The 56368-nt window shown below is 74.0% G+C and carries 52 protein-coding genes and 1 pseudogene (2 of these 53 running past the window's edge); 28 read left to right on the top strand and 25 right to left on the bottom strand.

The genetic code is table 11. The features are described 5' to 3' along the window. Positions 1 to 1137, bottom strand: the 5' portion of a protein-coding gene (locus ACFY60_RS21680; protein WP_388612544.1) for a pyruvate dehydrogenase. The gene continues 606 nt to the left of window position 1, outside the view; the window shows 1137 of its 1743 coding nt (coding positions 1-1137); the start codon lies at positions 1135 to 1137; the stop codon falls past the left edge of the window. A gap of 27 nt (positions 1138 to 1164) precedes the next feature. Further along, positions 1165 to 2691, bottom strand: a complete 1527-nt coding sequence (locus ACFY60_RS21675) for a protein phosphatase 2C domain-containing protein (protein ID WP_388612543.1) — start codon at positions 2689 to 2691, stop codon at positions 1165 to 1167. 877 nt (positions 2692 to 3568) lie between these two features. Here ACFY60_RS21675 and ACFY60_RS21670 point away from each other — a divergent pair. Then, complete coding sequence (locus tag ACFY60_RS21670) at positions 3569 to 4552, top strand: helix-turn-helix domain-containing protein (protein ID WP_388612541.1); 984 nt, start codon at positions 3569 to 3571, stop codon at positions 4550 to 4552. A gap of 115 nt (positions 4553 to 4667) precedes the next feature. Beyond that, positions 4668 to 5150, top strand: a complete 483-nt coding sequence (locus ACFY60_RS21665) for a DUF456 domain-containing protein (protein ID WP_388612539.1) — start codon at positions 4668 to 4670, stop codon at positions 5148 to 5150. Here ACFY60_RS21665 and ACFY60_RS21660 read toward each other — a convergent pair. From ACFY60_RS21660 to ACFY60_RS21650, 3 genes are all read right to left on the bottom strand, one after another. After that, complete coding sequence (locus ACFY60_RS21660; RefSeq protein ID WP_388612604.1) at positions 5137 to 6513, bottom strand: DNA-3-methyladenine glycosylase 2 family protein; 1377 nt, start codon at positions 6511 to 6513, stop codon at positions 5137 to 5139. The two genes, ACFY60_RS21665 and ACFY60_RS21660, sit on opposite strands and share 14 nt — an antisense overlap. A 63-nt stretch (positions 6514 to 6576) precedes the next feature. After that, a complete protein-coding gene (gene rsgA / locus ACFY60_RS21655; RefSeq protein WP_388612538.1) occupies positions 6577 to 7722 on the bottom strand; it encodes a ribosome small subunit-dependent GTPase A in 1146 nt (381 codons plus the stop codon). A 284-nt stretch (positions 7723 to 8006) separates the two neighbouring features. Continuing rightward, positions 8007 to 9131, bottom strand: coding sequence for a YihY/virulence factor BrkB family protein (locus ACFY60_RS21650; RefSeq protein WP_388612537.1), 1125 nt, complete (start codon positions 9129 to 9131; stop codon positions 8007 to 8009). Positions 9132 to 9148: 17 nt separating this feature from the next. Between ACFY60_RS21650 and ACFY60_RS21645 the strand changes: the two genes are divergently transcribed. Both ACFY60_RS21645 and ACFY60_RS21640 read left to right on the top strand, forming a co-directional pair. Further along, the gene (locus tag ACFY60_RS21645; protein WP_388612535.1) at positions 9149 to 10816 is read left to right on the top strand and encodes an acyl-CoA dehydrogenase family protein; all 1668 of its coding nucleotides are present in this window, start codon (positions 9149 to 9151) and stop codon (positions 10814 to 10816) included. A 256-nt stretch (positions 10817 to 11072) separates the two neighbouring features. Then, a complete protein-coding gene (locus ACFY60_RS21640) occupies positions 11073 to 12374 on the top strand; it encodes a GAF domain-containing protein (protein WP_388612533.1) in 1302 nt (433 codons plus the stop codon). A gap of 306 nt (positions 12375 to 12680) precedes the next feature. Here the strand turns inward: ACFY60_RS21640 and ACFY60_RS21635 are convergent, their stop codons facing one another. The 3 genes from ACFY60_RS21635 to ACFY60_RS21625 all read right to left on the bottom strand — a co-directional run bounded on the left by ACFY60_RS21635 (position 12681) and on the right by ACFY60_RS21625 (position 14320). Next, positions 12681 to 13163, bottom strand: coding sequence for a DUF2267 domain-containing protein (locus ACFY60_RS21635; RefSeq protein WP_388612602.1), 483 nt, complete (start codon positions 13161 to 13163; stop codon positions 12681 to 12683). Positions 13164 to 13236: 73 nt separating this feature from the next. Then, a complete protein-coding gene (locus ACFY60_RS21630; RefSeq protein WP_388612531.1) occupies positions 13237 to 13632 on the bottom strand; it encodes a DUF2267 domain-containing protein in 396 nt (131 codons plus the stop codon). A 253-nt stretch (positions 13633 to 13885) separates the two neighbouring features. Beyond that, positions 13886 to 14320 carry an Hsp20/alpha crystallin family protein gene (locus tag ACFY60_RS21625; RefSeq protein WP_388612529.1) on the bottom strand — a complete coding sequence of 145 codons (435 nt, stop codon included), beginning with the start codon at positions 14318 to 14320 and terminating at the stop codon, positions 13886 to 13888. Between the two features lie 135 nt (positions 14321 to 14455). Between ACFY60_RS21625 and ACFY60_RS21620 the strand changes: the two genes are divergently transcribed. The 13 genes from ACFY60_RS21620 (at position 14456) to ACFY60_RS21560 (ending at position 25613) form a co-directional block, all read left to right on the top strand. Then, on the top strand, positions 14456 to 15109 hold the full coding sequence (locus tag ACFY60_RS21620; RefSeq protein ID WP_388612600.1) for a type III effector protein: 654 nt from the start codon (positions 14456 to 14458) through the stop codon (positions 15107 to 15109). Positions 15110 to 15239: 130 nt separating this feature from the next. After that, positions 15240 to 15809 (top strand): GNAT family N-acetyltransferase, encoded by a 570-nt coding sequence (locus tag ACFY60_RS21615; RefSeq protein ID WP_388612528.1) that lies wholly within the window; start codon positions 15240 to 15242, stop codon positions 15807 to 15809. A 186-nt stretch (positions 15810 to 15995) separates the two neighbouring features. After that, a complete protein-coding gene (locus ACFY60_RS21610) occupies positions 15996 to 16079 on the top strand; it encodes a putative leader peptide (protein ID WP_351391960.1) in 84 nt (27 codons plus the stop codon). Positions 16080 to 16205: 126 nt separating this feature from the next. Continuing rightward, on the top strand, positions 16206 to 17903 hold the full coding sequence (locus ACFY60_RS21605; RefSeq protein ID WP_388612526.1) for a nitrite/sulfite reductase: 1698 nt from the start codon (positions 16206 to 16208) through the stop codon (positions 17901 to 17903). Further along, on the top strand, positions 17900 to 18133 hold the full coding sequence (locus ACFY60_RS21600; protein ID WP_388612524.1) for a hypothetical protein: 234 nt from the start codon (positions 17900 to 17902) through the stop codon (positions 18131 to 18133). The genes ACFY60_RS21605 and ACFY60_RS21600 overlap by 4 nt, the downstream gene beginning before the upstream one ends. Continuing rightward, complete coding sequence (locus ACFY60_RS21595) at positions 18130 to 18837, top strand: phosphoadenylyl-sulfate reductase (RefSeq protein ID WP_388612522.1); 708 nt, start codon at positions 18130 to 18132, stop codon at positions 18835 to 18837. Before ACFY60_RS21600 ends, ACFY60_RS21595 begins: the two co-directional genes overlap by 4 nt. After that, positions 18837 to 19430 carry an adenylyl-sulfate kinase gene (gene cysC, locus ACFY60_RS21590; protein ID WP_388612520.1) on the top strand — a complete coding sequence of 198 codons (594 nt, stop codon included), beginning with the start codon at positions 18837 to 18839 and terminating at the stop codon, positions 19428 to 19430. The genes ACFY60_RS21595 and cysC overlap by 1 nt, the downstream gene beginning before the upstream one ends. Positions 19431 to 19548: 118 nt before the next feature. Continuing rightward, the gene (cysD, locus tag ACFY60_RS21585; RefSeq protein ID WP_388612518.1) at positions 19549 to 20484 is read left to right on the top strand and encodes a sulfate adenylyltransferase subunit CysD; all 936 of its coding nucleotides are present in this window, start codon (positions 19549 to 19551) and stop codon (positions 20482 to 20484) included. Then, positions 20484 to 21830 carry a sulfate adenylyltransferase subunit 1 gene (locus tag ACFY60_RS21580; RefSeq protein ID WP_388612517.1) on the top strand — a complete coding sequence of 449 codons (1347 nt, stop codon included), beginning with the start codon at positions 20484 to 20486 and terminating at the stop codon, positions 21828 to 21830. Before cysD ends, ACFY60_RS21580 begins: the two co-directional genes overlap by 1 nt. 206 nt (positions 21831 to 22036) lie before the next feature. Further along, positions 22037 to 23146, top strand: a complete 1110-nt coding sequence (locus tag ACFY60_RS21575; RefSeq protein ID WP_388612515.1) for an aliphatic sulfonate ABC transporter substrate-binding protein — start codon at positions 22037 to 22039, stop codon at positions 23144 to 23146. A gap of 31 nt (positions 23147 to 23177) precedes the next feature. After that, positions 23178 to 23975 carry an ABC transporter ATP-binding protein gene (locus ACFY60_RS21570; protein WP_309056639.1) on the top strand — a complete coding sequence of 266 codons (798 nt, stop codon included), beginning with the start codon at positions 23178 to 23180 and terminating at the stop codon, positions 23973 to 23975. Next, positions 23962 to 24864, top strand: a complete 903-nt coding sequence (locus ACFY60_RS21565) for an ABC transporter permease subunit (protein ID WP_309051774.1) — start codon at positions 23962 to 23964, stop codon at positions 24862 to 24864. The genes ACFY60_RS21570 and ACFY60_RS21565 overlap by 14 nt, the downstream gene beginning before the upstream one ends. A gap of 8 nt (positions 24865 to 24872) precedes the next feature. Then, a complete protein-coding gene (locus ACFY60_RS21560; protein ID WP_388612513.1) occupies positions 24873 to 25613 on the top strand; it encodes a sirohydrochlorin chelatase in 741 nt (246 codons plus the stop codon). Here ACFY60_RS21560 and ACFY60_RS21555 read toward each other — a convergent pair. The 5 genes from ACFY60_RS21555 to ACFY60_RS21535 all read right to left on the bottom strand — a co-directional run bounded on the left by ACFY60_RS21555 (position 25606) and on the right by ACFY60_RS21535 (position 30124). Then, positions 25606 to 26244, bottom strand: a complete 639-nt coding sequence (locus tag ACFY60_RS21555) for a DsbA family protein (RefSeq protein WP_388612512.1) — start codon at positions 26242 to 26244, stop codon at positions 25606 to 25608. The genes ACFY60_RS21560 and ACFY60_RS21555 overlap by 8 nt on opposite strands. A 74-nt stretch (positions 26245 to 26318) precedes the next feature. Further along, entirely contained in the window at positions 26319 to 26873 is a 555-nt protein-coding gene (locus tag ACFY60_RS21550; protein ID WP_388612511.1) for a DUF1697 domain-containing protein, read from the bottom strand. Between the two features lie 166 nt (positions 26874 to 27039). Then, the gene (locus ACFY60_RS21545) at positions 27040 to 28344 is read right to left on the bottom strand and encodes an ABC transporter substrate-binding protein (RefSeq protein WP_388612509.1); all 1305 of its coding nucleotides are present in this window, start codon (positions 28342 to 28344) and stop codon (positions 27040 to 27042) included. Next, on the bottom strand, positions 28341 to 29183 hold the full coding sequence (locus tag ACFY60_RS21540; protein WP_388612507.1) for a carbohydrate ABC transporter permease: 843 nt from the start codon (positions 29181 to 29183) through the stop codon (positions 28341 to 28343). Before ACFY60_RS21540 ends, ACFY60_RS21545 begins: the two co-directional genes overlap by 4 nt. Beyond that, on the bottom strand, positions 29180 to 30124 hold the full coding sequence (locus ACFY60_RS21535) for a carbohydrate ABC transporter permease (RefSeq protein ID WP_388612505.1): 945 nt from the start codon (positions 30122 to 30124) through the stop codon (positions 29180 to 29182). Before ACFY60_RS21535 ends, ACFY60_RS21540 begins: the two co-directional genes overlap by 4 nt. 140 nt (positions 30125 to 30264) lie before the next feature. Between ACFY60_RS21535 and ACFY60_RS21530 the strand changes: the two genes are divergently transcribed. Then, a complete protein-coding gene (locus tag ACFY60_RS21530; RefSeq protein ID WP_388612504.1) occupies positions 30265 to 31122 on the top strand; it encodes a phosphotransferase enzyme family protein in 858 nt (285 codons plus the stop codon). A 56-nt stretch (positions 31123 to 31178) separates the two neighbouring features. After that, the gene (locus tag ACFY60_RS21525; protein ID WP_388612502.1) at positions 31179 to 32009 is read left to right on the top strand and encodes an alpha/beta fold hydrolase; all 831 of its coding nucleotides are present in this window, start codon (positions 31179 to 31181) and stop codon (positions 32007 to 32009) included. Positions 32010 to 32020: 11 nt separating this feature from the next. On the opposite strand, the gene ACFY60_RS21520 is transcribed toward ACFY60_RS21525, so the two are convergent. The 4 genes from ACFY60_RS21520 to ACFY60_RS21505 form a co-directional block, all read right to left on the bottom strand. Next, on the bottom strand, positions 32021 to 32746 hold the full coding sequence (locus tag ACFY60_RS21520) for a 3'-5' exonuclease (RefSeq protein WP_388612501.1): 726 nt from the start codon (positions 32744 to 32746) through the stop codon (positions 32021 to 32023). A 66-nt stretch (positions 32747 to 32812) separates the two neighbouring features. Then, positions 32813 to 34099 (bottom strand): SAV2148 family HEPN domain-containing protein, encoded by a 1287-nt coding sequence (locus ACFY60_RS21515; RefSeq protein WP_388612499.1) that lies wholly within the window; start codon positions 34097 to 34099, stop codon positions 32813 to 32815. 110 nt (positions 34100 to 34209) lie between these two features. Further along, the gene (locus ACFY60_RS21510; RefSeq protein ID WP_388612497.1) at positions 34210 to 35532 is read right to left on the bottom strand and encodes a copper amine oxidase; all 1323 of its coding nucleotides are present in this window, start codon (positions 35530 to 35532) and stop codon (positions 34210 to 34212) included. Between the two features lie 54 nt (positions 35533 to 35586). Next, positions 35587 to 36492 carry a Tat pathway signal sequence domain protein gene (locus ACFY60_RS21505; protein WP_388612495.1) on the bottom strand — a complete coding sequence of 302 codons (906 nt, stop codon included), beginning with the start codon at positions 36490 to 36492 and terminating at the stop codon, positions 35587 to 35589. A 138-nt stretch (positions 36493 to 36630) separates the two neighbouring features. Between ACFY60_RS21505 and glgX the strand changes: the two genes are divergently transcribed. Next, on the top strand, positions 36631 to 38751 hold the full coding sequence (gene glgX, locus ACFY60_RS21500; RefSeq protein WP_388612493.1) for a glycogen debranching protein GlgX: 2121 nt from the start codon (positions 36631 to 36633) through the stop codon (positions 38749 to 38751). On the opposite strand, the gene ACFY60_RS21495 is transcribed toward glgX, so the two are convergent. Then, positions 38720 to 39949 (bottom strand): MFS transporter, encoded by a 1230-nt coding sequence (locus tag ACFY60_RS21495; protein WP_388612597.1) that lies wholly within the window; start codon positions 39947 to 39949, stop codon positions 38720 to 38722. The two genes, glgX and ACFY60_RS21495, sit on opposite strands and share 32 nt — an antisense overlap. A 90-nt stretch (positions 39950 to 40039) precedes the next feature. On the opposite strand from ACFY60_RS21495, the gene treY reads away from it, so the two are divergent. Next, positions 40040 to 42394, top strand: coding sequence for a malto-oligosyltrehalose synthase (gene treY, locus ACFY60_RS21490; RefSeq protein WP_388612491.1), 2355 nt, complete (start codon positions 40040 to 40042; stop codon positions 42392 to 42394). A 59-nt stretch (positions 42395 to 42453) separates the two neighbouring features. Here treY and ACFY60_RS21485 read toward each other — a convergent pair whose 3' ends face one another. From ACFY60_RS21485 to ACFY60_RS21475, 3 genes are all read right to left on the bottom strand, one after another. Continuing rightward, positions 42454 to 42969 carry a hypothetical protein gene (locus ACFY60_RS21485; protein ID WP_388612489.1) on the bottom strand — a complete coding sequence of 172 codons (516 nt, stop codon included), beginning with the start codon at positions 42967 to 42969 and terminating at the stop codon, positions 42454 to 42456. 90 nt (positions 42970 to 43059) lie between these two features. Continuing rightward, positions 43060 to 44187 (bottom strand): cytochrome P450, encoded by a 1128-nt coding sequence (locus ACFY60_RS21480; RefSeq protein WP_388612488.1) that lies wholly within the window; start codon positions 44185 to 44187, stop codon positions 43060 to 43062. A gap of 146 nt (positions 44188 to 44333) precedes the next feature. Further along, the gene (locus ACFY60_RS21475; protein WP_388612486.1) at positions 44334 to 44882 is read right to left on the bottom strand and encodes an FHA domain-containing protein; all 549 of its coding nucleotides are present in this window, start codon (positions 44880 to 44882) and stop codon (positions 44334 to 44336) included. Positions 44883 to 45110: 228 nt separating this feature from the next. Here ACFY60_RS21475 and ACFY60_RS21470 point away from each other — a divergent pair, with 228 nt between their 5' ends. Continuing rightward, positions 45111 to 46079 (top strand): GNAT family N-acetyltransferase, encoded by a 969-nt coding sequence (locus ACFY60_RS21470; protein WP_388612484.1) that lies wholly within the window; start codon positions 45111 to 45113, stop codon positions 46077 to 46079. Between the two features lie 62 nt (positions 46080 to 46141). Beyond that, complete coding sequence (gene treZ, locus ACFY60_RS21465; protein WP_388612482.1) at positions 46142 to 47893, top strand: malto-oligosyltrehalose trehalohydrolase; 1752 nt, start codon at positions 46142 to 46144, stop codon at positions 47891 to 47893. A gap of 33 nt (positions 47894 to 47926) precedes the next feature. Here treZ and ACFY60_RS21460 read toward each other — a convergent pair whose 3' ends face one another. From ACFY60_RS21460 to ACFY60_RS21450, 3 genes are read right to left on the bottom strand one after another with little or no spacing between them, the layout of a single operon-like run. Then, on the bottom strand, positions 47927 to 48886 hold the full coding sequence (locus tag ACFY60_RS21460) for a hypothetical protein (RefSeq protein WP_388612481.1): 960 nt from the start codon (positions 48884 to 48886) through the stop codon (positions 47927 to 47929). 49 nt (positions 48887 to 48935) lie between these two features. After that, positions 48936 to 49823: a LysR family transcriptional regulator gene (locus ACFY60_RS21455; RefSeq protein WP_388612479.1), complete on the bottom strand. Its 888-nt coding sequence runs from the start codon at positions 49821 to 49823 to the stop codon at positions 48936 to 48938. Positions 49824 to 49844: 21 nt separating this feature from the next. Beyond that, the gene (locus ACFY60_RS21450) at positions 49845 to 50402 is read right to left on the bottom strand and encodes a tetratricopeptide repeat protein (protein WP_388612477.1); all 558 of its coding nucleotides are present in this window, start codon (positions 50400 to 50402) and stop codon (positions 49845 to 49847) included. A gap of 97 nt (positions 50403 to 50499) precedes the next feature. Between ACFY60_RS21450 and ACFY60_RS21445 the strand changes: the two genes are divergently transcribed. The 3 genes and pseudogenes from ACFY60_RS21445 to ACFY60_RS21435 all read left to right on the top strand — a co-directional run. Next, complete coding sequence (locus ACFY60_RS21445; RefSeq protein ID WP_388612475.1) at positions 50500 to 51228, top strand: hypothetical protein; 729 nt, start codon at positions 50500 to 50502, stop codon at positions 51226 to 51228. Positions 51229 to 51576: 348 nt separating this feature from the next. Next, positions 51577 to 52902, top strand: coding sequence for a PQQ-binding-like beta-propeller repeat protein (locus tag ACFY60_RS21440; RefSeq protein ID WP_388612473.1), 1326 nt, complete (start codon positions 51577 to 51579; stop codon positions 52900 to 52902). Between the two features lie 78 nt (positions 52903 to 52980). Beyond that, positions 52981 to 53816: pseudogene (locus ACFY60_RS21435) on the top strand (IS5 family transposase); the annotation flags it as partial. Between the two features lie 44 nt (positions 53817 to 53860). Here the strand turns inward: ACFY60_RS21435 and ACFY60_RS21430 are convergent. Continuing rightward, complete coding sequence (locus tag ACFY60_RS21430; protein ID WP_388612471.1) at positions 53861 to 54487, bottom strand: nucleoside/nucleotide kinase family protein; 627 nt, start codon at positions 54485 to 54487, stop codon at positions 53861 to 53863. Between the two features lie 180 nt (positions 54488 to 54667). Between ACFY60_RS21430 and ACFY60_RS21425 the strand changes: the two genes are divergently transcribed. Both ACFY60_RS21425 and fusA read left to right on the top strand, forming a co-directional pair. Beyond that, positions 54668 to 55090 (top strand): VOC family protein, encoded by a 423-nt coding sequence (locus ACFY60_RS21425; protein WP_388612469.1) that lies wholly within the window; start codon positions 54668 to 54670, stop codon positions 55088 to 55090. A 287-nt stretch (positions 55091 to 55377) separates the two neighbouring features. Next, positions 55378 to 56368: the 5' portion of an elongation factor G gene (gene fusA / locus ACFY60_RS21420; RefSeq protein WP_388612467.1), read on the top strand. The gene runs 1025 nt beyond the window's last position; the window shows 991 of its 2016 coding nt (coding positions 1-991); it begins with the start codon at positions 55378 to 55380; the stop codon falls past the right edge of the window.

Genomic DNA, 56368 nt, shown 5'->3' with positions numbered 1-56368 from the left:
GACGGCGTCGTCGTCGGCCAGGTCGTCGAGGACCGAGGCCACGTACTCGGGGTGGATGGGGACGTGCTTCTCGACCTTGCGGGTGTAGGCCTTGACGACTCCTTCGAGGGCGTCGGCGTGCTTCTTCAGCATCTTGTCGAGGAAGCGGCGGTTGGTCTTCGGCCGGACGCGGGGGATGACGCACCGCAGCGTCTCGCGGACGTCCCCCCAGACGGCGAGGTCGAGGCGGGAGCGGCGGCCGAGGTGTTCGGGCCGGACGTCGACCTGGACGATCTTCACGTCGTCGGGCAGGAACGCGTTGTACGGGAAGTCGGTGCCGAGCAGGATCAGCAGGTCGCACTCGTGGGTGGCCTCGTAGGCGGCGCCGTAACCGAGCAGTCCGCTCATCCCGACGTCGTACGGATTGTCGTACTGGATCCATTCCTTGCCGCGCAGCGCGTGGCCGACGGGTGCCTTGAGCCGCTCGGCGAACTGCATCACCTCGGCGTGGGCGCCGGCGGTGCCGCTGCCGCAGAACAGGGTCACCCGGTCGGCGGCGTCGATCATCCGGACGAGGGCGTCGATCTCGGTGTCACCCGGCCGGACGGTGGGACGGGTGGTGACGAGGGCGGTGCCGGAGGTCTTCTCGGGGGCCGGCTCGGAGGCGATGTCGCCGGGCAGGGAGACCACGCTGACGCCGCCCCGGCCGACGGCGTGCTGGATGGCGGTGTGCAGCAGCCGGGGCATCTGCTGCGGGGTGGAGATGAGTTCGCTGTAGTGGCTGCACTCGCGGAACAGCTGGTCGGGGTGGGTCTCCTGGAAGTAGCCGAGGCCGATCTCGCTCGACGGGATCTGCGAGGCGAGGGCGAGGACCGGGGCCATGGAACGGTGGGCGTCGTACAGGCCGTTGATGAGGTGCAAATTGCCCGGCCCGCAGGAGCCGGCGCAGGCGGCGAGGCGGCCGGCGATCTGCGCCTCGGCGCCGGCCGCGAAGGCGGCGGTCTCCTCGTGCCGCACCTGGATCCAGTCGATGGCGGGGGTGCGGCGGATGGCGTCGACGACGGGATTGAGGCTGTCGCCGACCACTCCGTAGAGGCGTTGGACGCCCGCCCGGACGAGGATGTCGACGAACTGTTCTGCGACATTCTGTTTGGCCATGGCTCCATGTACCCATGGCCCGGCCGGTTACGCCTCCCAGACGGCCACCCCCGTACGGTCGTCGGCGTAACCCGTCACCCTCAGCTGGGTGTCGGCGAGGAAGGCGGCGAGGCCGGGCGGTTCCTGGCCGCCCCACCGGCCGGCGAGTTCGCCGGCGAGGCCGGGTTCGCCGCGCAGCGGGTCGGCGAGTCCGGGCGAGGCGAGGAGCAGGGTGTCCCCGGGCCGCGCGACGGACGCGCGGAAGCGGAACGGCTCGGCGGGCGGCGGGACGGGCTCCTCGACGAGGGGGCCGGGCGCGGTCGTGATCCCGAGGTCCATGGTGAGCCGGTCGCCCTCCCCGGTGGCCTCCTCGGCCCCGGCGGGGGCCGGGGGCGGCGGGGAGCCGAAGCCGACGACGGGGGCTCCGGTGACGGCGGTCGCGTCGGGCGGCAGCGGCTCCAGGTCCTGCCAGGCTCCGTCGCGGAGCCGGAAGAGGCCTCCGCCGCCGATGCCGAAGAAGACGCGGGTGCGGCAGGCGGGGTCGGCGGTCACGAGGAGGCAGCGCAGGGCCGCGGTGTACGCCTCGGGGGCGGCGCCCCGCTCGGCGGCGCGGGCGCGGAGTTTGCCGTAGGTACGGTCGGTGAGCCGGTGCAGTCCCGATTTGAGGTCGCCGCGGCGGCCGGACCTGATGTCCTCGGAGAGACGGGCGTGGCTGCGGCCGACGGCCTCGGCGATCCACCGGCAGGCGTCGGCGGCGGCGAGGTGGCCGTCCTCGGCGGTGCGGGAGCCGGCGGCGACGGCGACGAGGACGAGGGCCCCGTCGTCGTGGCCGAAGCGGGCGGTGAGCAGGGCGTCCCGGCGGGGCTCGCCCCGGAAGCGGGCCGAGTCGCCGCGTACGGAGGCGGCGCGCAGGGTGCAGGTGCCGTAGCGGGCCCCGTCGAGGACGGTGTCGGCGACGAGGCCGGCCAGTTCGCCGGGACGGGCGGCGGGCAGGGCGGTGGGCTCGGGGTCGTACGTGGGGGGCCGGTCGCCGACGAATCCGGTACGGGGCCGGGGCGCGGGCACGTCGGCGGTGCGGCGCCCGGTCCCGGAGGCGGCCGGGGGCGCGGCGGCCCGGGCGGCCGGGGGCGGTTCGGCCGGCGGGGGCGCGGGCGGGGCCTTCGGCGGCGGTGGCGCCGGGAAGGTGCGCGGCCCGGCCTCCGGGGCCTCCCAGGGAGCGCGCGCGACGGGAGCGGCGGGGGTACGGGGCGGGGCGGCCGGAGCCGGGGGTGCGGTCACCGTGTCGGGAGCGGCCGGCGTGGCGGGCGGCGCGGGTGCGGCCGGCGTGGCGGGCGGTGCGGCCGTGGGGGTTTCCGCCGGGGCCCGGGGGCTCGGGGCGGCGGCTGGTGGAGGCACGGTCACCGGGTCCGGCAGCCGCGGCTCCGGGGCGGGGTCGGCCGTGGCGCGGGTCACCGAGGCGAAGTGGGCGTCGAGCGAGTCACCCGAGCCGGTTCCGGCCGCCGGGTCCGGCGGTGCCGGGTCCGGCGCGGCGTCGTCGTAGAGCTTGTCCCACCAGTTGTCCCCCTGCTGAGTCATGCCCTTATTGTCCACCGCGCACGGCGTCCGAAAACGGGACATCCCCAAAAGGGTTACGTCGCATGGGTGGCCCGCCGGGCGGCCCCACCCCCCACGGGAAGGACGCCCGGCGGACCGCGTGGTCAGCGCACGTCGTCAGCGCCGACCACGGTCCGGGTGACGGAGTCGCCGTGGGCGTCCGTCGGTTCGGTCCTCAGGGTGGCCTGCGCGCCGGACACGCCCGCGTGGTGCACGGTCGCGGTCCAGCCGCCGCCCTGCTGAGTGACCCGCGCTTCCGTCCCGGGTCACGCCGCCGTCGTGGGAGTACGCGGGCGTGGCCGGGGTGAGCGCCGCGGGGGTGTACCCCGCGTGACCCGTCGCGGTGAGGCCGATCTGCTGGCCGTCGGTCGCGGCGAGGGTCTTGTGTCCGTCCTCCGGAAGGTCGTACCGGGGGAAGGGGAATCGGGATGCCTTGAGAATAGACGCTCGACTCAGGCCAGGAGGCCGTTTTCCAAAGTGAGTTGACGGAAGGGGAGCGCGCCCGCACCGTGCTCCCGATCGTGCGGGTGTCCCGTTCGGGGGTGTACGTCCCGGCCTCGGCCGGTACCTCGAAGGCGCGGGACGGCCGGGACGGCGGCGGGCGCCGCCCCTCGGGGCATCGGGTGCATCACTCTCCCCTCTGATTCCGGAAAAAGGGCGCGAAAGGTCCGCTTCCGCGGCCTGTCGGTGGTGCGGTGGCGCCACATTGGCAGAGGTGAGGGCGGTGCGGGGATGATGGGCAGGGCGGGAATACGCCGTGGCCGATTCCCGCCAGGTCACCAACGGAACGAATGCCTCCGGCAGGCGGTCCGGGAACCCCCGGGACGCGGCCGGCGGTACGGCGAGGGGCGGGACACACATGCTGGGAGCGATAGGACTCGACGGACGTCAGGAGTCCGCGTACCGGGCGCTGGTGGCGCTGGGCGCGGCGGAGGTCTCCGATCTCGCGCACCGGCTGGCGCTGCCCGAGCAGGACACCGAGCGGGCGCTGCGCCGGCTGGAGGCGCAGGGGCTCGCCGCCCAGTCCTCCGCGCGGACCGGGCGCTGGGTGGCGGCGCCGCCCGGGGTGGCGCTCGGGGCCCTGCTGACCCAGCAGCGGCACGAGCTGGAACAGGCGGAGCTGGCGGCGAAGCTCCTCGCCGAGGAGTACCGGGCGGAGGCGACGGAACCGGCGGTCCACGACCTGGTGGAGGTGGTGACCGGGGCGAGCGCCGTGGCGCATCGTTTCTTCCAGCTCCAGCTCGGTGCCACGGAGGAGGTCTGCGCCCTGGTCACGGGCAAACCGATCGCCGTGACGGGCCTGGAGAACGACGTGGAGGAGCGGGCCGCGAGCCGCGGTGTCGCCTACCGGGTGGTCCTGGAGCGGGAGGTGCTCGCCCAGCCGTCGGGGCTCGGTGAGCTGGCGGCGGCGCTCGGCCGGGACGAGAAGGTCCGGGTGGTGGACCGGGTGCCCACCAAGCTGGTGGTCGCCGACCGGACCCTTGCCATGGTGCCGCTGACCGGCCGGGGCGCGGAGCCGGCGGCGCTCGTGGTGCACGCCAGCGGGCTGCTGGAGTCGCTCATGGGCCTCTTCGAGTCGGTGTGGCGCGACGCGCTGCCGCTGCGGCTCGGGGCCGGCGCGCAGGTCGTGGAGGACGAGGCGCCGGGTCCGGACGCCACGGATCTGGAGGTGCTGTCCCTGCTGCTCGCGGGCATGACGGACGCGAGCGTCGCCAAGCAGCTCGACCTCGGCCTGCGGACGGTCCAGCGCCGGGTGAAGGGCCTCATGGAACTGACCGGGGTGACGACCCGGCTCCAGCTGGGGTGGCACGCGTACGAGAAGGGGTGGGTGTCCCGGCGCTGAGGCGGGGGTGGCGGGGGCTCCGGTGCGGCCGGGTATCCGGCTCCCCCCGGGCCCGCGTCTCCCCGGATGCCGCGCCGGACCTGCGCGGAGGCGGCGGGTGAGGGACGCTGGCCGGGTGGGTGTGTGGCAGCTCCTGATGGTGGCGACGGTGATGCTGCTCGGCGTCTTCGGGGTACTCGTGCCCGGAGTGCCGGGGACGTGGCTCGTGTGGGCCGCCGTGCTGTGGTGGTCGCTGCAGGAGCGGACCGGCCTCGCCTGGATCCTGCTCGTCTCCTCGACGGCGCTCCTGCTGCTGACCCAGGTGGTGGTCTGGCAGCTGCCGCCCCGCCGCTTCCGGGGCGTCGGCATCACCCGGCGGATGGTCGCGTACGCGGGCGCCGGCGCGCTCGTCGGATTCCTGCTGCTCCCCGTGGTGGGCGCCGTCCCCGGTTTCGTGGGCGGGATCTACCTCGCGGAGCGTCTGCGGCTCGGCGGCCACGGCCAGGCCGGGGCGGCGACCCGGGCCGTGATGCGGGCGGCGGGCACGAGCGTCCTGGTGGAGTTGTTCGCGTGCCTGCTCATCGCGGGCGCCTGGGCGGGCGCCGTCATCGGCGGCTGAGCGGGGTGGGCCCGGGAGCCAGGTAGCGGGCCGCGTACGAGCGCCAGGGGCGCCACCGCTCCGCCTCCGGTCCGGGTACGGACGCGGCGGCGACGTCCGGGTCGCCGAGGGCCCGCATGCGGATCAGGGCGGCGGTCCCCGCGTCCACGCCCGCGACGGCGCGCAGGGCGCGCTCGGCCTCCTCGCGGTCGGCGCCCGGGTCGAGGCGGACCTCCCCGGTGGCCAGGGCGCGGGCGAGCGGCCCGGCGGCCGGGTGGGCGGTCAGCTCGGCCGGGAGGGGGAAGAGGTGGGTGAGGGTGCCGCAGGGGGTGTCGAGGGGCGTGCCGTACCGCTCCACGACCCGGGCGGCCTCCCCCGGCCCGAGGACGGCCCGCAGCGCGAACTCCTCCGGCGCGGCCGTGCCCGGGGACCGCACGCCGGGCCGGTCCGCGACCTCGGCGGCGAGCAGCGGATCGGCTCCGAGCCGCTCCGCGACCGCGTACGGGTCGGCGTCCAGGTCGAAGAGGCGGCGCAGCCGATGGACGGCGGTGGTGAGGTCGCGCAGGTCGGTGAGGTGGATGCGGGCGTCGAGCCAGCGGCCCGCCGACCGCTCGTCGACGGAGACGATGCCGGTGCCGTACGGGAGGCGGAGGGTGCGCCGGTAGGTGCGGGCGCCGGGGGCGCCGGCGACCTCCTCGACCAGGGGGACGGCCTCGGCGGCGAGCAGGTCGAAGACCTCGCGGGCGGCGTACGGGCCGCGGTGGGCGAGCCGCAGCGGGACCCCGGCGGCGAGCGCGGTGCGGTCCCGGGCTCCGGCGCCGGTCTCGGCGCGCAGGGCGGTGGGGGTGCGGGCGTAGACGGCGCGGATGGTGTCGTTGAACTGGCGGACGCTGGCGAAGCCGGCGGCGAAGGCGATGTCGGTGACCGGCAGGGCGGTGGTCTGCAGCAGCAGCCGGGCGGTGTGGGCCCGCTGGGCGCGGGCCAGGGCGACGGGCCCGGCGCCGAGCTCGGCGGTGAGCTGGCGCTGGACCTGCCGGGTGCTGTAGCCGAGGCGGTCGGCGAGCCCGGGGACGCCCTCGCGGTCCACGACCCCGTCGCCGATCAGCCGCACGGCGCGGCCGACGACGTCGGCCCGGACGTTCCACTCGGCCGAGCCGGGCACGGCGTCCGGGCGGCAGCGTCGGCAGGCGCGGAAGCCGTGCCCCTGGGCGGCGGCGGCCGTCGGGAAGAAGGTGACGTTCTGCCGTTTGGGGGTGACGGCGGGGCAGCTGGGACGGCAGTAGATGCCGGTGGTGCGGACGGCGAAGAAGAACTCTCCGTCGAACCGCGCGTCCCTGCTGCTCACCGCCTCGTAGCGGGTGTCGTCGTCCGTCACGCAATCCAGTGTGCGGCCGTGCGCGCACCCCGGCTCGCGGTTTTCGGACACCGCGCTCCCCCGCCGCCGTGGCTACCGCAGCCGGCCGCCCCGCTTGAGCTCCAGGGCGGCACGGCCCTCGGCGCCCTTGCGCTTCCAGTCCTTGCGGATCTCGTGGCGCATGCGGGCGTCGGTCTTGGCGACGATCCGCTGGTTCTCGCGGAGCAGCTTGCGATAGCTCTCCAGGCGGCGGACGGCGAGCGTGCCGTCGTCCACGGCCGCCGTGACCGCGCAGCCCGGCTCCGCCTCGTGGGCGCAGTCGTGGAAGCGGCAGTCCCGGGCCAGCTCCTCGATCTCGGAGAACACCTGGCCCACCCCGGTCTCCGCGTCCCAGAGGCCGACGCCGCGCAGCCCCGGCGTGTCGATGAGGACACCGCCGCCGGGCAGCAGGAAGAGGTTGCGGGTGGTGGTGGTGTGCCGGCCCTTGCCGTCGACGTCCCTGGCCTCCTGGACGTCCATGACGTCCTGGCCGACCAGGGCGTTGGCGAGGGTGGACTTGCCCGCGCCGGAGACGCCGAGCAGCACGGTCGTGCCGCCCGCGACGGTGGCGGAGAGCGTGTCGAGGCCGAGGCCGGTGGTCGAGCTCAGCGGCAGCACCCGCACGCCGGGGGCGACGGTCTCCACGTCCTCGACGAGGTAGGAGAGCCCGACCGGGTCGGGCACCAGGTCGGCCTTGCTGAGGACGACGACGGGCTGGGCACCGGACTCCCAGGCCAGCGCCAGGAACCGCTCGATCCGGCCGAGGTCCAGCTCGACGGCGAGGGAGACGGTGATGATCGCGTGGTCGACGTTGGCGGCGAGGATCTGCCCCTCGGACCGCTTGGAGGAGGTGGACCGCGCGAACGCCGTCCGGCGCGGCAGGCACGCCCGTACGTAGCGGGGGTCACCCGAGTCCTCGGGGTCGACGGCCGCCCAGTCACCGGTGCAGACGACCCGCAGCGGGTCGTGCGGGGTCACGAAGGTGGTGTCGGCGCGGACGACGCCGCCGGGGGTGGCGACGTCGCACTGCCCGCGGTCGACGCGGACGACCCGCCCGGGGACGAGGCCCTGTGCGGCGTACGGGGCGAAGGCCTCGGCCCAGCCGGTGTCCCAGCCGTGGGCGTCGAGTACCGGGGCTGCGCCGGCCGGAGACGGAGCGGAGGGAAAGGTGGAGGAAGCGGCGGAAAGCGGGAAAGACAAGGGGAACCCTTCACAGGGCGGCCCCGGCGATCGGTGATCGAAAGAGGTCAGCCGGAGGCCACGGAGGTGATGTGGACGAACTTCCGCGTGCGGGCAAGGCCCTTCGTGACGACAGCCATCGATCACACCTCCTGGTCGGATTCCTGTCCTGCGTGATCCGTGGATCCGGGACGGACGTCACCGTAGCGGGCCCGCTCACGCCCGCGCCAACGGTTTTTCCGCACGCCGTCCGCGGCGCCTCCCCGCGTACCGCTCCGCATCCGCCCCCCGGGGTCAGGCGGCCGTCACTCCTTCTCCCAGCCCGAGTGGAGGCGGGACCTCACGTCGTCCGGGGGCAGGAACCTGGACCAGCGCTCGGGGAACTCGGACGGCATGTCGGGGTCGTCCTCGTCCACCTCCTCGGCCTCGGCGCGGACGCGGGCGACGAGTTCGGCGGCCTGGACGGCACGGGCGCGTTCGTTGGCCTCACGGGCGGCGGCGGTGGCGACGGAGGGCCAGACGCGGTCGATGGCGGCGTTCACGGCGGCGCCGACGAGGACGGCGAAGGCCGAGATGCCGATCCAGAGGAGGACCGCGATGGGAGCGGCGAGGGAGCCGTAGATGGTGGGGCCCTCGACCTGGCTGGTCAGGTAGATCCGGAGCAGGAAGCTGCCCAGCACCCACATGGCGAGCGCGACCAGGGCGCCGGGGATGTCCTCGATCCACGGCGACCGGACGGGGACGGACACGTGGTAGAGCGTGGTGAGGAAGACGATGGTCAGCAGGATGACGGCCGGCCAGTAGAGGACGGCGACGACCTCCGTCCCCCAGGGGACGAACTCCACGACCCGGTCGGGCCCCACGACCGCGAGGGGCAGGACGACGGCTCCGATGACGAGGGCCACGAGGTAGAGCAGGAAGGCGAGGAGGCGGGTCTTGACGATGCCGCGGTGGCCGTCGAGTCCGTACATGACGGTGATGGTGTCGATGAAGACGTTCACCGCGCGGGAGCCGGACCAGAGGGCGATCGCGAAGCCGAGCGAGACGAGATCGGGGCGTTTGCCCTGCGTGACGTCCTCGACGAGGGGTTTGGCGATGTCGCGGACGCCCCGGTCGGAGAGGACCGTCCCGGCGGCCCGGAGGATGTTCTCCTCGATGCTGGCGACGGTGTCGGTGTTGGTCCAGTCGTCGGCGTAGCCGAGGAGGGCGATCAGGCCGAGGAGGAGGGGCGGCAGGGACAGCAGGGTGAAGAACGCGGCCTCGGCGGCGAGGCCCAGGATCCGGTACTCGATGCACGAGTTGACGGTGTCCTTCAGAAGCAGCCAGACCATCTTCCGCTTCGAGACGTTGCGGTAGAGGACGCGTGCCCGGTGAAGCCTGCTCCCGGGCCGACGCTCGGGCCGTTCGGATGTTTCTCTTGCTGCCTGCACCTGCTTACCGTATCGGCATGGCAGCGAGCACCCACACCGTGACCAATCAGGCTCCGCCCCTGGTGGGATACGACGTCTTCACGAGCGACCGGGCCCTGACCGAGGCCGTCGACCGGCATCTCGGCGCGGCGGGCGCGCCGGAGGTCCTGGACGAGGCGCGCGGCGAGCTGGGAGCGCTGGGCCGTTCGGCCGGTTCGACGCAGCTGAACGGGTGGGCGGAGCTGGCGAACGCCTTCCCGCCCCGGCTGCGCACCCACGACCGGTACGGCCACCGCGTCGACGAGGTGGAGTTCCATCCGGCCTGGCACCGGCTGCTCGGCAAGTCGGTGACGTCGGGCCTCACGGACGCGTGGGGCAGGCCGGGCGGGCACGTCCGGCGCGCCGCCGGGTTCCTGATGATGTCGCAGGTGGAGGCGGGGCACGGCTGTCCGGTCTCGATGACGCACGCGGCGGTGCCGGCGCTGCGCGCCGAGCCGGAACTCGCCGCCGTGTGGGAGCCGCTCGCGACCTCGCACCTGTACGAGCAGGAACTGCGGCCGCCGCTGGGCAAGACGGGCGTGCTGCTCGGCATGGGGATGACGGAGAAGCAGGGCGGCAGCGACGTCCGGGCGAACACCACGTCGGCGCGTCCGCTGGCGGCGGCCGGGGAGTACGTCCTGACGGGCCACAAGTGGTTCTGTTCGGCGCCGATGTCGGACGCCTTCCTGGTCCTCGCGCAGGCGCCGGGCGGGCTCACCTGTTTCCTCGTGCCCCGGATCCTGGAGGACGGGACGCGCAACGCGTTCGCGCTCCAGCGTCTGAAGGACAAGCTGGGCAACCGTTCGAACGCCTCCGCGGAGGTGGAGTTCGACGGGACGACCTGGGCGCGCCGGGTCGGCGAGGAGGGCCGCGGGATCGGTGTGATCATCGGCATGGTGGCGGCGACCCGGCTGGACTGCGTGCTCGGCTCGGCGGCGCTGATGCGGCGGGCGGTGGCGGAGGCCGTGCACCACGCCTCGTACCGCTCGGCGTTCGGCGGTCTCCTCGCCGACAAGCCGCTGATGCGCAACGTGCTCGCCGATCTGGCGCTGGAGTCGGAGGCGGCCACGGCCCTCGGGATGCGGCTGGCCGCGGCCTACGACGCCTGCGGGAACGGCGGCGGCGACGCCGAGCGGGAGCGGGCCCTGCTCCGCATCGCCGTGCCGGCGGCGAAGTACTGGGTGACCAAGCGCTGTACGCCGGTGGTGGCGGAGGCGCTGGAGTGCCTGGGCGGCAACGGGTACGTGGAGGAGTCCGGGATGCCGCGCCTGCTGCGCGAGTCGCCGCTCAACTCCCTCTGGGAGGGCTCGGGGAACGTCCAGGCCCTCGACGTGCTGCGCGCCCTGCGGACCGAGCCGGCGGCGCTCGACGCCTTCCTGACCGAGGTGGGTGCGGCGCGGGGCGCGGACCACCGGCTCGACCGGGCGATCCGGGGGGTGCTGACGGAGCTGGCCGACCTGGAGGGGGTGGAGGGGCGGGCGCGGCGGCTGGTGGAGCGGATGGCGCTGGTGCTCCAGGGATCTCTGCTGGTGCGGTGGGCGCCGCCGGAGGTCGCGGACGCGTTCTGCGCGGGGCGGCTCGGCGGGGAGGCGGGGGCGGCCTTCGGGACGCTGCCGCCCACCCTGGACCTGCGGGCGGTGGTGGAACGGGCGCGGGTGGAGATCTGAGCCGGCCGGGCCGCCGGCGCGCGGGCTCCGATCGGCCGCTCGGCGCGGGAGAAGCGGGGGTGGTGCTGCGCCGACACGGCACCACCCACCGCTCGCTCCACCTTCACGTACGAAGGCCCCTCCCGGCCAGAGTTGCAAAGGGTTGCGAGATTGCCGGAACCCGCCCTCGCCGGGTGCCGCCGGACGGCACGATGGGCAGCGACACCCCGGACATCCGCAGAACCGATACAGCGCCCGGGGTGGCTGGGAGAGACCGATGAAGAACACGCAGCTGGACATGAAGCGGCTGGCCGCCATGGACGCCGCTCAGGCCACGCGCCTGCTGCACCGGGTCCGCGAGGAGACGCTCGCGGGCCGTACGCCCCCGATCGCGCCCCGCCCCGTGATCGACGCCTCCTGGCAGCGGATGGCCCGGATAGGCCTCGACCCGGACCAGGGCACGAGCAGTGTGCTGCTGCGGCGGGAGGAGCTGGAACGGCGGCGGCGCTCCACGCTCCTGGCCGAGGTGATGGGGACCCTGAGCGGAGGCCTCGCCGGCATCGCCGACGCCTCCCTCCAGATCATGGTGGTCACCGACGAGCAGGGCCGGGTGCTGTGGCGCGAGGGCAACCTCGCGGTGATGCGGCAGGCGAACGGGATCTGTCTGGAGGAGGGCGCCGCCTGGACCGAGCACACCGCCGGCACCAACGCCGTGGGAACGGCCCTCGCCATGGGCCGGGCGGTGCAGGTCCACTCGGCCGAGCACTACGTGCACACCCTCCACAACTGGACCTGCGCGGCGGCCCCGGTACGTGACCCGCGCGACCAGCGGCTGCTCGGCATCCTGGACGTGAGCGGACCGGCCTCCAGCTTCCATCCGGCGATGCTCGCCCTGGTCGGCTCCGTGGCGCGGCTGGCCGAGGCGGAGATGCGGGAGCGGCACCGGCGTTCGGTGGAGCGGCTGCGGGCGGTGGCGGCGCCGATCCTGTGCCGGGTGGGCGGGCGGGCGGTCGCGGTGGACGCGCACGGCTGGACGGCGGCGGTGACGGGGCTCGCGCCGGTGGACCGGATCGCGCTGCCGAAGTCCTTCCGGGCCGGGCGGATGTGGCTGCCCTCGCTCGGGATGTGCGCGGTGGAGCCGCTGCCCGGCGGCTGGCTGCTCCGCGTGGAGGAGGAGCCGCCGCCCGCGGAGGCCGGACCGGGTGCGGCGGGCCGGGTGGTGCTGGACCTGAGCAGGCCGCGCCGGTGGACGGTGGACGTGACGGGGCCCGCGGGGAGCTGGCAGCAGGAGCTGAGCCCGCGCCACGCCGAGCTGCTGTACGTACTGGCGATGCACCGGGACGGGCGGACGGCGGCGGAGCTGGCGGGGGACGTGTTCGGGGACCGGACGAGGACGGTGACCGTACGGGCGGAGATGTCGCGGGTGCGGCGGAACCTGGCGAGCGTCCTCGCCCACCGTCCGTACCGCTTCCGGGAGGAGGTCGAGGTGACCGTGCTGCGGCCGGAGCGCCCGGCCGACCTGCTGCCGCATTCGACGGCCCCGGCGGTGCGGGCCGCGCGCACGGAGGCCGCCGGCTGACACCGGGTGGGGTGCGGCTCTGCCGAGGACCTGGGCCGGCGGACACGGGCCCGGGGGCCGGGACGGCACGTGGGCGAAGAGCGCGGGCCACGCGGCCCGATGGCCGCAAGGCACCGGCCGGGCCCGGGGGCGGTCCGCGCCCTCGGACGGCCGGCCCGGCCGGACCCCGACGCCGGGCCCACCGGCCCGGCGGCCCCGGGAGATCGGGAGGACGCCGACGACGGGCCCGGGCAGCCGGAGGGCCGAGGCGGGGGCGGTGCCGACGCGGGACCGGACCGGGCCCGGGGCGGGGGAAGAGGAGGAGGGTCAGGCCGCGGCGGCCGTGCCCTCGGTGGCGGGCCTGCGCTGGGTGAGTTCGGCGCGGCCGAACAGGAGGGCGTAACCCGGCGGGAGCTGGGCCACGATCCGGTCGGTCAGTTCCGGGCCGGCCAGCCGGGTGACGGCGGCCAGGACCGCGCTCACGTTCCAGCGGGCCGTGGCGGGCGTCCGGCCGGTGCGTTCCGCGAGGTCCTTCACGAACTCCCAGCCGGTGAGCCGGTTCAGGGCCGGGATCTGGCCGGTGAGGACGAGGGCCGCCTCGACGGGGAGCCGGGCGGCGAGGTCGACGCGCTCGTCGCCGACGAGCTGGCGGCCGAGGGCCGCGAGGACGTCCCGTACGGCTTCCTCCGCGTGTTCACGGGTGGGGTGCGCGCCCTCGTAGCGGACGCGTTCGAGGAGGCGTACGTAGTCCTCGCTCTCCTGGAGTCCGGCACGGGGGGCGGGAAGGGCCGTCTCGGTCTGCTGGAGCATGGGTCTGGTCGTCACCGTTCTCTGCGGGCCCGGCCGCCGGGGCCGGGCGGGGTGGACGGGTGCGGGTGCCGGCTCACCCGGGCTGCGGCCGGCCGAAGAGGACGTCGTAGCCGGGCGGGAGCTGGAGCAGCATCCGGGAGGTGAGCTCCTCGCCCGCCGCGTCGGCGACGGTGCTGAGGACCGCGCTCACGTCCCAGGCCGCGGTCTGTTCGGTGGCCCCCTCGATCCAGGCGGCGGTCGCGCGGACGAACCGCTCCGGGGAGAGGGGCTCGGCGGCCTGCAGCGGATTGAGCAGCACGACGGCGAAGGTCTCCGGGAGGCGGGCCGCGAGCGCGGCCCGTACGTCCCCGACGAGGTGGGCGCCGAGCAGCGCCAGCACCGTGCGCGCGGCGCGTTCCGCCTCGTGGGGGGTGGGGTAGTCGCCGCGTTCCGCGACCCGGTCGAGGAACGTCTGCCACGGCAGTCTCATCGCGGCTCCCTTCGGCAGGGGGAGGAGCGGGTGGGGAGCGGCGGGGGCGGGCGGGCCGGTGGGGGCACCCGCCCTCCGCTCGCGGGATTCTCCTGTCCCGGCCGCCGGAGTCTCCGGTGCCGGGGTACGGCCGGGTCGCCGGCGTCCGGGTTTCCTCCTGGTCCGGCCACCGAACGCACGGCGGTCGGTCCTGGGGGACGGCCGCTGATCGCGGGTGGCCGCCGGTGGAGCGGTCGCCCGCCGGCCGCGCGGGTCAGCCGCTGATCTGCTTGCGGTCGTCGCCCCGGCCGATCTCGATCTTGCGGGCCTTCGCGCGCTCCGCGATCGGGATGCGCAGGGTCAGCACGCCGGCCTCGTAGTCGGCCGTGATCTTCTCGGTGTCGAGGGTGTCGGCGAGCATCAGCTGGCGGGAGAAGACGCCCAGGGGCCGTTCGGACAGCTCCATCTGTACGTCCTCGGACTTCGCCGCCGGCCGGCGCTCCGCCTTGACCGTCAGCATGTTCCGCTCGACGTCGATGTCGATGGCGTCCGGCGAGACGCCGGGCAGGTCGAGCGCGATGACGTACTCGTCACCTTCGCGGTACGCGTCCATCGGCACCGTCGACGGCCGTGTCCAGGTGCCGGTGGTGCCCAGCAGCTGCTGCGTCAGGCGGTCGAGCTCGCGGAACGGGTCGGTGCGCATCAACATCGCGAAACACCTCCATCGGATCGGCAAGGAGCCAATGCGCTTCACCTGACCTCCGTTGTAGCATGTCATCCGAACGACGACAACTGTTCTGTCAACGGAATGACGACATTGATCCGTGACGACCGGACGGAGAGGATGCGCCCCGTGGCCGGAACCGACCGCCCCCTCAGCCTCCACGCGGCCCTGGCCGCCCTCGCGACGATCGACGAGGCCGTACGGGAGGCGGGCACGGCGGAGGCTCCCGGTCCGGCCGCGGGCGCGGAACCGCCCTCCCCGGAGCAGGCCCTCGCCGCCCTGCTCCTGCTGCGGGAGCTGCGCGAGCGCCTCGCGGACTGGGAGCCCGGCCTGATCGAGACGGCCCGGGAGGCCGGCGCGAGCTGGGCCGATCTGGCGGGGCCGCTCGGCGTCACCAGTCGGCAGGCCGCCGAGCGGCGCTATCTGCGGGTGCGGCCGGGGAAGCCCGGCGACACCGGCGAGCAGCGGGTGCGGGCCACCCGGGACCGGCGCGCGGCCGACCGGTCGGTGAGCACCTGGGCCCGGGGGAACGCGGCGGACCTGCGACAGCTGGCCGGGCAGGTCACCGCCCTCGACGGTCTGCCGCCTCGGGAGCGCAAGGCGCTCGCGGGGGCCCTGGCGGAGAGCGATCCGGCCCTGCTCCTGGAACCGCTGGCGGGCACCCGGTCCCATCTCGCCCGCCTGAGCCCCGATCTCGCGGAGCGGGTCGACGCCCTCGTCCGGCACACGGCCCACCTGCGCGACGCGAGCGACCAGCGCCGCGCGAGCACCTGAGCGGTCGGAGGCCGGCCCCGCACCCGCCCCCGTCCGCAATTCGGACAGACCGACCACTCGGCGGACGAACCCGCGCCCGCCGGGCCGGACGCCTCTGGGAATCTCGCCCTCCACATGATGCGATGAGCCCATGAGCATCACTCTCACCACCTGGTCCCTCGAGCAGACCTCCCCGTCCGACCTGCGCCCGGCCACCCCGCCGGAGGGGGACGGCGTCGCCGTCCGGCGCGCCGAGGTGCCCTCGCCCGAGTTCGCCCGCTTCCTCTACACCGCGGTCGGCGGCGACGTCCACTGGACCGACCGGCTCGGGCTGACCTACCGGCAGTGGCAGGAGATCGTGGAGAAGCCGGGCTCCGAGATCTGGGTGGCGTACGACCGGGGTACGCCCGCCGGCTACCTGGAGCTGGACGCCCAGGAGAACGGCGTGGTGGAGATCGTCTACTTCGGGCTCATCCCCGCCTTCCGGGGGCGCCGGATCGGCGGCCACCTGCTCTCCTACGGCACGGCCCGCGCCTGGGACCTGGCCGAGCGCTGGCCCGACCGGGAACCGACCGGGCGGGTGTGGCTGCACACCTGCTCGCTGGACGGGGAGCACGCCGTGGCCAACTACGAACGGCGCGGCTTCCGCCTCTTCGACACCAAGGTCGAGCAGGCCGAGGAGACGGAGACCCCCGGACCCTGGCCGGGCGCCCACGCCTGAGTTCGGCGCACACCCCACACCCCGCCCCCGCCGGCCCGGGCGCACGGGCCCGAGGCGGCGTCACGGAGGGGCCCACGGGGCCCCTTTCACGTGACCCACAGCACACCATCTCGCCTGGCGAGACGATGTTGTCCATATACCGGACGAAGCTGGACTGGTTCCAAAGACCCGTGACACGCTTCCGCCATGCCTGGAACTGGAATTGCCTTGGTGAGTCGGCGGCACGTCGACCTCGGCCGCATGTCCAGCGCCATCTGTCCGGTGCGCTGAGAGAACCAGCACCGCCGCGATCCCTCTTCTGACCGACCCCTGCTGCGCACCGTCGCGCCACCTCTGACCCGAGCGCGAGTGTGCAGGTCAGAGCCGCCCTCCCGCAGTCCCGAAGGACAAAACGCCATGGCCGCCACCCCGGAAAACCCCACACCCGCCGCCGCCCGCCGCAAGGCCGGGCGTCACCGTGGCGAGGGTCAGTGGGCCGTGGGGCACTTCACCCCGCTGAACGGCAATGAGCAGTTCAAGAAGGACGACGACGGTCTCAATGTGCGGACACGCATTGAGACGATCTACTCGAAGCGCGGGTTCGACTCGATCGACCCCAACGACCTGCGCGGACGCATGCGCTGGTGGGGGCTCTACACCCAGCGCAAGCAGGGGCTCGACGGCACGAAGACCGGTGTCCTGGAGCCGGAGGAGCTGGACGACGAGTACTTCATGCTCCGCGTCCGCATCGACGGCGGCCGGCTGACCACCGAGCAGCTGCGCGTGATCGGTGAGATCTCCGAGGAGTTCGCCCGGGGCACCGCCGACATCACGGACCGGCAGAACGTCCAGTACCACTGGATCCGCATCGAGGACGTGCCCGAGATCTGGAACCGCCTGGAGGCGGTCGGCCTGTCCACCACCGAGGCGTGCGGTGACACCCCCCGCGTCATCCTCGGCTCCCCCGTCGCCGGCATCGCCGCCGACGAGATCATCGACGGCACCCCCGCCATCGAGGAGATCCACCGCCGGATCGTCGGCAACAAGGACTTCTCCAACCTGCCCCGCAAGTTCAAGTCGGCCGTCTCCGGCTCGCCGCTGCTCGACGTCGCCCACGAGATCAACGACGTGTCGTTCGTCGGCGTGCGCCACCCGGAGCACGGCCCCGGCTTCGACGTGTGGGTCGGCGGCGGCCTGTCCACCAACCCCAAGCTCGGCGTGCGGCTCGGCACGTGGGTCCCGCTCGACGAGGTCCCGGACGTCTACGAGGGCGTCATCTCGATCTTCCGTGACTACGGCTACCGCCGGCTGCGCAACCGCGCCCGCCTGAAGTTCCTCGTCGCCGACTGGGGCGCGGAGAAGTTCCGCCAGGTCCTGGAGGACGAGTACCTGGGACGCAAGCTCACCGACGGCCCCGCCCCCGAGCAGCCGGCCGGCCGCTGGCGGGACCACGTCGGCGTGCACCGCCAGAACGACGGCCGTTTCTACGTCGGCTTCGCACCGCGCGTCGGCCGCGTCGACGGCGCCACCCTGACGAAGATCGCCGAGATCGCGGAGGCGCACGGCTCCGGCCGGGTCCGTACCACCGCCGAGCAGAAGATGCTCGTCCTCGACATCGATGAGGGCCAGGTCGACTCGATCGTCGCCGCCCTGGAGGCGCTGGACCTGCGCGTCACCCCCTCGCCGTTCCGCCGCGGCACCATGGCCTGCACGGGCATCGAGTTCTGCAAGCTGGCGATCGTCGAGACCAAGGGCCGCGGCGCCACGCTCATCGACGAACTGGAGCGGCGCGTACCCGACTTCGACGAGCCGCTGACGATCAACATCAACGGCTGCCCCAACGCCTGCGCCCGTATCCAGGTGGCGGACATCGGTCTCAAGGGCCAGCTGGTCCTGGACGACGACGGCAACCGCGTCGAGGGCTACCAGGTCCACCTGGGCGGCGCCCTCGGCCTGGAGGCCGGCTTCGGCCGCAAGGTCCGCGGCCTCAAGGTCACCGCCGCCGAGCTGCCCGACTACGTCGAGCGGGTCCTCAAGCGCTTCCAGGCGGAGCGCGAGGACGGCGAGCGCTTCGCCACCTGGGCGGCGCGCGCGTCGGAGGAGGCCCTGTCATGAGCGAGCGCGCGGCCCCCTTCTTCTGCCCCTACTGCGGGGACGAGGACCTGCGGCCGGGCGAGCAGGGCCACGGCGCCTGGGAGTGCGCGGCCTGCGGCCGGGCCTTCCAGCTGAAGTTCCTCGGCCTGCTCGCACCCGGCAGCACGGGCCGCCCGGCCGCTCCGGCCGGTACGCGGAGCACGGACGACGGACACGGCACGGGCAGCACGACGGGGAGGGAACAGACATGACGATCGCTCAGGACATCACCGCGGCCGACCTCGAGGCACTCGCCGAGCGGGCCGGCCGCGAGCTGGAGGACGCCTCCGCCCTGGAGATCCTCCGGTGGGCCGCCGAGACCTTCGGCAAGCGCTTCTGCGTGACCTCCTCCATGGAGGACGCCGTCGTCGCCCACCTCGCCTCGCGCGCCATGCCCGGCGTCGACGTCGTCTTCCTCGACACCGGCTACCACTTCGAGGAGACCATCGGCACCCGGGACGCCGTGGACGCCGTCATGGACGTCAACGTCATCACCCTGACCCCGCGGCTGACGGTGGCCGAGCAGGACGCCGAGTACGGTCCCCGGCTCCACGACCGCGACCCCGACCTGTGCTGCGCGATGCGCAAGGTCAAGCCGCTGGAGGAGGGCCTGACCGCGTACGCCGCGTGGGCCACCGGCCTGCGCCGCGACGAGTCCCCCACCCGGGCGAACACCCCGGTCGTCGGCTGGGACGCGAAGCGGCAGAAGGTCAAGATCTCCCCCATCGCCCGCTGGACGCAGGACGACGTCGACGCGTACGTCGCGGAGCACGGTGTCCTCACCAACCCGCTCCTCATGGACGGGTACGCCTCCGTCGGCTGCGCTCCCTGCACCCGCCGGGTCGCGGAGGGCGAGGACGCCCGGGCCGGCCGCTGGGCCGGCCGCGCCAAGACCGAATGCGGGCTGCACGGCTGATGACGACCACCCCGCACGCCTCCTCGCAGGCCACCCCCGACACCCCCCAGGAGACATCCGTGACCGGTGCCACGATCTGGCTCACCGGCCTGCCGAGCGCCGGCAAGACGACCATCGCGTACGAGCTGGCCGGCCGGCTCCGCGCGGAGGGCCACCGCGTCGAGATCCTCGACGGCGACGAGATCCGCGAGTTCCTCTCGGCCGGCCTCGGCTTCAGCCGCGAGGACCGCCACACCAACGTGCAGCGCATCGGCTTCGTCGCCGAGCTGCTCGCCTCGCACGGGGTGAAGGTCCTCGTACCGGTCATCGCCCCGTACGCCGACAGCCGTGAGGCCGTCCGCAAGCGCCACCAGGCCGAGGGCACCGCCTACGTCGAGGTCCACGTGGCCACGCCGCTGGACGTGTGCTCGGTCCGCGACGTCAAGGGCCTCTACGCCAAGCAGGCCGCCGGCGAGATCAGCGGCCTGACCGGCGTCGACGACCCGTACGAGGCACCCGAGACCCCCGACCTGCGGATCGAGTCCCAGAACCAGACCGTGCGGGAGTCCGCGGCGCAGCTCCACGCGCTGCTCACCGAGAGGGGCCTGGTGTGAGCGCCGCGCGCGCGGCCACCGGGTCGCCGACGAAGACGAAGAAAGCCGCACCTCTGCTCCCCCTGCCTTCGGCGGGCGGTACCCCCAGCACGGGCGGAGAAGCTCACGAGGAGGCACTGTGACCACCGTCGCCCACGTCCATGACGTCACCGGCAGCCCGTTCGCGCTGTCGCACCTGGACTCCCTGGAGTCCGAGGCCGTCCACATCTTCCGTGAGGTGGCGGGTGAGTTCGAGCGGCCGGTGATCCTGTTCTCCGGCGGCAAGGACTCCATCGTCATGCTGCACCTGGCGCTGAAGGCCTTCGCGCCCGCCGCGATCCCCTTCTCGCTGCTCCACGTCGACACGGGACACAACTTCCCCGAGGTCATCGAGTACCGGGACCGCGTCGTCGCCCGGCACGGCCTGCGGCTGCACGTCGCGTCCGTGCAGGACTACATCGACGCCGGCAAGCTCCGCGAGCGCCCGGACGGCACCCGCAACCCGCTGCAGACCGTGCCGCTGACGGAGGCGATCCAGGAGCACCGCTTCGACGCCGTCTTCGGCGGCGGGCGCCGCGACGAGGAGAAGGCCCGGGCCAAGGAGCGGGTCTTCAGTCTCCGCGACGAGTTCTCGCAGTGGGACCCGCGCCGCCAGCGCCCCGAGCTGTGGCAGCTCTACAACGGCCGGCACGCGCCCGGCGAGCACGTCCGGGTCTTCCCGCTCTCCAACTGGACCGAGCTGGACGTCTGGCAGTACATCCAGCGGGAGAAGATCGAGCTCCCGCAGATCTACTTCGCCCACGAGCGCGAGGTGTTCGCCCGGAACGGCATGTGGCTGACGGCCGGTGAGTGGGGCGGCCCCAAGGAGTCGGAGCAGGTCGAGAAGCGGCTCATCCGCTACCGCACCGTCGGCGACATGTCCTGCACCGGCGCCGTCGACTCCGACGCCACCACGCTGGAGGCCGTCATCGCCGAGATCGCCGCCTCCCGTCTCACCGAGCGGGGCGCCACCCGCGCCGACGACAAGCTGTCCGAGGCCGCGATGGAAGACCGCAAGCGCGAAGGGTACTTCTAATGAGCACGTCCACCCAGCAGCAGCCGACCGCCGGGCCGGCCGCGACGACCCTGCTGCGCTTCGCCACCGCCGGCTCCGTCGACGACGGCAAGTCCACCCTCGTCGGGCGTCTGCTGCACGACTCCAAGTCGGTCCTCGCCGACCAGCTGGAGGCCGTGGAGCACGCCTCCCGCTCGCGCGGCCAGGAGGCGCCCGACCTGGCGCTGCTCACCGACGGCCTGCGCGCCGAGCGGGAGCAGGGCATCACCATCGACGTGGCCTACCGGTACTTCGCGACGCCCCGCCGCCGGTTCATCCTCGCCGACACCCCCGGGCACGTGCAGTACACCCGGAACATGGTGACCGGCGCGTCCACGGCCGAACTGGCCGTGGTCCTCGTCGACGCCCGCAACGGCGTGGTCGAGCAGACCCGCCGGCACGCCGCCGTCGCCGCCCTGCTCCGCGTCCCGCACGTGGTCCTGGCCGTGAACAAGATGGACCTGGTCGAGTACCGGGAGTCCGTCTTCGCCGCCATCGCCGAGGAGTTCACGACGTACGCCTCCGAGCTGGGCGTCCCGGAGATCACCGCGATCCCGATCTCGGCGCTCGCCGGCGACAACGTGGTGGAGCCGTCCGCGAACATGGACTGGTACGGCGGTCCGACCGTCCTGGAGCACCTGGAGACCGTCCCGGTCAGCCACGACCTGACGGCCTGCCACGCCCGCTTCCCCGTGCAGTACGTGATCCGGCCGCAGACCGCCGAGCACCCCGACTACCGGGGCTACGCGGGCCAGATCGCCGCCGGTGCCTTCCGCGTCGGCGAGCGGATCACCGTGCTGCCCTCAGGCAAGACCTCGACGATCACCGCGATCGACGCGCTGGGCGAGGCCGTGGACATCGCCTGGGCGCCGCAGTCGGTCACCATCCGGCTCGCCGACGACATCGACATCTCGCGCGGCGACCTGCTCGCCCCGAGCGCCGACGCCCCGGCCACCAGCCAGGACGTCGAGGCGACCGTCTGCCACGTGGCGGACCAGCCGCTCACCGTCGGCCAGCGCGTGCTGCTCAAGCACACCACCCGCACGGTCAAGGCGATCGTCAAGGAGATCCCGTCCCGGCTGACGCTGGACGACCTCTCCCAGCACCCGGAGCCGGGCCGGCTCGTCGCCAACGACATCGGCCGCGTCAAGGTGCGGACCGCCGAGCCCCTGGCGCTCGACGCGTACGCCGACTCCCGCCGTACCGGCTCGTTCCTGCTGATCGACCCCGCCGACGGCACCACCCTCGCGGCCGGCATGGCGGGCGAGTCCTTCGCCACCGCCAAGGCCGTGTCCGCGGTGGCCGACGAGGAAGGCTGGGACTTCTGAGATGACCCCCGACGTGTACTCGACCTTCGCGAAGGAAGGGGGCCGGATCGGTTCCGGCGCCCTCGGCGCGGGCCGGGGAGGTGTCGCGCGATGTGCGTGCTGACCTCCTCGCGCCGCCGCCGTGGCGGCGCGCTGCCGCTCCACCCGCTCCACTCCGCACGACATAGACACAGACTGCGAAGTCGCTGACCCGAGGGGATCCTCCCGTGCCTGCCACCACCCGCACCACCCTGCGCCGCGGCCTGGCCGCCGTCGCCGCCCTGCCGCTCCTGATCGGCGCGCTCGCCTCGTGCGGCTACGGCTCCCAGGCCAAGAACGACGAGAAGAAGGTGGCCGCCGAGGGCGCGAAGCTCTCCGCCGACACCGTACGGCTCGGGTACTTCCCCAACCTCACGCACGCCACCGCCCTCGTCGGCGACAAGGAGGGCATCCTCCAGAAGGCGCTGGGCGGCACCGCCCTGGAGACGACGACCTTCAACGCGGGCCCGTCCGAGATCGAGGCCCTGAACGCCGGATCGATCGACATCGGCTTCATCGGCCCCTCGCCGTCCATCAACGGTTACGTCAAGTCGCAGGGCTCGAGCCTGCGGATCGTCGGCGGCTCCGCCTCCGGGGGCGTCAAGCTCGTGGTGAACCCGGCGCGGATCAAGACCCTGGACGACCTCAGGGGCAAGCGGATCGCCACCCCGCAGAAGGGCAACACGCAGGACGTCGCGTTCCTCAACTGGATCGCGGAGAAGGGCTGGAAGGTCGACTCCGCGAGCGGCAAGGGTGACGTCTCGGTGGTCCGCTCGGACAACAAGACGACGCCGAACGCCTACAAGTCCGGCTCGATCGACGGCGCGTGGGTGCCGGAGCCGACCGCGTCCAAGCTCGTCTCGGACGGCGCGAAGGTGCTGCTCGACGAGTCCGACCTGTGGCCGGACAAGCAGTTCGTCATCACCAACATCATCGTGTCGCAGAAGTTCCTGGCCGCGCACCCCGACGTCGTCGAGGCGTTCCTGCGCGGCACGGTGAAGACCAACGAGTGGATCAACGCCAACCCGGCCAAGGCCAAGGAATCGGCCAACGCCAAGCTCAAGGACCTCTCCGGCAAGGCGCTGGGCGCCAAGGTGATCGACGCGGCCTGGCCGTCCATCCGGTTCACCGACGACCCGCTGGCCGCCACCCTGCGCGCGCAGGCCGACCACGCGGTCAAGGCCGGTCTCCTGGAGCAGCCCGACCTGAAGGGCATCTACGACCTCGGGCCCCTCAACAAGGTCCTGAAGGCCGCGGGCAAGCCCGAGGTCTCCGACGCCGGTCTCGGCGTCAAGTGACAGCCCAGCCCACATCCAGGAGGTGACGACCATGGCCACGACCACCACGCTCGCCAAGGCCGAGGACCGTGCCGAGGCGGCCGGCCACGCCGCGCGCATCGCGCACGTCTCGAAGTCCTTCGGTGGCTCCACCGGTGGGCAGCTCGTCCTCGACGACATCTCGCTCGATGTCGCCCCCGGCGAGTTCGTCACCCTCCTGGGTGCCTCGGGCTGCGGCAAGTCCACACTGCTCAACCTGGTCGCCGGGCTCGACCGGCCGTCCGCGGGGTCCATCGAGACCCCCGGCGGCCGGCCGGCCCTGATGTTCCAGGAGCACGCCCTCTTCCCGTGGCTGACCGCGGGCAAGAACATCGAACTGGCCCTGCGGCTGCGCGGGGTGCCCAAGGCGGAGCGGCGCCCGGAGGCCGAGCGGCTGCTCGAACTGGTGCGGCTCTCCGGCTCGTACGGCAAGCGGGTCCACGAACTGTCCGGCGGCATGCGGCAGCGGGTGGCCCTGGCCCGCGCCCTGGCCCAGGCCAGTGACCTGCTCCTGATGGACGAGCCGTTCGCCGCGCTCGACGCCATCACCCGGGACGTGCTGCACGACGAGCTGACCCGCATCTGGCGGGAGACGAAGCTGTCGGTGCTGTTCGTGACCCACAACGTGCGCGAGGCCGTGCGGCTGGCCGAGCGCGTGGTGCTGCTGTCCTCGCGGCCGGGGCGGATCGCCCGGGAGTGGACCATCGACATCCCGCAGCCGCGCCGCATCGAGGACGCCGCCGTCGCCGAGCTGTCCCTCGAAATCACCGAACACCTGCGTGGGGAGATCCGCCGTCATGGCCAGCACTGAGACGACCGCGAAGACCGCGAAGTCCCCGAAGGCCGACGACCTCGCCGGGCTCGAGGCGGGCCTCGACGCGCTCGACAGCGTGCAGATCAGCCGGACACCGGTGACCGAGGTCCTGACGAAGAAGGTCCTCCCGCCCGTCCTCGCCGTCGCCCTCGTCCTGGTCGTGTGGCAGGTGCTGGTGTGGGCCGAGGTCACCGACGCCTACAAGCTCCCCGCGCCGTCCGCCGTCTGGGACAGCCTGTCCAGGATGTGGCTGGAGGGGACTCTCCTCGACGTCCTGTGGACGAGCGTCTCCCGGGCCCTGCTCGGCTTCCTGCTCGCCCTCGCGATCGGCACCCCCCTCGGACTGCTGGTCGCCCGGGTGCGGTTCGTGCGGGCGGCGATCGGTCCGATCCTCTCGGGCCTCCAGTCGCTGCCCTCGGTGGCCTGGGTGGCGCCGGCGGTCCTCTGGCTCGGTCTGAACGACAGCATGATGTACGCGGTGATCCTGCTCGGCGCCGTGCCGTCGATCGCCAACGGCCTGGTGTCGGGCGTGGACCAGGTCCCGCCGCTGTTCCTGCGGGCCGGGCGGACGCTCGGCGCGACCGGGCTCAGGGGCGCCTGGTTCATCGTGATGCCGGCCGCGCTGCCCGGTTACCTCGCGGGCCTCAAGCAGGGGTGGGCGTTCTCCTGGCGGTCGCTGATGGCCGCCGAGATCATCGCCTCCTCGCCCGAGCTGGGCCTCGGTCTCGGCCAGCTCCTGGAGAACGGCCGCAACGACTTCGACATGCCGGGCATCTTCCTGGCGATCATCCTGATCCTCGTCGTCGGCATCGCCGTGGACCTGCTCGTCTTCAGCCCGCTGGAGCGCACGGTGCTGCGCCGCCGCGGTCTGCTCGCGAAGGGCTGATCCCCGCCGTGAACCGCCCTGTCCTCCTCGTCGTCGCCCACGGGAGCCGTGACCCGCGGCACGCGGCGACCGTCGACGCCCTGGTCCGCCGGGCCCGGGCGCTGCGGCCCGGGCTGCGCGTGGAGACGGCGTTCCTGGACTTCACCCTGCCGTCCGTGCCGGGGGTCCTGGAGCGGCTGGCCGCCGAGGGGGTCCGGGACGTGGTGGCGCTGCCGCTGCTGCTGACCCGGGCCTTCCACGCGAAGGCCGACATCCCGGCGGTCCTGCGGCAGGCGCCTCCCGCGCTGCGCGTCCGGCAGGCGGAGGTGCTCGGTCCCTCGCCGCTGCTGATCGCGGCGGTGGAGCGGCGGCTGTACGAGGCCGGGCTCACGCCCGGCGACAAGAGCGCGACCGGGGTCGTCCTGGCCTCGGCGGGCTCCACCGACCCGGAGGCGATCGCGGTGATCGCAGAAACGGCGCGGGAGCTGCGGCGCACCGGTTGGTGCTCCGTGCGGCCCGCGTTCGCCTCCGCATCCCTGCCCCGGACCGAGGACGCGGTACGGGCCCTGCGGGCCGAGGAGGGCGTCCGGCGGGTGGCCGTCGCCCCGTACGTGCTCGCCCCCGGCCGGCTCCCGGACCGGATCGCTGCGGGCGCGGGCGGGGCCGATGTCCTCGCGGACGTGCTCGGCCCCTCCCCCGAGGTGGCCCGGCTGCTCGTGGAGCGGTACGAGGAGGCGGCGGCCGGGCGGGCGCTGGTGGCGGTCAGCTGAAGTCGAGGCCGCCGGTGCGGGTCCGCTTGAGCTCGAAGAGGTCGGGGTGGCCGGCGAGGACGCGGAAGGCGTCGAAGAGTTCGGCCGCCCGCTCGCCGCGCGGGATCGCCCGCAGGACGGGGCCGAACCAGGCCGTGCCGTCGACGTGGATCGTGGGCGTGCCGACGTAGGCGCCGGTCGCCGGGTCGTGTCCGGCCTCGTGGCTGCGGCGGACCGCCTCGTCGTACGCGGGGTCGTGGGCGGCGTCGGCCAGTTCGGCGGCCAGCCCGACCTCGGCGAGGGCCTCCGCGACGACGGCGTCGTAGTCCTTGCGCCCGGCCTCGTGGATGCGGGTGCCGTAGGCGGTGTAGAGGGGACGCAGAACCTTGTCGCCGTACTGGTCGGCGGCGGCGACGGCCACGCGGACGGGACCGAGGGAGGCGTCGACCAGGGCGCGGTAGTCCTCGGGGAGGTCGTTGCCCTCGTTGTGGAAGTAGAGGCTCATGACGCGGAAGCGGAGGTCGATGTCCCGGTGCCGCTCGACCTCCAGGATCCAGCGGGAGGTGATCCAGGCGAAGGGGCAGGCGGGGTCGAAGAAGAAGTCGACGGTGGGACGGGACGCGGACGTCCCCGGGGTCTCGGTGGTGGTCATACCGGCCACCCTATCCAGCCGGTGGCCGGGTCCAGGGGGCCAATCGGCGGCCTCGGGCCTGGGCCATTCGCCGGTCAGGCGCCGCCGGTCATCTCCACCAGTTTCCGTACGGTGTTCCAGTTCCGGGCGGTCGTGACGAGGCCCTTGAGGAGGGCGGGGCGCAGCACGGCGTCGGCGAGCCGGGAGGTGCCGAGCCCGCCGGGTGTGTGCAGGTAGAGGACGCGGTCGCCGAGGGCGAAGGCCTCGGGCCGGAAGGCCTCCGGGTCGAGCGCGGCGAACCGTTCCTGGTGCAGGGGCCCGGAGGCGTAGACGGCGTGCAGCTGCTTGCCCTCCAGGCCGGCGGCGTCGAAGGGGCAGTTCTCGGCCACGGCGGCGAGGTAGGCGCCGTCGCGGACGAGGCAGTCGACGCGGAAGCCGAAGCGGGCCTCGATCGCCTCCTCCAGGGCGGCGGTGAGCGCGTCCTCGGCGGCGGGGGCGTCCGTGGTGAACACGGCGTTCCCGCTCTGGAGGTGGGTGCGGACGTCCCGGTACCCGAGCCCTTCGAGCAGGGCGCGCAGCTCGGCCATCGGCACCTTGCGGTGCCCGCTCACGTTGATGCCGCGCAGCAGAGCCGCGTACGTGGTCGTCATGGCACTCACCTTAGAAGGCCATCGCGCCTCGTGGGGGGCGGCACGATGGCCGGTTCGAACACTGTCCGATCGCGGGCCCCCGGAGAAGACCCTTCACTCATCTGTGACTTATTCAACAAGGTTTCGTAATGCGGAAGATGGCGAAGCGGGCACATACGGACGAACCTCACCTCCGCTGGTAGCGCGCGAGCACCCGGTTCCCGTCCTCGACCAGACGCCTGCGGAGTTCGGCCATGTCGATGGCGCCGCTGTAGAACTCCTGGAGGGCCGGGGTCGCGACCTTGTCCTTCCACTCCGGGTAGCCCCGCACGGACGGCGCGGGCGCCGGCCGCAGATGGGCGGCGAGGGCGGCCCCGGTCGCCCAGCCGTCCCGTTCCGTGCGGAGGGACGGGTCGGCGAGGGCGGCGGTGCCGGTGGGCAGCATCCAGTCGCCCCGGGCGAGGAGGACCATGTTGCGTGGCTGGAGCAGGAAGTCGAGGAAGGCTGCCGCCTCCTTCTTGTACGGACTGTCGGCGGCGATCGACAGGGTCTGCGGGGAGACGCCCTGGGCGAGGCCGCCGCTGCCCGCGGGGGCGGGCAGGACGGTCCACTCGAAGCCCTCGGGGGCCTGCTGGACGATCTGCTGCCGGTAGGCGAAGCCGAGGGGCACCATGGCGTACCTGCCGACGAAGAAGCCGGGGAGCGTGTCGGAGCCGCCGCTGCCCAGCGTCGTACGGGGTGCGCTGCCGTCCTCCACCACCTGGGCGCGGACCGTACCGGGGACCACGGCGTCGGCCTCGGTGAACCGGAGGGTGACCCGGCCGTCCGGCTCCCGGTGGAACAGCCTGCCGCCGGCCGAGAGGCCGAGGTTGAGGCTGACGGAGACGGGCTCGCGCAGGGGCCAGGCCACCGCGTGGCGGCCGGGGCCCATGGCGCGGGTCAGCTGGCGGGCGACCTGCCGGAACTCGGCCCAGCTCCACGGCGCCCGGGGGGTCGGGACGCGGACGCCGGAGGCCTGGAGGATCTTCCGGTTGGCGATGAGGACGCGCGGCTCCTGGAGGAAGGGCACCCCGTACACGCCCTCCCCGAAGGTGGTGGTCTCCCAGCTCCGGGCGGGGACGTCGGCGCGCAGCCGCTCCGGGAGCAGCGGGCGGAGGTCGGCGAGGTGGCCGCCGTGGGCGAAGTCGGCCAGGTCGTCGGAGGCGTCGTGGATGATGTCGGGCGCCTCGCCGCCCTCGAAGGAGGTGAGGAGCTGGTCGTGGACGGAGTCCCAGCTGCCCTGGACGTACTCGACCTGGACGTCCGGGTGGCGGGCGTTCCACTCCGCGACCAGCCGTTTGGTGGCGTCGACCGACTCCTTCTGCCAGGCGAGGGACTGGAAGCGGAGCCGGACGATGCCGTCGGCGCGGCGTTCGCCGCCGCCGCCGGCGCAGCCGGTCAGAAGGAGCGCGAGCGCGGTGAGGACGGCGGCGAGGAGGCGGGCGCGGCTCATGACTTCACCGCCCCGGCGAGGACGCCGCCGGTGATCCGCCGCTGGAGGAGGGCGAAGACGACGAGGGAGGGCAGGGTGGCGAGGAAGGCGGCGGCGGCCAGCGGGCCGAGGTCGGCGACGCCCTCGGCGCCGAGGAAGTGGGTGAGGACGACCGGCAGCGTCTGTTTCTCCGGGGTCTTGAGCAGGACGAGCGCGAAGAAGAACTCGTTCCAGGCGGTGACGAAGGCGAAGAGGGCGGTGGCGACGATCCCCGGGGCGAGCAGCGGGGCGGTGACGGAGACGAGGGTGCGGAGCCGGCCGGCGCCGTCGACGGCGGCGGCCTCCTCCAGTTCGGCGGGGACGGCCCGGACGTACCCCATGAGCATCCAGAGCGCGAAGGGAAGCGACCAGACGACGTACACGAGGACGAGTCCGGCGAGGCTGTTGATCAGATGCAGCCGCTTGAGGACGAGAAAGAGCGGGATGATCACCAGGACGAAGGGGAAGGCCTGGCTGATCACGACCCAGCCGGTGGCCGCGGCGGCGAGCTTCCCCCGCCGCCGGGCGGTGACGTAGGCGAGGGGGGTGGCGACGGCCACGGCGATCAGGGCGGCGGCGAGCGCCGCGGCGAGGCTGTTGCCGGCGGCCCGCAGCAGGGGCTGCTCGGCGAAGGCCTGACGGAAGTGGGCGAGGGTCGGTTCCCGCGGGATCCAGGTGGGGTGGAGCGAGGCCAGTTCGGGGGCGGGTTTGAAGGCGGTGGAGACCAGCCACAGGAACGGGAAGGCGAGGAAGGCCAGATAGGCGAGGAGGGCGAGGTACTGGCCGAGCCGCGCGGGCCGGCCGGTGCGGAAGGCGCTCACCGGTCCTGGTCCCCTTTCAGCCGCCGGACGAGGGAGAGGGCGATGAGGACGGAGACGGCGGCGACCATCACGCAGCCCATCGCGGCGGCGTAGCCGAACTGGCCGTAGCGGAAGGCCTCCTCGTAGGCGAAGAGCATCGGGAGCCGGGTCCGGCCGCCCGGCCCGCCGCTGGTCAGCACGTAGACCAGGGCGAAGGAGTTGAAGTTCCAGATGAGGTTGAGGGCGGTCACGGCGAGCGCCACGGGCCGCAGGGCGGGCCAGGTGACGGTGCGGAAGCGGCGCCAGGCTCCGGCGCCGTCGAGGGCGGCGGCCTCGTGGAGTTCCCTGGGGGTGTTCTGCAGTCCGGCGAGGAGGGTGACGGTGGTCTGCGGCATGCCCGCCCAGACGCCGACGACGATCACGGCGGGCAGGGCGGTGGCGAGGCCGGAGAGCCAGTCGTGGCCCCGGCCGAGGCCGAGGTCGCGGAGGGTCTCGTTGAGGATGCCGGCGTCCGGGTTGTAGACGAGCCGCCACATGATGCCGACGACGACCTCGGGCATCGCCCAGGGCACGATGGCGAGGGCGCGGGCGAGCGGGCGGAAGCGGAGGTTCTGGTCGAGCAGGAGGGCGAGGCCGAGGGCCAGCAGGAACTGGGGCACGGTGACGCCGACGGCCCAGAGCAGGCCGATGCGGAAGGACTCCCAGAAGAGGGTGTCGTGCAGGAGGTCCTGGAAGTTGAGGGTGCCGATCCAGCGGGTGGCCCGGGTGCGGCCGGACTGGGCGTCGGTGAAGGCGAGGGCGAGGCCGTACAGGAGCGGGCCGACGCTGAGGACGAGGATCGGCAGCAGGGCGGGGAGGACGAGGAACCAGGCGCCGGGGTCCGGGCCGCGGGGCCGTGCCGTCCGCGCGGTGCGCGGGGTCCGCGTCCCGCCCGGCCGCTTCGTCGCGGTCACCGAGCTCACGATCCGACCCCCGTCCGCCGTCGCCGCCGTCCAGAACCCCGCCATGGTGCTGACGGCCTGCCGGCCCGTCAAGGCGGCGGGCGGGGTGAGCTGCGCGGATGGCAGACTTTGGCGCGAAAGCGTGGTGGAGGGAGAGGTCGATGGACGAGGCGCGGGCCCGGGAGGTGCTGGCCGCGGCGGGGCTGCCGGCCGCGGAGGCACGGCTGCTGGCCCTGGGCGAGAACGCGGTCTTCGCCGTGGGCGGCCTGGTGGCGAAGGTCGGCCGGGACGCGGAGCTGCTCGGGCGGGCGGAGCGGGAGCTGGCGCTCGCCTCGTGGCTGGCCTCCGCGGGCGTGCCGGCGGTCCGTCCGGCGGAGGAGAGGCCGCTGATGGCCGGGGGGCATCCGGTCACGCTCTGGCACCGGCTGCCGGAGGCGGTCCGGCCGGCCGAGCCGCGCGATCTGGCCCCGCTGCTGCGGGCGGTGCACGCGCTGCCGGAGCCGGAGGTGCCGGCGCTGCCGCGCCGGGAGCTGCTGGGCGGGGTGGAGCGGTGGCTGCGTCTGGCGGGGGACGCGATCGACCCGGCGGACGCGGCGTTCCTGCGGGAGCGCCGGGACTCCTTCGCCCCGGCGGCGGCCGCCCTGGTGCCGCGTCTGACGCCGGGCCCGATCCACGGCGACGCCCTGCCGCGGAACGTGCACGTGGGCCCGGACGGTCCGGTCCTGGTGGATCTGGAGACCTTCTCCTCGGACCTGCGCGAGCACGATCTGGTGGTCCTGGCGCTGTCCCGGGACCGGTACGGCCTGGACCCGGCCGCGTACGACGCCTTCACCGAGGCGTACGGCTGGGACGTGCGGGAGTGGGAGGGCTGTGCGGTGCTGCGCGGGGCGCGGGAGACCGCGAGCTGTGCCTGGGTGGCGCAGCACGCGCCGTCGAATCCGAAGGCGCTGGCCGAGTTCGAGCGGCGGGTGGCCTCGCTGCGCGGCGGTGACGCGGAGGTCCGCTGGTACCCCTTCTGACATCATGATCCCGGGTGAACCGAACCTATCGTGGGGAACGGGGTCTTGTGATGCGGATGGAACTCTCGGACGCCACGCTGGACGTGGAGGTGCGCGGTGAGGGCCCTGCCGTGGTGCTCGTGCACGGCTTCCCGGACAGCCACGCCCTCTGGCGCCACCAGGTGCCGGCGCTGTCGGCGGCGGGGTTCATGACGATCGCCCCGACCCTGCGCGGCTTCGGCGACTCGGACCGGCCCGGGGGCGACCCGGAGGCGTACCACCCGGCGAAGCACGTCGGCGACCTGCTCGAACTCCTGGCCCGGATGGGCCTGGACCGGGTGCATCTGGTCGGCCACGACTGGGGTTCGGGCATCGTCCAGGGCATGACGCAGGCCGCGCCGGAGAAGGTGCGGAGCCTGAGCCTGCTGTCGGTGGGTCACGTGGCGGCGATCCGTGACGCGGGCTGGGAGCAGCGGCAGCGCTCCTGGTACATGCTGCTGTTCCAGCTGGCCGGGCTGTCCGAGGAGTGGCTCTCCCGGGACGACTTCGCGCAGCTGCGGGAGATGCTGGGCGAACACCCGGACGCGGAGGCGGTGCTCGAACCGCTGCGGGCGCCGGGCGCCCTGACGGCCGCGCTGAACATCTACCGGGCGGGCATGCCTCCGGAGGCGCAGTTCGGTCCGGAGCGTCCGCTGCCGCCGCTGCCCGCGCCGGTTCCGGTGCTGGGCATCTGGTCCAGCGGCGACCGTTTCCTCACCGAGCGGCAGATGACGGACACCGGCAAGCACGTGTCCGGCGACTGGCGGTACGAGCGCGTGGAAGGTGCGGGGCACTGGCTCCAGCTCGAACAGCCGGAGCGGATCAACACGCTGCTGCTCGACTTCCTCGGGCAGCACGCGGACGACTGAGGTCCGTGCTCTCAGCCCACCACGGCCGTGGCGCCGCGCAGGGGCCACACCGGGTCGACGACGGCGTCCGTCTCGCCCTTGCGGCGCAGGAAGGCCTGGAAGTCCTCGGCCCAGGCGCGGTACCAGGTGATCTGTCGGGCGTGGAGCTCGGCCGGGTCCAGAGCGGCGACCTCGGCGTGCCGGCCGGCTATCGCGACGGCGACCCGGACGGCCGCGAGGGCGTCGGCGGCGGCGTCGTGGGCGGATTCGAGCACCACGCCGTACTCGCCACAGACCGCTTCCAGGGTCCGCTTGCCGCGCCGGTAGCGGTCGACGGCCCGGTCGATGGTGTACGGGTCGACGACGGGTCCGATGCCGGCGCCGCCGAGCCGCTCGCTCAGGGACGGCAGCGCGTGGCGGCGCAGTTCGGCGGCGAGCAGGGTGAGGTCGAAGGAGGCGTTGTACGCCACGACCGGCACGCCCTTCTCCCAGTAGCCGGTGAGGGTGCGCGCGAGTTCGTCGGCGACCTCCCGCACGGGCCGGCCCTCGGCGGCGGCGCGCTCGGTGCTGATGCCGTGAATGGCGGAGGCCTGCGCCGGGATGCGGATGCCCGGGTCGGCGAGCCAGTCCCGCCGGTGCGTGATCCGGCCGCCGCCGTCGACCTCGACGACCGAGGCCGTGACGATCCGGGCCTCCAGCGGGTCGGTGCCGGTCGTCTCCAGGTCGAAGCCGACCAGCGTCTCGCCGTGCCAAGCCATCGGGTCCTCCTTACGTGATCTCCCCCGTGGTGCTGACCACCCTCGCACGCGCCACTGACAACGGGTTCAGGAGACCGGCCGGGAGTCGAGCCACACCGCCTCGAACTCCTCCCGGTACGTCTCGAAAAGTCCGTGTTCGCCGTGCGGGTCGCGCTGCCCCTGGCGCACCACGTTCCGGCCGCCGCCCCGGAGCACGAGCACCGGCGCTTCCATGCCGCGGGCCCGGCGCAGGTAGGACTGGACGACGCCGACGCCGTCCGGGCCGTCGCCGTCCACGAGGTAGGCGGTGAAGCGGGGCGTCTCGTCGAAGACGTGGATCTGGAAGGCGCCCGGGTCGCGGAGCTTGGAGCGGACCCGGCGCATGTGCAGGATGTTCATCTCGACCGAGCGGCTGAGCTCGCCCTTCTTGAGGCCGAGTTCCCGCTCGCGCCGCTTGACGGCGCTGCTGGCCGGGTTGAGGAAGAGAAGCCGTATGCGGCAGCCGGACTCGGCGAGCCGGACCATGCGGCGCCCGGAGAAGTTCTGCACGAGCAGGTTCAGGCCTATGCCGGTGGCGTCGAGGCGGCGGGCGCCGCCGAAGAGGTCCTCGGCGGGCAGCTGCCGCTGGAGCCGGACCCGGTCGGGGTGGACGGAGACCACGTCGGCGTACCGGTCGCCGACGAGGTCCTCGACGGCGTCCACCGGCAGCCGGTCGGCGGACGGGACGCCCGCCCCGCTGCCGAGGATCTCCAGGAGGCGGGCGGAGGCCCGCTCGGACTGGGCGAGGACGGTCAGCGACAGGGCCCGGTTGCGGGAGACGACGTTGCGCGTGACCTCCAGCTCGTCCAGGGCCAGTTCGACCTCGCGCCGGTCGTCGAAGTAGGGCTCGAAGCAGGGCCAGTGCTGCACCATCAGTTCGCGCAGCTGCGGCAGCGTGAGGAAGCTGAGCACGTTGTCGTCGGCCGGGTCGAGCAGATAGCCCTTGCGGCGCGAGACCTCGCGCACGGCGGCGGCCCGCTGGACCCATTCCTGTCCGGCCGGACCGGCCGCGGCCACCACCCACTCCTCGCCGTGCACGGGTTCGTACACGGGCCGGAGCACGGCCGCGACCACGGCCCGCATGCGCTGCTCGACCAGGTTCAGCCAGATGTAGGCGCGGCCGGCGCGCTGGGCGCGGGTGCGCACCTCGCTCCAGGCCTCGGCCCCCCAGTCGAGTTCCGCCCCGATCTCCACGGGCCGGGCGACCGGCACCGTGCCGGGGGGTACGGCCGTCCCCGGTGGGGCGTCCGCTCCCGGGGGCGCCTCCGCGGGGTCCGCGGGCCCCCCTTCGTGACCCGCGTCCCCTGGGGGCAGCTCCCGGCCTCCCGAGCTCACCCACGCACCGCCTTCTGCTCCTGGACGCCCGTCTGTGCACATCCGTCAACGATCAAGGAAGGGTACTCCGGGAGCGGGAGGCGGTGCAGCAGGATCGACAGGCTGCTTGCTCAACTCCCCAGATCGGGCTGACCGTTCTGGGAGGCGAGTTCGGACGGAGTGAGCGGATTCATAGCGGTTACGTCCCGGGGCGCGAGCTGGAAACCCTGCCAGTGGACCGGCATGGGCTGCTGGTCCTCGTCCCGGGCGATGTGGTGGAACCCGATGTTGACCCACACGGACGGTGTGGTGAGCGTCTCGCCGTTGACCCACTTGTCGACGCTGTCGCCGCCGCGCGGCCCGCAGTCACCGATGTTGTTGCTCGCGAACTGCTCGCAGGCCCGGGCCTGGGTGAAGTAGACGTCGTGCCGGGTGAAGCCGCGCCCGGCGTGGGTGTCGGTGTGACCGGGGACGATCTCGTACGAGCGGGCGTGGCCGTCGGCGTTCTTGCCGGTGCCGCTGACCACGCGCCACCAGCGCATGTTCTTCGCGTCCCCGGCGAGTTCCTTGGTGACGGGGGTGCGCTTGGTCTTCACGGTGGGGCCACCGCCGCCGGCGGGCGGCGCGGTGACGGTGGAGTCGAACTGCTCGATGCGGTCCTTGGCGCCGTCGAGGCCGAAGTCGAGCTTCCAGAAGACGTTGTGGGCGTGGCTGGTGGCGTAGGAGCGGGCGCCCTTGCCGATGGGCCAGCCGCGGCCGTCGGTGGCGTTGTAGTCGACGGGCGAGAGGCTGCCGGTGGCACCCACGTTGGCCCCGATGGTGCCGTCGGAGGAGAAGCGCCACTCGGAGATGTACTCGTACCAGCCGACCTTGTTGACGGTGTAGACGAGCAGGTCCTTGGCCTGGGCCTGCCAGACCTTGCCGCCGCCGTCGCTGGCCATGCGGTAGGCGTGTCCGCGGGCCCGGGTGGTGGTGCACAGGCCCTTGACCTGGCCGAGGTCCGGGACCTTGACGGTGGTGAGGGTGCCGCCCGGGCATTCGGCGGGCTTGAGCTCCTGCAGGCCCCAGCCGAAGCCGGCGCCGGTGAGGTCGTCGTACTCGGCGCCGCCGTCGTCGTAGGGGACGTGGATCTGGGCGAGCCGGGCGGTCTTGAGGACCCTGACGGGGGCCTCGGCGCCGGGCGGCTGGTACGTGACCTTGTCGAGGATCAGTCCGGCGTCGGTGCTGTAGCGCCAGCACATGCGCCAGACGGCGCCGCCGTCGAGCTTCTGGGTGATGCGGTAGGCGGCCGAGCAGTCGGCGTGGACGGAGCGGTTGCCGGTCGTGGGGGGCGGCGTGGGCGCGGCGCCGGCGCTGGTGGCGGGCCCGGCGGTGGCCGTGGCGGCGCCGAGGACGGCGGCGGCGGTGAGGACGGCGCCCCGGGTGCGGGCGCGCCGGTGTGGCTGGGTGGACATGCGGGCGTACTCCCTCGTACGGGTCGTGAAGGCGGCAGGGCCGGGCGGCGGTGGTCAGCCGACGCGGACGACGGTCCTGGCGGAGAGGTCGACGATCAGGTTCCGGGTGTCGATCCAGGCCCCGTTGCGGACCTTGGTGACCAGCCGGACGCAGCGGTGTTCGCCGCAGCGGGCGAGCTGGGCGGGCACGTTCGCCTCGCGGTAGGTGCGGTAGACGTCGCCGTTGAACCAGAGCTGGCCGGTGGTGGTGAGCTCCTTGCCGGTGGCGTCCTTGTAGTCCTCCTTGACGCCCTTGCCCAGCGGGCTCGCGAGGATGAGTTCGAGGGCTTCGCGCAGTTCCTCGGGGTGGGCGGAGGGCTGGACGCCGCGCTGGACGCCGGTGCGCTCGACCTTGCCGGTGTCGAGGTTGACGGTGCGCGTGAGGAGTTCGTCGCGCGCGTAGTCGTAGAAGCGGACCTGGGCGCGGCGCGGTGCCGGGCCGGTCTCGCCCTCGCCGGGCAGCGGGTCGGCGAGTTCGGTGGCCAGGTGCTGCGGTCCCCGGCCGCCGTCGGCGTTCTGCCGGGCGGCGGTGCCGGGCGGGGTCAGCGCCAGCGTCTCGGCCCGGGCCAGCTCGTCGTCGGTGAGCGGGTCGGTGCCCACCCCCTTCGCCCCCTCGGGCGCCGGCGGCGCCACGCTCGCGGGCGGCGGCGCGGTGGCGGCGCCCTGCGCCCCCGCGTCGGTCCGCGCCGTCCCCGCCGCGTCGGCCGCCCCGGCCCCTTCAGCGGTGCCGGCCGCGCCGTTCCCGGTGCCCGTCACCTGTCCCGCCGGGCCGGTGGCGGCCGTGGCGCCCCGGCCGCTCGGCGTGTCGTCGGCCCCCGCCGTGCCCGGCATGCCGATGGCCACCGCGACGGCGGTTCCCGTCACCGCCATCGCCGCTCCGGCCACCACCTTCCCCAGGTGGCGGCGCGCTATTTCGTACACACTTCCCCCTCTTCCCCCCGCTCGGTCTTCGGTCACCCGGTAGGACGGGGCGAAGTCCTAGGAGGTTGCCCGCTTTTCGGGCAGGATCTGGCCGAGGAACATCCCCTGTATCCGGACAGAAGAGGAAGAGTCGCATTCATGCAGGTCTGGCCGGGACGGGCGTATCCCCTGGGCGCCACGTACGACGGAGCGGGAACCAACTTCGCGGTCTTCTCGGAGGCCGCGCACAGAATCGAGTTGTGCCTGATCCATGACGACGGTTCGGAGACGGCGGTCGAGCTGCGCGAGAGCGACGCGTTCGTGCGGCACGCCTATCTGCCGGGCGTGATGCCGGGTCAGCGGTACGGCTTCCGCGTCCACGGCCCGTACGAGCCGGAGCAGGGGCTGCGCTGCAACGCGGCGAAGCTGCTGCTCGACCCGTACGCGCGGGCGGTGTCGGGGCAGATCAGCTGGGGCGAGGCGGTGTACGGGTACCCCTTCGGGCGGCCGGACGCGCGCAACGACCTGGACTCGGCCCCGCACACGATGACCTCCGTCGTCGTCAACCCGTACTTCGACTGGGGTGACGACCGCCGTCCGCGCACCGAGTACCACCACACGGTGATCTACGAGGCCCATGTGAAGGGCCTGACGATGCTGCACCCGGAGCTGCCGGAGGAACTGCGCGGTACGTACGCGGGCCTCGCCCACCCGGCCGTGATCGGGCACCTGAAGGAGCTGGGCGTGACGGCCCTGGAACTGATGCCGGTGCACCAGTTCGTCAACGACCACCGGCTGGTGGACGCGGGCCTGTCGAACTACTGGGGTTACAACACGATCGGCTTCTTCGCCCCCCACAACGCCTACGCGTCCTGGGGCGACCGGGGCCAGCAGGTGCTGGAGTTCAAGTCGGCGGTCCGCGCGCTGCACCAGGCGGGCATCGAGGTCATCCTCGACGTGGTCTACAACCACACCGCCGAGGGCAACCACCTGGGCCCGACGCTCTCCTTCCGGGGCCTGGACAACCCCTCGTACTACCGGCTCGGTGACGACCCGCGCTACTACTACGACACCACCGGCACCGGCAACTCGCTGCTGATGCGCTCGCCGCACGTCCTTCAGATGATCATGGACAGTCTGCGGTACTGGGTGACCGAGATGCACGTCGACGGTTTCCGCTTCGACCTGGCGGCGACCCTGGCCCGGCAGTTCCACGAGGTGGACCGGCTGTCGTCCTTCTTCGACCTGGTGCAGCAGGACCCGGTGGTGAGCCAGGTCAAGCTGATCGCCGAACCGTGGGACGTGGGCGAGGGCGGCTACCAGGTGGGCAACTTCCCGCCGCTGTGGACGGAGTGGAACGGCAAGTACCGGGACTGCGTCCGGGACCTGTGGCGGGGCGAACCGCGCACCCTGGCCGAGTTCGCCTCCCGGCTCACCGGCTCCTCCGACCTGTACCAGGACGACGGGCGCCGGCCGCTGGCCTCGGTCAACTTCGTGACCTGCCACGACGGCTTCACCCTGCGCGACCTGGTGTCGTACAACGAGAAGCACAACGAGGCCAACGGCGAGGGCAACCGGGACGGCGAGAGCCACAACCGGTCGTGGAACTGCGGCGCCGAGGGCGAGACCGACGACGTCGGCATCAACGAGCTGCGGGCCCGGCAGATGCGGAACTTCCTCGCCACGCTGATGCTCTCGCAGGGCGTGCCGATGCTCAGTCACGGCGACGAGTTCGGCCGGACGCAGAACGGCAACAACAACGCGTACTGCCAGGACAACGAGGTCTCCTGGGTGCGCTGGCCGAAGGGGGACGGCGACGCGGAGGGCACCCTGCTCCGCTTCACCCGGGCGATGGTCCGGCTGCGCCGCGAGCACCCGGTCTTCCGGCGCCGCCGCTTCTTCCACGGCCGGCCGGTGGAGGGCACGCACGACGAGCTCACCGACATCGCCTGGTTCACGCCGGAGGGCGAGGAGATGACCTCGCGGGACTGGCAGGCGGCGCACGCGCAGGCGCTGACGGTCTTCCTCAACGGCCAGGCCATCTCCGAGCCGGGGCCGCAGGGCGAGCGGATCTCCGACGACTCCTTCCTCCTGATGTTCAACGCCTCGGCGCAGGAGCTGGAGTTCACCGTCCCGGACAGCCACGGCCGGTACTGGCGGACGGTGGTGGACACCTCCGACCCCGAGGGCATGCCCCCGCAGGAGGGGCCGGAGCTGTCGGGCGGGGAGCGGGTGACGCTCGCGCCGCTCAGCATGACGGTGCTGCGGCGCCCTGCCTGACGGAGGGCTCCGGGACACCGGCCCGTACCGTCCAGGACAGCACCGCGCAGGCCACGGCCGCCCCCACCGCCACCGCGAAGGCGGCGGGGGCGCCGTGGCCCTCGGCGAGGCGCCCGGACACGGCGAGGGCGAGGGCCTGACCGCCGACGATCCCGCTGGTGAGGAAGGCCATGGACTCGGCGAGCCGGGCGGCGGGCACGGTCCGTTCGGTGAGCCCGAAGACCGTGATGAGGTGCGGCGCGTAGGCGGCACCGAGGACGACGACGACCGCGTACAGGGCGCCGAGCGAGCCGGCGAACAGCAGCGGTACGGAGAGGGCGACCAGCGCGGCGGTGGCGGCACGCCACCGGGTGACCAGCCCGATCCGGGCGGGAACGGCCGCCATGGACAGTCCGACGGCGGCGCTCATCACGCCCATCGCCGCGTACACGAGGCCCGCCTGGGCGGGAGCGCCGAGCCGCTCGGTGAGGGCCGTGATCCCGGCCTGGGAGGCGCCGAACATGGCGCCCTGGAGGACCATCGTCACCCGGAGCGCGTACGCGCTCCGCGGCAGCCGCGTCCGTTCGGCGGCACCCTTTCGGGTGGTGCGCGCGGCGGGCCCGGGGGCGGTCGCGCGGGCCGAGGGGTGCAGGGCGAAGGCCGAGCCGCAGACGGCGAGCAGGACCGCGGCGGCCGACAGCGCGGCCGCCGGGTGGGCGAGCGCGGCGGCGAGGCCCACCAGGGCCGGGCCGAGCACGAACGACACCTCGTCGAGGGTCCCCTCGAAGGAGAGGACCGCCCCGACGGTGCGGTCACCGGCGCCGCCGCGGCGGGCGAGGGCCACCGAGCGGGTCCGGGCGAGCGGCCCGACCTGCGGGACGGTGGCCCCGGCGAGCGCGCCGAGGCCCATCAGGGCGGCGGTGGGGGCCTGGGCGAGCGCGGCGAGGACGAGGGCGGTGACGGCGACCGCGTTGGCGAGGGAGGCGGTGAGGACGATGCCGCGCTGCCCGTACCGGTCGGCGAGCCGGCCCACCACGGGGCCCGCGACGGTCTGCCCGGCGGCCAGGGCGCCGCCCGCGAGGCCGGCCGTGGCCAGCGAGCCGCTGGTCTCGGCGACCAGGAGCAGGCTGCCCAGCTGGCACATGGCGGTGGGCAGCCGGCCGAGGAAGGAGAGTGCCGGGAGCACCGGCCCGAGCAGCGAGAACGTGTCGCGATACATCCGCAGCATCGGGCGAACCTAACGCGCTTCACCCGATCGGGCGCATGGGGCGATGACACGGAAGCCCCGCCACGGGGTACGTACGTTCGCATGACGCCCAACCCGGTCCGTACCGCCCCGTGCACCCCGCCGACCGCCACCTACCGGCTCCAGCTCCAGCCCGGCTTCCCGTTCGCCGCCGCCGAGCGGGCCGTGCCGCACCTGGCCGGGCTCGGCATCTCCCACCTGCACCTCTCCCCCGTCCTGGAGGCCGTGCCCGGCTCCACCCACGGTTACGACGTCACCGACCACCGGTCGGTCCGGGCCGAACTCGGCGGCGAGGCCGGGCTGCGGGCGCTCGCGGCGACCGCGCGGGCGCACGGCCTCGGGATCGTCGTGGACCTGGTGCCCAACCACATGGCCGCCTCGCCGGCGCACAACCGGCCGCTGCGCGCGGTGCTCCGGGAGGGCCCGGACTCGCCGTACGCCCGCTGGTTCGACATCGACTGGACGGCGGGCGGCGGGCGTCTGCTGCTCCCGGTGCTGCCGGCCCGGCTGCCGGAGGTCCGGGACCGGATGCGGGTGGAGGGCGGGACGCTGCGCCTGGACGGGCAGGAGTTCCCGCTGCGGGCCGGCACGGAGGAGCTGCCGCTGGAGGAGCTGCTCGACGCCCAGTGGTACCGGCTCTGCTGGTGGCGGCTGGCCCGCACCGAGCTCAACTACCGGCGCTTCTTCACCGTCTCGGACCTGATCGGGGTGCGCGTGGAGGACCCGGTGGTGTTCACGGAGACCCACGCGAAGATCGTGGAGCTCGTGCGGGACGGGGTGATCGACGGCCTGCGCATCGACCACCCGGACGGACTCGCCGACCCCCAGGGCTACCTGGAGGACCTGGCGGAGGCGACCGGCGGGCGGTGCTGGACGGTGGTGGAGAAGATCCTCACCGGCGAGGAGGCGCTGCCGGCGGCCTGGCCCGTGGCGGGCACCACCGGGTACGACGCGCTGCGCCGGATCGACGGCGTCTTCACCGACCCCGACGGCGCGGAGGAACTGGCCTCGCTCTACCGGGCGTTCACCGGCAGCACCGGCGACCGGGGCGGGCGGTGGGAGGCGACGGCGCACCGGGCCGCGTACGAGGTGGTGGGGCACGACCTGGCCGCCGAGACGGCCGCGCTGACCCGGCTCGCGGAGCGGATCTGCGCCGCCGATCCGGCGCTGCGGGACCACGCGCCCTGGGCGCTGCGCACCGCGATCCGGGAACTGCTGGTGCGCGTCCCCGTCTACCGGACCTACCGGACCGGCGGCGAGGAGGTCCTGACACCGGAGGCGGCGCGGGGCGCGAAGGCCGCGTTCGCGGTGGCGGAGGAGGCCTCGGCCGTCGACACCGTGCGGGCGCTCGCCCTCGGGACGCTCGGCGACGGGCCGGACCACCGGGCGTTCCGGGCCCGGTTCGCGCAGACCTCCTCCGCGCTGCGGGCCAAGTCCGTGGAGGACAGGGCCTTCTACCGGTACGCGCCGCTGCTCTCGGCCAACGAGGTGGGCGGCGAACCGGGCCTGCCCGCCGTGTCGCCGGACGAGTTCCACGCCTGGTGCGGGCGGATCGCCCGGGACTGGCCGGACACCGGCACGGTGCTCTCCACGCACGACACCAAACGCAGCGCGGACGTACGGGCCGGGATCGCGGTCCTCGCCCAGTGCCCGGGTGAATGGGCGTCGCTCCTGGAGGAGGTCTCCGGGGTTCCGGCCCCCGATCCGCACGTGGCGTGGACGGCCTGGCAGACCGCCTTCGGCTTCGGCACGCCGGACCCGGAGCGGCTGACGGCCGCCGTGCTGAAGGCGGTACGGGAGGCGGGGCTGCGGACCAGCTGGACGGAGCCGGACCCGGCCTACGAGCGGGCGGTGGCTGAGTTCGTGGCGGCGGGCCCCGGGCGCATCCCGCTGCGGGCGGCCTCGGAGGCGGCCTTCGCCCTGGAGCCGCACATCCGGGCGCACCGGCTGGGGGCGGCGCTGGCGCAGCTGACGATGCCGGGGGTGCCGGAGCTGTACCAGAACACGGAGCGGGAGTACCGGGCGCTGGTGGACCCCGACAACCGGGAGCCGTTCGCGGCCGGTCCCGACGACGAGAAGACGGCCCTGGTACGGGCGGCGCTGCGCTTGCGGCGGGAGCGGCCCGAGGTCTTCGGTGCGGCCGGCTCGTACACGCCGCTGACGGCGGAGGGCCCGGCGGCGGCGCACTGTCTGGCCTTCGCCCGTGGCGGGGAGGTCGTCACGGCGGTGACGCGGCTCCCGCTGCGGCTGGCGCGGGCGGGGGGCTGGCAGGACACGGAGCTGGTCCTGCCGGAGGGCCGGTGGGAGGACGTCCTGGACGGCGTCAGGGAGTTCACGGGCGGCCCCGCCTCCGAGACGAAGGCGGCGGAGCTGTTCGCGGAGCGGCCGGTGGCGCTGCTCGCGCGGATCCGCGAGTGAGCGCGCCGGAGACGGACCCGGGGGGACGGGACCGGGTCCACGTCCCCCCGGGGCGCCGGTCAGTAGCGGCTGGCCCGCGTGACCTCGCACTTGGTGTACTCGGAGCCGTCGCCGCTGCCGAAGTAGGGGGTGGACACCTCGGCGCTCGCGGAGGCGCCCGCCGCGACGGCGATGCCCGACTTGAACGCGGTCGCCGAGGTGGCGCCGCTGCCGGTGAACTTCATCGTGACGCTGTACGTGCGGTCGAGGGAGCCGTCGTTCTTGACGGTGATCCGGCCGACGAGCTCCTTGCGGGACGGCTCGTACCGGCACGTGTCGATCGTCACGTCACGGGCCGCCTTGTCGGCGGTGCCGCCGGTGCCGGGGACGGAGCCGCCGGTGCTGCCGGAACCGCTGGAGCCGCTGTCGTCGTGGCTGCCGCTGCCGCCGGAACCGCTGCTGGAGCTGCTGGAGCTGCTGGAGCTGCTGGAGCCGCTGCTGTTGTCGCAGCCTCCGCCGCCGGAGCCCCGGGCACCGGTCAGGGCGACGAGCGCGATGCCGAAGACGGCGAGCGCGCGGACATGACGAATCTTCACGTTTCAATCCCCGTTGAAAGTGGTATGGATATGGGCTCGCTTGACGAGCGCACGTCACCCTAGCAGCGGTGGGCGGGGCCCCGTCCCGGCTCAGCCGCGCGGACGGACGATCAGGCTCCGGGGGGCGCGGGTGATCAGGCCCGTGGGCGTGGGGCGGAACCCGTCGGCGAGACGCAGCCGGGGCATGGCCGTGAACAGCGCCCGCAGGGCGTACTCCGCCTCGAAGCCGGCGAGCAGGACCGCCGGGCAGAAGCCCTTGCCGTACGTGAGCTGGTCGGCGTCGTCGCGCAGCGGGTCGAAGCGGTCGGGCGCGCGGAAGCGTTCCGGATCGCGGCCCGCCGAACCGATGAGCAGGGCGACGGACGCGCCGGCCGGGAGGACACCGCCGCTGACCGGCACCTCGGCGCGGGTGCGGCGGACCGCGATCTGGACGGGCGGGTCCCGGCGCAGGGACTCGTTCCAGGCGCGGGCGACCAGGCCGGCGGGGGCGTCGCGGAGTGCGGCGGCCTGCTCGGGGTCGGCGAGCACGTTGCCGAGGAAGGAGGCGAGCGCCTTCTCGCGTACGGCGATCTGGCCGCCGCACTCGCCCGCGAGCGTCCCGGCGGCCCGGCCCCGCACGAGCCGCATCATGTCCCGGTACGGGATGCCGACGGCGGCGGCGACGGTCCCGGCGGGCAGCCAGTGGCAGAAGTCGGCGACCAGGTCGGCCTGCGCGCGGTCGGCGAGCCGGCGGGCGAGGACGTGCGCGGTGCGCTCGGCGACGGACCGCAGCTCCCCCACGTCGACGTCCACGTGCGCCCGGGCGCAGGGCGGGTCGCCGGGCCGGTGGCCGTGGGTGAAGCGGGCGTCGGTGAGGGCCGTGGCCACGTCGGCGTACCGGCTGAGGACCCAGGCCCGCAGGAGCGGGTCGTAGGTGAGCGGGAACCGCTCGCGCAGGACGCGGTGGACGGGGTGCGGGTCGTGCGCCGCGCCCGGGTCGAACGGGCTCGGGGCGACGGTCCGCGCCTCCGGCGCGGCGGCGGCCGGGGCGGTGGTCCTGACCCGGCCGGGGACCGGGGCGACGGGCCGCGCGGCGGGGCGGACCGCCGGTGTCATCGGGGTCAGCCGCCGCCAGGGGTCACCGCCGGCCCCCCGTGAGGGGTGGTCCGGCCTCTCGGGGCGGGGGGTCTCGTACTCCGGTATCCCGTGGTCCGCATCGCGGTTCGGCGCCTCGTTCATCGCGTCCCCTGTCGGTGGGCTGTGGGTACCGCGGCCGACGGACGTGGCACGCGTCTCCCCACCTCATCACCGGCCGTCCGGCGCCGCGCGCCGCGTACCGCCGAACGGATGAAGCGCGGGGGTGGGGACGGCGCCCTTCCCGCGGGTCAGTCGAGCGAGAGCCGGAACGTCATCTCACCGAAGCCGACCACGTCACCGGCCCGGACCACGACGGCACCGGTCACCCGGCGTCCGTTGACCGTGGTGCCGTTGGTGGAGCCGAGGTCGCGCAGCACCCACATCCCGCTCCGCATCGACAGTTCGGCGTGCAGCCGGGAGGCCGTCTCGTGGCTCAGCCGCAGCCCGTTGACGGGGTCGCGGCCGATGCGCAGCGGGTGCGGACCGGGGTGGGGCAGCAGCAGCTTCGGCAGCCGCTCGGCCGCCCAGGCCCGCCGCAGCCGCGCCGTGAACGCCGACATCTTCTCGACCGCCCCGACGACCCGCCGGGTCCACGCGCCCTCGCCCCGCAGATCCGCGGTGAGCAGGTCGAGTTCGTCCGGGCCGCGGGCCGCGAGCGCGCGCTCCATCCGGAACAGGAAGGTGTCGTGCGAGAGCCGACCCTGCGCGGCGCCCTCGCGGAGCAGCATCAGCGCCCGATCCCGCTCGGCGTCGGAGAGCCGAGGGGAGTTCGCCGGGAGCTCGAAAGGGGTCGTCACGGGCCTGATTGTCGGCCCGTCGGCCCCGGAGTGTCCAGAAGGGCCGGTACGGACGGCCCGGGACGGGGCGGTGCCCGCGGGACCGGGCCGGTCGCGGGCAGGCCCGGCGGCTCGGTGCGAGGGCGCCCGCGCACGCGTCCGGTGCCGGGGAAAAGACGTGTCGTCCGCTCCGAGATCACTGCTACGGTCGGCCGGCTCGACCCGATGCGACCCTGGGGGACCACCCACGTGCCCGACGCACTCGTCATACGCCCGCTCACCGGACCGGAAGAGCTCGGACTCTTCCTTCGCCTGACCTACACGCTCGACGACGAGCTCGCCGACGACCTCGCCACCGGCCGCCGTGTCCCGCGGTGGATGTGGGTGGCCCTGCGCGGTGAGCGGCTCGTCGGCCGGCTGTCCTGGTGGACGCACAAGGCCGGCGGGGAGCCGTTCACGCTCGACTTCTTCGACCTCGACCCGGAGCTCCCGGAGGAGGAGCGCGCCGACATCGGCCTGCGGCTCCTGGAGACGGCGACGGCCGCGGTGATCCCGGCGGGTGCGCCGCGCCCCGAGTTCGGGCGGTTCCTGCCGGCCGACTGGCGGGAGGTCCCGGAGACCCGCGCCCGGCTCGAGACGCTGTTCGGCGTCCTGGAGCGGTCGGGGGCCCGCCCGCTGGTGGAGCGGCTGCGCCTGGAGTGGCTGCCGGGGACGCCGGTGGCCGAACCGACGGGCCGCCTGGCGTTCCGGCCGGTGCGCGACCGGGAGGACCTCGTGGGCCTGATGACCGCCGTGATGGAGGGCACGCTCGACGCGCACGGGCGGGCCGACCTCGCCTCGGGCCTCACCCCGCGCGAGGCGGCGGAGCAGCACTACGACGAGGAACTCGCGCAGTACGCCTCCCCGCGCGACTGGTGGCGGGTCGCCGAGCTGCCGGGGAGCGGCGAGCCGGTCGGCTTCGTCGTCCCCGCGCGGAACAACTACCACCACACGATCGCGTACATCGGCGTCCTGCCCGCCCACCGGGGGCACGGGTACATCGACGACGTCCTGGCGGAGGGAACCCGCGTCCTGGCCGCCGCCGGCGTGCCCCGCATCCGCGCCGCCACGGACCTCGGCAACGTCCCGATGGCCGCCGCGTTCGCCCGCGCGGGCTACGTGGCGTTCCAGCACGCGGTCAACCACGTGTGGGACGCGCCGGGCGCGTCGCCGTCCTGACTGCCAGGATGGGGACGGTAGTCGTTCGCTGATCCGCACTCCGTCGACGAAGGGACCGGCAGGTGCTGTTCGAGGTGTGGGCGCCGCACGCCCGTGACCGGGTGACGCTGGAGCTGAACGGCTCCCGCCACGCCCTCGGCCGGGACGCCGAACGGGACGGCTGGTGGACCGGGGTGGTGCCCGCCGGGGACGGCGACCGGTACGGCTTCGCCCTCGACGGCGGCCCCGTCCTGCCCGACCCGCGCGCCCGGCGGCTGCCCGACGGTCCCGAGGGCCTCGCCGCCGTCGTCGACCACGCGGCGTACGCCTGGCGGCACGAGGCACCGCGCCTGGGGCTGCGCGGCGCCGTCCTCTACGAGCTGCACGTCGGCACCTACACCCCGGAGGGAACCCTCGACGCGGCGGCGGAGCGCCTCGGCGAGCTGGCGGGCCTCGGCATCACCCATGTGGAGCTGATGCCGCTGTGCCCGTTCCCCGGGGTGCGGGGCTGGGGGTACGACGGGGTGGCGCCGTGGGCCGTCCACGAGCCGTACGGCGGCCCCGAGGCGCTCAAGCGGTTCGTGGACACGGCGCACGGCCTCGGGATGGGCGTCGTCCTCGACGTGGTCCACAACCACCTGGGGCCGTCCGGCAACCATCTCCCCGTCTTCGGGCCGTACTTCACCGACACCCACCACACCCCGTGGGGCGCCGCGGTGAACCTGGACGCGCCGGGATCGGACGAGGTCCGGGCGTACTTCCTGGGCAGCGCGCTCGCCTGGCTGCAGGACTACCGGATCGACGGGCTGCGGCTGGACGCGGTGCACGCGCTCGCCGACACCCGGGCCCTGCACTTCCTGGAGGAGCTGTCGGAGGCGGTCGACGCGCTGGCGGAGGAGCAGGGCCGGCAGCACTTCCTCATCGCCGAGTCGGACCTGTGCGACCCGCGCACCACGGCCCCGCGCCCGCTCGGCGGCCTCGGCCTGCACGCCCAGTGGAACGACGACTTCCATCACGCCCTGCACACCGCCCTCACCGGGGAGTCGCAGGGCTACTACGCCGACTTCGCCCGCGCCCCGATGGCGGCGCTCGCGAAGACCCTCACCCACGTCTTCTTCCACGACGGCACCTACTCGGCCTTCCGGGGCCGTCACCACGGGCGGCCGGTGGACCGGGAGCGCACCCCCGCCCACCGTTTCCTCGGCTACGCGCAGACCCACGACCAGATCGGCAACCGGGCGGTCGGGGACCGGCTCTCCGCCTCCCTCTCCCCCGGGCTGCTGGCCTGCGCGGCGGCGCTGGTCCTGACGGGTCCCTCGGTGCCGATGCTGTTCATGGGCGAGGAGTGGGGGGCGTCCACGCCGTGGCAGTACTTCACCGACCACACCGACCCGGAGCTCGCCGAGGCCGTACGGAAGGGGCGGCGACGGGAGTTCGCGGCGCACGGCTGGGCCGAGGACGAGGTGCCCGACCCGCAGGACCCGGCGACCCGGGACCGCTCGGTCCTCGACCGCTCCGAACGCGAACGGGACCCGCACCGGCGGCTGCTCGCCTGGCACCGGGAGCTGATCGCCCTGCGCCGCACCCAGCCCGACCTGACCGATCCGGATCTGGCCGGTGTGAAGGTGGCCTTCGACGAGGACGCGCGGTGGCTGGTCTTCCGGCGGGGCGACCTGCGGGTGGCCGTGAACCTGGGCCGTGAGGCGGCCGGGATCCCGCTCGGCTCCGACGGCCGCGACCGGGTGCTCGCCGCCTGGGGCCGGGTGTCGGCGCCGGGCGCGGACGGGGTGCTGCGGCTGCCGGGCGAGTCGGCCGTCGTCCTCGCGGACGGCTGACCGGGCCGTCGGTCCCCCGGCCGGCCCCGGGGGTCAGCGGCCGTCGGGTCCCTGGGCGATGAGGTGTTCCAGGAGTTCCTGGAAGTCGTCGCCCACGACGATCCGCAGACCGCCCCGGTCCGCGTCGCGTTCGCTGAGCTGGGTCAGCGTGCCGTCCCGCCACCAGAACACGTACGGGCTGATGGCGCCCGGCGTGTCCTCGTACCCGGAGGCCGCGAAGGAGGCCATCGTGCCGAGGGCCGGGATGATGCTGGTGTCCCGGATGGGGTGGAAGGCGAGCTGGTGCCGGAAGGGCAGGGCGACCAGGGCCCCGTGCTCCCCGAGCGGCAGCCCGGTGACCCGCCGGACGACGCCGTCCAGGTCGAGGACGCGGCTCGCGGTGTAGAAGGAGTCGCCGAGGATGACCTCGAAGGAGACGCCGTCCGCGTCCCGGACGGTCTCGTGCTCCTCGACGGGCAGCCCGCGCAGGTTCCGCAGCGCCCGGTCGCGCAGCCGCGCCGGGTCGCCCAGCCGGTCGAGGGCCTCGTCGGTGAGGGTCATGACGCTCTCCGGCAGGTCGAGGGCGAGGACCTCGTACAGACCGGGGGCGAGGCTCCTGGCGTACCCGAAGGTGTCGGGGTCGATGCCCTCGCCGCTGACCACCCGGGGGTAGAGCTGGGAGCGGATCTGTTCGGGCGGGAGGGTGTCGAGGGCCGACGGGCCGTCCATCGCCTTCACGACCAGGCCGATGTGGCGGTGGATCAGCCGCGGCCAGACGCGGGGGCCTCGGGGGTCCTGGTGGCAGACGGCGGCGAGGTTGCCGAGGCCGAACTGCCGGCCCCGGTCGTCGATCACGTGGTCGGCGTAGACGGTGACCTCCAGGCCCAGTTCGGCGAAGGCCGACCGGACGCCGCCCCGGAAGAGGGCGGCCTCGCGCTCGGAGAAGTACGCGAAGCGCGGATCCCTCGGCGCGTCCTCGCCGTCCCGCCTGGGCCCTCGTCGCAGCCACCCCACGCCCGCCCGCCTTCCCTCGCCGTTGGCCACAGGGTAGCGAGTGGGTGTGTCAGCCTCGCAGCCTGCGGGTGAACTCGCCCAGGCGGCCGCCGGGTTCGCCCTGTCCGGCCGGTGCCGCGGGCAGCAGCAGCTCGGTGCGGTGCACGAGCCGGGGGGTGACGAGGGGGACGGTGACGGCGCCGGGCACCCCCTCCGTCACGGGCAGGGGCAGCAGCGCGAGGCCGTGGCCCGCGGCGGACAGGGCGACGAGCGCCCGGGGGTCGGAGCCCTCGTAGCGCAGGGCGGCGCGGAAACCCCGTCCGGCGGGCCCGCCGTGGACCGCCCGCAGCCGGTCCAGGGCGATGCCGGCGGCGGGGGCGTCGAGCCAGCGGGCGTCGGCCAGGTCGGTGAGGCGCAGTCCGGAGCGGCCGGCCAGCGGATGGCCGGCGGGGAGGACGACGGCGAGCGGCTCCTCGGCCACCCGGGTCGCGGCGAGCGGGGCCACGTCGGGCAGGCGGAGCGGGTCGCTGGGAGCCGCGACCCCGTCGACGAGCCCGGCGTCGGCCTCGCCGGTGGCGACGGCGGCGGGCACCCGGTCGCGGTCCAGGGCGCGCAGGGTGACCCCGGTGGCGGGCAGCGCGGCCAGGACGCGCGGGTGCAGGGCGAGCGCCGAGGCGGCGACGGTGAGCGTGGCGCGGGGCGCGGCGGCGAACCGGTCCAGGTCGGCGCGGGCGGCGTCGATCCGGAGTAGCAGCGCCCCGGCGTGTTCGAGGAGCCGTTCGCCCGCCGGGGTCGGGGCGACGGGCCGCCGGGCGAGCAGGGGCAGCCCGAGGTCGGCCTCCAGGGCGGCGATGTGCTGGGAGACGGCGGACTGGGTGTAGCCGAGCTCGCGGGCGGCCCGGGAGAAGGAGGCGAGCCGGGCCACGGTGACGTACGTGCGGAGGAGGTGCGGGTCCACGTGCGGTGCCGCCCGGTCCGGTCAGGAGCCGTCGGGGGCGGTGAGGAGGGCGCGGGCGTAGTGGGCGAGGGAACGGTTGTAGCGGGGCAGCAGCGGGGCGAGGGCGCCGAGCGCGAGGGAGGCGGCCTCGCGGTCCCGGCCGGTGTCGGCGAGGGCGAGCGCGAGGAAGGCATCCACGGCTCCGGCGAGGGCCCGCTCGTCGGCGTCGAGCCGGTCGGCGGGGATGTCCCGCTCGGCGGTGAGGAGTTCGACGCTGCGGTCGGGCCGGCCGAGGTTGCGCAGGCTGCTGGCCAGCTGGATGACGGCCCGCCTGCGGCGCGGCCCGGTGAGGCCCCGGTCCAGGGCCCGCCGGTAGAGGTCCACGGCCTCCTCGGGCAGCCCGGTGGAGTCGTGGGCGGCGCCCAGTTCGAAGAGGGCCGCGGCGTCGTCCCCGGGCCTCTCGGCGGCCAGTTCGGCGATCCGGGCCCGGAAGCCGGCGGGGTCGTGGGCGTCGAACCGCTGCCAGAGGGCGGCGACGCGGTCCTCCCAGTCCTGGTCCGTCCCCGGGCCGGTGCCCCGCTCTGTTCCGTGGGTGCTCATGCGCCTCAGCCTAACGAGACGGGCATCAGTTCTCGTGATGGTCGAAGCAGAGATCATCGTTGGACGTGCACCACGGCGGCTCCGCAGGATGGAGCGCATGACCACGCACACCGCTCCCCGGATCGCCCTCGTCGGCGACCGCTCCCCGCACGTCACCTCGCATGTCCGGATCCCCGTGCTCCTCGACGCGCTCGCGGAGCGGGACGGGCTCGCGCTCGACGCGTACTGGATCCCCACGACGGACGCGGAGGCGCCCGGCGCGGTGAAGGGCTTCGACGCCGTGTGGGTGCTGCCCGGAAGCCCGTACGCCAGCGAGGCGGGGGCCCTCGCGGCGATCCGCACCGCCCGCGAGGACGGCATCCCCTTCCTCGGCACCTGCGGCGGCTTCCAGCACGCGCTGCTCGAGTACGCCCGCTCCGTCTGCGGTCTGGAGCGGGCCGCCCATGCCGAGAACGACCCGGCGGCCGGCGAGGACGACCTGGTGATCGCGCCGCTCGCCTGCTCCCTGGTGGGCCACGAGGGCCCGGTCCGGGTCGCCCCGGGCTCCCTGGCCGAACGGGCCCTGGGCGCCGCGCGGACGCAGGAGCGCTACCACTGCGCGTACGGCCCCGACAGCCGCAGGCTCGACGTCCTGCGGGCCCACGGCCTGCGGTTCACGGGCGAGGACGAGGAGGGCGGCGTGCGGATCGCCGAACTGCCCTCCCACCCGTTCTTCCTGGCGACCCTCTTCCAGCCGGAGCTGGCCGGTGACGGCACCCGGCCGCACCCGCTGGTCCGGGCGTTCGCGGAGGCGGCGGCCACGCACGCGCGGGGCGGCCGTTCCTGAGGGCGTGCCGTACGGGGGGCGGCGCCGCACGGGGGTCGGCGCCGCGCCCGGAGCCTCGGCGGGGTCCGGACGGCTAGGCCGTGTCTTTCGGATCTTGCCGGGCTCGTGGCGTCTGGCACGTTCATCGGTAGCTCCGCGGGCACGAGAGGTCTCCCCGTGACGCGTTGTCGTCGATCGCCGATCTCCGCATGGATCCCCTCGTCCGCCTTGCATCTGCACGCACCTCGTCGGCTGGCCAGGGGAACGTGCCTTCCGTCCGGGTGGAGCGGCTCCCTATGATGATCGCCGCCGAGGAACGCAGGGATGTCCTGTGGGCCGTCGACGGCAACCGCTCGGGGGGGAGTGGACATGACCACGCAGGTGAACGACGTACGGTCGGGCAGACGGATCGGGCGCCCCCTGGTCAGGACGGCGGCGGCCCTGGTCGCCCTCTGCTCGCTCACTGCCGGGTGCGGCTTCTCGTGGGCCGAGGACATGGGCGTCGCCTGGGACACTCCCGTCGACCGCAAGGGCGAAACACAGGGCAACGGTGCCTGGTTGTCCGGCGACACCCTGGTCCACAGCCGCTTCGACGCGGTGCGCGGATACGACGCCTCCAGTGGCGCACGGCGTTGGGAGTACGTGCCGCCCGGCCGCTCGGCGGTCTGCCACGCCGCCGCCGACACCGATGGCTCCGTCCTGATCCTCACCCGTGACGCGGACGGCGCTTCCGCCTTGGCCAAGGGCGAACCCTGCGCCACCGCCGTCGCGATCGACATGAAGAACGGCCGCGAGCTCTGGCAGGCCCCCGACGCCGCCACCGATCGCGGTCTCGACCGCTTCCGGCCCTCTTCGGTGTCCGCAGGCGGCGGCATCGCCGTGCTCGTGAAGAAGGACGGCCTGCATGCCGTGGACGTGCGCACCGGGAAGTCCCGCTGGAAGGCGGCCCTGCCCCAAGGCTGCGTCCCGGGCCGGACCGCGGTGGCGGAGCGTCAGGTCGCCGCCCTCCTCGCCTGCGGCAGCACCGGCACTCAGCAGGAAGACGAGTTCCCGGAGGGCGCCGAACTGCACGCCGCCGCCTTCGCGCCGGCCACCGGCGCGCTCCTGTGGTCCGCCCCGCTCGGGGGCCGGAGTGCCATCCGTTGGGACACCAGGGTGGAGTTCGTCTCGGCCGACCCGCTGGTCGTGGCCGCCTCGGATTCCGGCGACTCCAACTCAGGGGCCTACGTCTCCTTCGGTCGGAACGGACGCCCGAACCCGCCGATCGATTTCAGCGGTTCCTACGGCGAGATCGAGCTCTCCGACCGGCTCACGGCGGCGGTGGACGACAGCAGGCTCTACGTCGTGCCCAACCATACGGTCAGGATCAGCCGGCACGAATACCGCCTGACCGCCTTCGACCTGGCCACCGGCGAGCCCGTCTGGGGTGGCACCCGCGACGACGACCGTCTCGACGGCGACGTCGGCGACCAGTTCCTCCTCCAGGACGGGAAGCTCACCGTCCTCGCCTGGGGGGACCACGCACGCCTCCATGTCCTCGACCCGGCCACGGGCGACCAGCACGATGTTTACGATCTGCCCGAAGAACTGGACGGCGCGGACGAGATCTTCGGGTACAAGGACCGGCTCATCGTCGCTCGCTACGGGGACCAGGCGGAACCCTCCAGGCCCTTCACGGCCTACAAACGCCTCTGACCGCCCTTCGCGCTCCGTAAGGCCATCCGGTCCTGCGACCTCTCTGACCGGCAGAGCGGGAAGCCGTTGCGTCGGCAGATGCGGGTCGTACGCTGGGGCGTGTCGTTGAGCGAGGTGCAGTGGGCGCGGATCGAGCCGTTGTTGCCGGATCGAACGCCGAGGCGGGGTGGGCGGTGGCGGGATCACCGGCAGGTGATCGACGCGATCGTATACAAGTATCGCACCGGCATTCCCTGGACAGACCTGCCAGAGCACTCCGGTTCGTGGAAGGGCGTCCACGGTCGCCTGCGCAAGTGGGCTGCCGACAGCACCTGGAAAAGGGCCTTCACCGCCTTGCTCGCCCAGGCCGACGTCGAGGGCGATCTCAACTGGATCGTCGCGGTCGACTCGACCATCGTTCGCGCCCACCAGCACGCGGCGGGGGCCCACAAAAAGGGGCTCTGGCCGACGAACCGGACCATCATGCACCGGGACGGTCTCGTGGCGGGCTGACGACCAAGATCCACCTGGTGGCCGACAGCCGCTGCCGTCCACTGGCCTTCGTCATCACACCCGGCCAAGCGGGTGACGCCCCTGCACTCCCCGAGGTGATGGCGAGAGTCCGGGTGCCTCGTCCAGTCGGCAGACCGCGGACGACGCCTCATGTGGTCCTCGCGGACAAGGCATACTCCTCCCGCGCGATCCGCACCTACCTGCGGCACCGCGGGATCCGGACGGTGATCCCCCAGCCGGCCGATCAGGCAGCGAACCGCAAACGGCTCGGCAGTCGCGGTGGACGTCCTCCAGCTTTCGAGCGTGAAGCGCACAAGCAGCGGAACACCGTCGAGCGGTGCATCAACAAGATCAAGCAATGGCGTGGCTCGGCCACCCGCTACGACAAGACCGCCACCGTCCACCTCGCCGCCCTCCACCTCGCAGGCATCCCATCTGGTCCGCAAGGTGATCCGAAAGACACGGCCTACGGCACCGGGACGACGAGGTGCGCGCGGTGCCGGCCACGGGCCACGAGGCGCGCGTTCGCCTCGTCCGAGGTCCTGACCCACCGCTCCGCCCGCGCCCGGTCCTTGCCGAAGCGGACGTGCCGCTCGACGAGCCGCTCCACGCGCCGCCCGTCGTCCAGGTCCAGGTACCAGGCCTCGTCCAGGAGGGGCAGGACCCGGGCCCACGGGCCCTCGTCGTGCAGGAGGTAGTTGCCCTCGGTGATCACGAGCGGGACCTCGGGGGCGACCGGCAGGGACCCCGCGACCGGTTCCTCCAGGGAGCGGTCGAAGGCGGGGGCGTAGACGGTCACGCCGGGTTCGGGGGTGCGGAGCCGGGCGAGGAGCGCGGTGTACCCGGCCGCGTCGAAGGTGTCGGGCGCGCCCTTGCGGCCGGCCCGGCCGAGGCGTTCCAGCTCCGCCTGGGCCAGGTGGAAGCCGTCCATGGGAACGAGGACGGCGAGGCCGTCGAGGCGGTCGGCCAGGCGCGCGGCGAGCGTGGACTTGCCGGCGCCGGGCGGCCCGGCGAGCCCGAGGATCCGCCGCTGCCCCGGCTCGGCGAGGGCCCGCGCCCGGGCGGCGAGCCGGTCGAACCCGTCCGCGTCCATGCCGGCATTCTCGCACCGCGCCCGGGAGGGCCGCGCCGGCCCGGCACCGCTCCGGACAGGCCCCTGGCCGCGCCCCGCACCGACCCTCGGTGCGACCCTCGTCCGCGCGAGGGTCACCCGCTCCGGGGCGCGGGTCGACGCGCGTGGATTTCCGCCCGTTCCGCGTATTACGTTGGGGTGATGCCGTCCATCGCACTTGTCACCCTCGTCGTCCGTGAGTACGACGAGGCCATCGCCTTCTACACCGACGCCCTCGGGTTCGACCTCGTCGAGGACACCGACCGGGGCGACGGCAGCCGCTGGGTCGTCGTCCGCCCGCGCGGCGCCGCCGGGGTCGGCGGTCTCGGGAACGCCGGGCTGCTCCTCGCCCGCGCCAAGAACGAGACGGAGGCGGCCGCGATCGGCAACCAGACGGGCGGCCGGGTCGGCTTCTTCCTCCACACCGACGACTTCGCCCGGGACCACGCCCGGATGACCGCCGCCGGGGTCCGCTTCCTGGAGGAGCCGCGCCACGAGCCGTACGGCTCGGTCGCCGTCTTCGAGGACCTGTACGGCAACCGCTGGGACCTGCTCCAGCCCGCCGACCCCACGACCGCCGCCTAGAAAAACCGCTGTCGCACGGGCTTTCGCCCTCCCTAGACTCACGGCACCGCGCACCGAACGGCGTGCGGTGCCGTGTGCCGACCGACCGAGGGGAGAGGACCGTGCGTTGCCGTCGCGCCGCCGTCGTGTCCTCCCCCGCTACCCGGTACGACGTGATCCTCGCCTCCCCCGCCGAGCGGTGGCGGCTGCGCGCCCGCCATCGCCGCCCGTGACGGCGTCACCCTCCTGACCGCCGTCCGGGAATCGCGCTGCCCTGTTCCTCACGCAGCAGCGAAAGGCACGAGACCGTGCGTACCCCTGACAGCACCACCGTCCGCAACCTCGGCATCCTGGCCCACGTCGACGCCGGGAAGACCACCGTCACCGAGCGGATCCTGTACCTGACGGGCGCCACCCACAAGCGCGGCGAGGTCCACGACGGCACCACCGTCACGGATTTCGACCCGCAGGAGCGGGACCGGGGCATCACCATCTTCTCCGCCGCCGTCAGCTGCGACTGGGCCGGTCACCGGCTGCATCTCATCGACACGCCCGGCCACGTCGACTTCTCCGACGAGGTCGAGCGCGCGCTGCGCGTCCTGGACGGCGCCGTCGCCGTCTTCGACGCCGTCGCGGGCGTCGAACCGCAGAGCGAGACGGTGTGGCGGCAGGCCGACCGGCACGGCGTCCCCCGGATCGCCTTCGTCAACAAGCTGGACCGGGCGGGGGCCGGGTTCGACGCGGCCGTGGAGTCGATCCGTAGCCGTCTGGGCGTCGTCCCGCTCCCCGTCCAGCTGCCCATCGGCCGCGAGGACGGCTTCACCGGCGTCGTGGACCTGGTCCGCATGCGGGCGTACGTGTGGGCCGACGGCGGCGGCACGTACACCGAGCAGGAGGTCCCCGACGTGCTCCGCGACGAGGCCCGGCGCCGCAGACGGGCCCTGGAGGAGGCGGTGGCGGAGCTGCACCCGGGCGCCCTGGAGGAGTTCTGCGCGGATTCCGCGCTGTCCGAGGGGACGCTGAGGAGCGCCCTGCGGGACCTCACGCTCGGCGGCGAGGCCGTCGTCGTGCTGGGCGGCTCGGCCTACCGCGACCGGGGCGTCGAACCGCTCCTGGACGCCGTCGTCGCGTACCTGCCGGCGCCGCCCGACATGCGCCCGGTGCGGGGGACGGTCCCGGCGGACCCGGCGGCGCCGTTCACCGCGCTCGTCTTCAAGGTGCACGCGACCGCCACCGGCCGCATGACCTACCTCCGCGTCTACGCGGGCACGCTCCGGAAGGGGGACACCGTGCTCGACA

The sequence above is a fragment of the Streptomyces sp. NPDC012827 genome (genome assembly GCF_042900905.1).
GTDB classification, from domain to species: Bacteria; Actinomycetota; Actinomycetes; order Streptomycetales; family Streptomycetaceae; genus Streptomyces; species Streptomyces gulbargensis.
This window is presented reverse-complemented; position numbering and strand designations above follow the sequence as displayed.

Coding starts and splice junctions, on each gene's coding strand:
- ACFY60_RS21675 (WP_388612543.1), bottom strand. CDS start 2,691: ATGACTCAGCAGGGGGACAACTGGTGGGACAAGCTCTACGACGACGCC.
- ACFY60_RS21670 (WP_388612541.1), top strand. CDS start 3,569: ATGCTGGGAGCGATAGGACTCGACGGACGTCAGGAGTCCGCGTACCGG.
- ACFY60_RS21645 (WP_388612535.1), top strand. CDS start 9,149: ATGGCAGCGAGCACCCACACCGTGACCAATCAGGCTCCGCCCCTGGTG.
- ACFY60_RS21640 (WP_388612533.1), top strand. CDS start 11,073: ATGAAGAACACGCAGCTGGACATGAAGCGGCTGGCCGCCATGGACGCC.
- ACFY60_RS21635 (WP_388612602.1), bottom strand. CDS start 13,163: ATGCTCCAGCAGACCGAGACGGCCCTTCCCGCCCCCCGTGCCGGACTC.
- ACFY60_RS21630 (WP_388612531.1), bottom strand. CDS start 13,632: ATGAGACTGCCGTGGCAGACGTTCCTCGACCGGGTCGCGGAACGCGGC.
- ACFY60_RS21625 (WP_388612529.1), bottom strand. CDS start 14,320: ATGTTGATGCGCACCGACCCGTTCCGCGAGCTCGACCGCCTGACGCAG.
- ACFY60_RS21620 (WP_388612600.1), top strand. CDS start 14,456: ATGCGCCCCGTGGCCGGAACCGACCGCCCCCTCAGCCTCCACGCGGCC.
- ACFY60_RS21615 (WP_388612528.1), top strand. CDS start 15,240: ATGAGCATCACTCTCACCACCTGGTCCCTCGAGCAGACCTCCCCGTCC.
- ACFY60_RS21610 (WP_351391960.1), top strand. CDS start 15,996: ATGCCTGGAACTGGAATTGCCTTGGTGAGTCGGCGGCACGTCGACCTC.
- ACFY60_RS21605 (WP_388612526.1), top strand. CDS start 16,206: ATGGCCGCCACCCCGGAAAACCCCACACCCGCCGCCGCCCGCCGCAAG.
- ACFY60_RS21600 (WP_388612524.1), top strand. CDS start 17,900: ATGAGCGAGCGCGCGGCCCCCTTCTTCTGCCCCTACTGCGGGGACGAG.
- ACFY60_RS21595 (WP_388612522.1), top strand. CDS start 18,130: ATGACGATCGCTCAGGACATCACCGCGGCCGACCTCGAGGCACTCGCC.
- cysC (WP_388612520.1), top strand. CDS start 18,837: ATGACGACCACCCCGCACGCCTCCTCGCAGGCCACCCCCGACACCCCC.
- ACFY60_RS21580 (WP_388612517.1), top strand. CDS start 20,484: ATGAGCACGTCCACCCAGCAGCAGCCGACCGCCGGGCCGGCCGCGACG.
- ACFY60_RS21570 (WP_309056639.1), top strand. CDS start 23,178: ATGGCCACGACCACCACGCTCGCCAAGGCCGAGGACCGTGCCGAGGCG.
- ACFY60_RS21565 (WP_309051774.1), top strand. CDS start 23,962: ATGGCCAGCACTGAGACGACCGCGAAGACCGCGAAGTCCCCGAAGGCC.
- ACFY60_RS21555 (WP_388612512.1), bottom strand. CDS start 26,244: ATGACCACCACCGAGACCCCGGGGACGTCCGCGTCCCGTCCCACCGTC.
- ACFY60_RS21550 (WP_388612511.1), bottom strand. CDS start 26,873: ATGACGACCACGTACGCGGCTCTGCTGCGCGGCATCAACGTGAGCGGG.
- ACFY60_RS21545 (WP_388612509.1), bottom strand. CDS start 28,344: ATGAGCCGCGCCCGCCTCCTCGCCGCCGTCCTCACCGCGCTCGCGCTC.
- ACFY60_RS21530 (WP_388612504.1), top strand. CDS start 30,265: ATGGACGAGGCGCGGGCCCGGGAGGTGCTGGCCGCGGCGGGGCTGCCG.
- ACFY60_RS21525 (WP_388612502.1), top strand. CDS start 31,179: ATGGAACTCTCGGACGCCACGCTGGACGTGGAGGTGCGCGGTGAGGGC.
- ACFY60_RS21520 (WP_388612501.1), bottom strand. CDS start 32,746: ATGGCTTGGCACGGCGAGACGCTGGTCGGCTTCGACCTGGAGACGACC.
- ACFY60_RS21510 (WP_388612497.1), bottom strand. CDS start 35,532: ATGTCCACCCAGCCACACCGGCGCGCCCGCACCCGGGGCGCCGTCCTC.
- glgX (WP_388612493.1), top strand. CDS start 36,631: ATGCAGGTCTGGCCGGGACGGGCGTATCCCCTGGGCGCCACGTACGAC.
- ACFY60_RS21495 (WP_388612597.1), bottom strand. CDS start 39,949: ATGTATCGCGACACGTTCTCGCTGCTCGGGCCGGTGCTCCCGGCACTC.
- treY (WP_388612491.1), top strand. CDS start 40,040: ATGACGCCCAACCCGGTCCGTACCGCCCCGTGCACCCCGCCGACCGCC.
- ACFY60_RS21480 (WP_388612488.1), bottom strand. CDS start 44,187: ATGAACGAGGCGCCGAACCGCGATGCGGACCACGGGATACCGGAGTAC.
- ACFY60_RS21450 (WP_388612477.1), bottom strand. CDS start 50,402: ATGAGCACCCACGGAACAGAGCGGGGCACCGGCCCGGGGACGGACCAG.
- ACFY60_RS21445 (WP_388612475.1), top strand. CDS start 50,500: ATGACCACGCACACCGCTCCCCGGATCGCCCTCGTCGGCGACCGCTCC.
- ACFY60_RS21440 (WP_388612473.1), top strand. CDS start 51,577: ATGACCACGCAGGTGAACGACGTACGGTCGGGCAGACGGATCGGGCGC.
- ACFY60_RS21430 (WP_388612471.1), bottom strand. CDS start 54,487: ATGGACGCGGACGGGTTCGACCGGCTCGCCGCCCGGGCGCGGGCCCTC.
- ACFY60_RS21425 (WP_388612469.1), top strand. CDS start 54,668: ATGCCGTCCATCGCACTTGTCACCCTCGTCGTCCGTGAGTACGACGAG.